General features: G+C 50.9%; 52 protein-coding genes (2 of these 52 cut by a window edge). 36 read left to right on the forward strand and 16 right to left on the reverse strand.

Annotation, left to right across the window (positions count from 1 at the left end):
- The 16 genes from M2108_RS06860 to M2108_RS31580 form a co-directional block, all read left to right on the forward strand.
- On the forward strand, window positions 1-735 hold the 3' portion of the coding sequence (locus M2108_RS06860; RefSeq protein ID WP_280767964.1) for an amidohydrolase family protein. Its footprint begins 612 nt before the window's first position; the window shows 735 of its 1347 coding nt (coding positions 613-1347); its start codon lies beyond the left edge, outside the window; it ends in the stop codon at window positions 733-735.
- Window positions 736-779: 44 nt separating this feature from the next.
- Window positions 780-1724 carry a nucleoside hydrolase gene (locus M2108_RS06865; RefSeq protein ID WP_277468706.1) on the forward strand — a complete coding sequence of 315 codons (945 nt, stop codon included), beginning with the start codon at window positions 780-782 and terminating at the stop codon, window positions 1722-1724.
- Window positions 1725-1744: 20 nt separating this feature from the next.
- Window positions 1745-2506, forward strand: coding sequence for a nucleoside 2-deoxyribosyltransferase (locus M2108_RS06870; protein WP_277468705.1), 762 nt, complete (start codon window positions 1745-1747; stop codon window positions 2504-2506).
- A 275-nt stretch (window positions 2507-2781) separates the two neighbouring features.
- Window positions 2782-3048: a hypothetical protein gene (locus tag M2108_RS06875; RefSeq protein WP_277468704.1), complete on the forward strand. Its 267-nt coding sequence runs from the start codon at window positions 2782-2784 to the stop codon at window positions 3046-3048.
- 206 nt (window positions 3049-3254) lie between these two features.
- A complete protein-coding gene (gene pnuC / locus M2108_RS06880; RefSeq protein WP_277468703.1) occupies window positions 3255-3932 on the forward strand; it encodes a nicotinamide riboside transporter PnuC in 678 nt (225 codons plus the stop codon).
- Complete coding sequence (locus M2108_RS06885) at window positions 3929-4936, forward strand: AAA family ATPase (RefSeq protein ID WP_277468702.1); 1008 nt, start codon at window positions 3929-3931, stop codon at window positions 4934-4936. Before pnuC ends, M2108_RS06885 begins: the two co-directional genes overlap by 4 nt.
- A gap of 33 nt (window positions 4937-4969) precedes the next feature.
- The gene (locus tag M2108_RS06890) at window positions 4970-5869 is read left to right on the forward strand and encodes an NUDIX domain-containing protein (protein ID WP_277468701.1); all 900 of its coding nucleotides are present in this window, start codon (window positions 4970-4972) and stop codon (window positions 5867-5869) included.
- A 419-nt stretch (window positions 5870-6288) separates the two neighbouring features.
- Window positions 6289-6954 carry a TetR/AcrR family transcriptional regulator gene (locus tag M2108_RS06895; protein WP_277468700.1) on the forward strand — a complete coding sequence of 222 codons (666 nt, stop codon included), beginning with the start codon at window positions 6289-6291 and terminating at the stop codon, window positions 6952-6954.
- Window positions 6947-8245: an MFS transporter gene (locus M2108_RS06900; protein WP_277468699.1), complete on the forward strand. Its 1299-nt coding sequence runs from the start codon at window positions 6947-6949 to the stop codon at window positions 8243-8245. Before M2108_RS06895 ends, M2108_RS06900 begins: the two co-directional genes overlap by 8 nt.
- Window positions 8230-10548, forward strand: coding sequence for an ABC transporter permease (locus tag M2108_RS06905; RefSeq protein ID WP_277468698.1), 2319 nt, complete (start codon window positions 8230-8232; stop codon window positions 10546-10548). Before M2108_RS06900 ends, M2108_RS06905 begins: the two co-directional genes overlap by 16 nt.
- Window positions 10549-10557: 9 nt before the next feature.
- The gene (locus M2108_RS06910; RefSeq protein WP_277468697.1) at window positions 10558-11316 is read left to right on the forward strand and encodes an ABC transporter ATP-binding protein; all 759 of its coding nucleotides are present in this window, start codon (window positions 10558-10560) and stop codon (window positions 11314-11316) included.
- 109 nt (window positions 11317-11425) lie between these two features.
- The gene (locus M2108_RS06915; RefSeq protein ID WP_277468696.1) at window positions 11426-12892 is read left to right on the forward strand and encodes an SMI1/KNR4 family protein; all 1467 of its coding nucleotides are present in this window, start codon (window positions 11426-11428) and stop codon (window positions 12890-12892) included.
- A gap of 1 nt (window position 12893) precedes the next feature.
- Window positions 12894-13742: an XAC2610-related protein gene (locus tag M2108_RS06920; RefSeq protein WP_277468695.1), complete on the forward strand. Its 849-nt coding sequence runs from the start codon at window positions 12894-12896 to the stop codon at window positions 13740-13742.
- A 17-nt stretch (window positions 13743-13759) separates the two neighbouring features.
- Window positions 13760-14293 carry a DinB family protein gene (locus M2108_RS06925; protein ID WP_277468694.1) on the forward strand — a complete coding sequence of 178 codons (534 nt, stop codon included), beginning with the start codon at window positions 13760-13762 and terminating at the stop codon, window positions 14291-14293.
- Between the two features lie 12 nt (window positions 14294-14305).
- Complete coding sequence (locus M2108_RS06930) at window positions 14306-14824, forward strand: GNAT family N-acetyltransferase (RefSeq protein WP_277468693.1); 519 nt, start codon at window positions 14306-14308, stop codon at window positions 14822-14824.
- Window positions 14825-15029: 205 nt separating this feature from the next.
- A complete protein-coding gene (locus M2108_RS31580) occupies window positions 15030-15614 on the forward strand; it encodes a hypothetical protein (protein WP_277468692.1) in 585 nt (194 codons plus the stop codon).
- A gap of 487 nt (window positions 15615-16101) precedes the next feature.
- Here the strand turns inward: M2108_RS31580 and M2108_RS06940 are convergent, their stop codons facing one another.
- The 3 genes from M2108_RS06940 to M2108_RS06950 all read right to left on the reverse strand — a co-directional run bounded on the left by M2108_RS06940 (window position 16102) and on the right by M2108_RS06950 (window position 19665).
- Window positions 16102-16920, reverse strand: coding sequence for a copper amine oxidase N-terminal domain-containing protein (locus tag M2108_RS06940; RefSeq protein ID WP_277468766.1), 819 nt, complete (start codon window positions 16918-16920; stop codon window positions 16102-16104).
- 103 nt (window positions 16921-17023) lie between these two features.
- Window positions 17024-18181, reverse strand: a complete 1158-nt coding sequence (locus tag M2108_RS06945) for a YrpD family protein (RefSeq protein ID WP_277468691.1) — start codon at window positions 18179-18181, stop codon at window positions 17024-17026.
- Window positions 18182-18798: 617 nt separating this feature from the next.
- Window positions 18799-19665, reverse strand: a complete 867-nt coding sequence (locus tag M2108_RS06950; protein ID WP_277468690.1) for a helix-turn-helix transcriptional regulator — start codon at window positions 19663-19665, stop codon at window positions 18799-18801.
- Window positions 19666-19736: 71 nt separating this feature from the next.
- On the opposite strand from M2108_RS06950, the gene M2108_RS06955 reads away from it, so the two are divergent.
- The 3 genes from M2108_RS06955 (at window position 19737) to M2108_RS06965 (ending at window position 21945) form a co-directional block, all read left to right on the forward strand.
- Window positions 19737-20432 (forward strand): DUF4386 domain-containing protein, encoded by a 696-nt coding sequence (locus M2108_RS06955; protein ID WP_277468689.1) that lies wholly within the window; start codon window positions 19737-19739, stop codon window positions 20430-20432.
- Window positions 20433-20605: 173 nt separating this feature from the next.
- The gene (locus tag M2108_RS06960) at window positions 20606-21589 is read left to right on the forward strand and encodes an SseB family protein (RefSeq protein WP_277468688.1); all 984 of its coding nucleotides are present in this window, start codon (window positions 20606-20608) and stop codon (window positions 21587-21589) included.
- Between the two features lie 14 nt (window positions 21590-21603).
- Window positions 21604-21945, forward strand: coding sequence for a hypothetical protein (locus M2108_RS06965; RefSeq protein WP_277468687.1), 342 nt, complete (start codon window positions 21604-21606; stop codon window positions 21943-21945).
- A 400-nt stretch (window positions 21946-22345) separates the two neighbouring features.
- Here M2108_RS06965 and M2108_RS06970 read toward each other — a convergent pair whose 3' ends face one another.
- Window positions 22346-23959 carry a helix-turn-helix domain-containing protein gene (locus M2108_RS06970; RefSeq protein ID WP_277468686.1) on the reverse strand — a complete coding sequence of 538 codons (1614 nt, stop codon included), beginning with the start codon at window positions 23957-23959 and terminating at the stop codon, window positions 22346-22348.
- On the reverse strand, window positions 23956-25698 hold the full coding sequence (locus tag M2108_RS06975; RefSeq protein WP_277468685.1) for a sensor histidine kinase: 1743 nt from the start codon (window positions 25696-25698) through the stop codon (window positions 23956-23958). Before M2108_RS06975 ends, M2108_RS06970 begins: the two co-directional genes overlap by 4 nt.
- A 387-nt stretch (window positions 25699-26085) precedes the next feature.
- Between M2108_RS06975 and M2108_RS06980 the strand changes: the two genes are divergently transcribed.
- From M2108_RS06980 to M2108_RS07020, 9 genes are all read left to right on the forward strand, one after another.
- Window positions 26086-27630, forward strand: coding sequence for an extracellular solute-binding protein (locus tag M2108_RS06980; protein ID WP_481856881.1), 1545 nt, complete (start codon window positions 26086-26088; stop codon window positions 27628-27630).
- Between the two features lie 119 nt (window positions 27631-27749).
- Window positions 27750-28724, forward strand: a complete 975-nt coding sequence (locus tag M2108_RS06985; protein WP_277468765.1) for a LacI family DNA-binding transcriptional regulator — start codon at window positions 27750-27752, stop codon at window positions 28722-28724.
- Window positions 28725-29179: 455 nt separating this feature from the next.
- Window positions 29180-29503: a hypothetical protein gene (locus tag M2108_RS06990; protein ID WP_277468683.1), complete on the forward strand. Its 324-nt coding sequence runs from the start codon at window positions 29180-29182 to the stop codon at window positions 29501-29503.
- Window positions 29504-29524: 21 nt separating this feature from the next.
- Window positions 29525-30448, forward strand: coding sequence for an ABC transporter permease (locus M2108_RS06995; RefSeq protein WP_277468682.1), 924 nt, complete (start codon window positions 29525-29527; stop codon window positions 30446-30448).
- Between the two features lie 15 nt (window positions 30449-30463).
- Window positions 30464-31387 (forward strand): carbohydrate ABC transporter permease, encoded by a 924-nt coding sequence (locus tag M2108_RS07000; RefSeq protein ID WP_277468681.1) that lies wholly within the window; start codon window positions 30464-30466, stop codon window positions 31385-31387.
- A 46-nt stretch (window positions 31388-31433) separates the two neighbouring features.
- The gene (locus tag M2108_RS07005; protein ID WP_277468680.1) at window positions 31434-33962 is read left to right on the forward strand and encodes a glycoside hydrolase family 31 protein; all 2529 of its coding nucleotides are present in this window, start codon (window positions 31434-31436) and stop codon (window positions 33960-33962) included.
- A gap of 240 nt (window positions 33963-34202) precedes the next feature.
- The gene (locus tag M2108_RS07010; RefSeq protein ID WP_277468679.1) at window positions 34203-34649 is read left to right on the forward strand and encodes a GNAT family N-acetyltransferase; all 447 of its coding nucleotides are present in this window, start codon (window positions 34203-34205) and stop codon (window positions 34647-34649) included.
- 125 nt (window positions 34650-34774) lie between these two features.
- Window positions 34775-35176: an Rrf2 family transcriptional regulator gene (locus M2108_RS07015; protein ID WP_277468678.1), complete on the forward strand. Its 402-nt coding sequence runs from the start codon at window positions 34775-34777 to the stop codon at window positions 35174-35176.
- 115 nt (window positions 35177-35291) lie between these two features.
- A complete protein-coding gene (locus M2108_RS07020; protein WP_277468677.1) occupies window positions 35292-36194 on the forward strand; it encodes a class I SAM-dependent methyltransferase in 903 nt (300 codons plus the stop codon).
- Between the two features lie 84 nt (window positions 36195-36278).
- Here the strand turns inward: M2108_RS07020 and M2108_RS07025 are convergent, their stop codons facing one another.
- The 11 genes from M2108_RS07025 to M2108_RS07075 form a co-directional block, all read right to left on the reverse strand.
- Window positions 36279-36815 (reverse strand): cupin domain-containing protein, encoded by a 537-nt coding sequence (locus M2108_RS07025; RefSeq protein ID WP_277468676.1) that lies wholly within the window; start codon window positions 36813-36815, stop codon window positions 36279-36281.
- Between the two features lie 183 nt (window positions 36816-36998).
- Entirely contained in the window at window positions 36999-38621 is a 1623-nt protein-coding gene (locus M2108_RS07030; RefSeq protein ID WP_277468675.1) for a DHA2 family efflux MFS transporter permease subunit, read from the reverse strand.
- A gap of 22 nt (window positions 38622-38643) precedes the next feature.
- Window positions 38644-39078 carry a MarR family winged helix-turn-helix transcriptional regulator gene (locus M2108_RS07035; protein ID WP_277468674.1) on the reverse strand — a complete coding sequence of 145 codons (435 nt, stop codon included), beginning with the start codon at window positions 39076-39078 and terminating at the stop codon, window positions 38644-38646.
- A gap of 246 nt (window positions 39079-39324) precedes the next feature.
- A complete protein-coding gene (locus M2108_RS07040; RefSeq protein WP_277468673.1) occupies window positions 39325-41262 on the reverse strand; it encodes an NAD(+) synthase in 1938 nt (645 codons plus the stop codon).
- Between the two features lie 204 nt (window positions 41263-41466).
- A complete protein-coding gene (locus M2108_RS07045; RefSeq protein ID WP_277468672.1) occupies window positions 41467-42309 on the reverse strand; it encodes a sugar phosphate isomerase/epimerase family protein in 843 nt (280 codons plus the stop codon).
- A gap of 100 nt (window positions 42310-42409) precedes the next feature.
- A complete protein-coding gene (locus M2108_RS07050; RefSeq protein WP_277468671.1) occupies window positions 42410-43099 on the reverse strand; it encodes a rhamnogalacturonan acetylesterase in 690 nt (229 codons plus the stop codon).
- 1 nt (window position 43100) lies between these two features.
- Window positions 43101-43868: an alpha/beta hydrolase gene (locus tag M2108_RS07055; RefSeq protein WP_277468670.1), complete on the reverse strand. Its 768-nt coding sequence runs from the start codon at window positions 43866-43868 to the stop codon at window positions 43101-43103.
- Window positions 43869-43885: 17 nt separating this feature from the next.
- Window positions 43886-45286, reverse strand: coding sequence for a glucuronate isomerase (gene uxaC / locus M2108_RS07060; RefSeq protein WP_277468669.1), 1401 nt, complete (start codon window positions 45284-45286; stop codon window positions 43886-43888).
- A 37-nt stretch (window positions 45287-45323) separates the two neighbouring features.
- Window positions 45324-46811: a UxaA family hydrolase gene (locus M2108_RS07065; protein WP_277468668.1), complete on the reverse strand. Its 1488-nt coding sequence runs from the start codon at window positions 46809-46811 to the stop codon at window positions 45324-45326.
- Window positions 46812-47151: 340 nt separating this feature from the next.
- On the reverse strand, window positions 47152-48567 hold the full coding sequence (locus M2108_RS07070; RefSeq protein WP_277468667.1) for a tagaturonate reductase: 1416 nt from the start codon (window positions 48565-48567) through the stop codon (window positions 47152-47154).
- Window positions 48568-48716: 149 nt separating this feature from the next.
- On the reverse strand, window positions 48717-49712 hold the full coding sequence (locus M2108_RS07075; RefSeq protein WP_277468666.1) for a LacI family DNA-binding transcriptional regulator: 996 nt from the start codon (window positions 49710-49712) through the stop codon (window positions 48717-48719).
- 165 nt (window positions 49713-49877) lie between these two features.
- On the opposite strand from M2108_RS07075, the gene M2108_RS07080 reads away from it, so the two are divergent.
- The 8 genes from M2108_RS07080 to M2108_RS07115 form a co-directional block, all read left to right on the forward strand.
- Window positions 49878-50831 carry a pectinesterase family protein gene (locus tag M2108_RS07080; protein ID WP_277468665.1) on the forward strand — a complete coding sequence of 318 codons (954 nt, stop codon included), beginning with the start codon at window positions 49878-49880 and terminating at the stop codon, window positions 50829-50831.
- 138 nt (window positions 50832-50969) lie between these two features.
- Complete coding sequence (locus tag M2108_RS07085) at window positions 50970-51833, forward strand: MurR/RpiR family transcriptional regulator (protein ID WP_277468664.1); 864 nt, start codon at window positions 50970-50972, stop codon at window positions 51831-51833.
- Window positions 51834-52188: 355 nt separating this feature from the next.
- Complete coding sequence (gene murQ / locus M2108_RS07090) at window positions 52189-53094, forward strand: N-acetylmuramic acid 6-phosphate etherase (protein ID WP_277468663.1); 906 nt, start codon at window positions 52189-52191, stop codon at window positions 53092-53094.
- A 57-nt stretch (window positions 53095-53151) separates the two neighbouring features.
- Window positions 53152-54597 carry an ABC transporter substrate-binding protein gene (locus tag M2108_RS07095; protein WP_277468662.1) on the forward strand — a complete coding sequence of 482 codons (1446 nt, stop codon included), beginning with the start codon at window positions 53152-53154 and terminating at the stop codon, window positions 54595-54597.
- Window positions 54598-54704: 107 nt separating this feature from the next.
- The gene (locus M2108_RS07100; protein WP_277468661.1) at window positions 54705-55607 is read left to right on the forward strand and encodes a carbohydrate ABC transporter permease; all 903 of its coding nucleotides are present in this window, start codon (window positions 54705-54707) and stop codon (window positions 55605-55607) included.
- Between the two features lie 17 nt (window positions 55608-55624).
- Window positions 55625-56485 (forward strand): carbohydrate ABC transporter permease, encoded by an 861-nt coding sequence (locus M2108_RS07105; protein WP_090712869.1) that lies wholly within the window; start codon window positions 55625-55627, stop codon window positions 56483-56485.
- Between the two features lie 347 nt (window positions 56486-56832).
- Window positions 56833-57528, forward strand: a complete 696-nt coding sequence (locus M2108_RS07110; RefSeq protein WP_348537398.1) for a GNAT family N-acetyltransferase — start codon at window positions 56833-56835, stop codon at window positions 57526-57528.
- Window positions 57529-57530: 2 nt separating this feature from the next.
- Window positions 57531-57671, forward strand: the beginning of a protein-coding gene (locus M2108_RS07115; RefSeq protein WP_277468659.1) for a PIG-L deacetylase family protein. Its footprint extends 564 nt past the window's final position; the window shows 141 of its 705 coding nt (coding positions 1-141); its start codon is at window positions 57531-57533; the stop codon falls past the right edge of the window.

Below are 57671 nucleotides of genomic sequence, written 5' to 3' on the forward strand. Positions count from 1 at the left end.
TTGATCACTTTAATGGCAGATAAGGCCAGAGAGTATAATGCCGGGCTGCATGTTCACCTCGCCGAACACCGGGATGAAGTCAGCTACTGTCTGCAGAATTACCAGAAAAGACCTGCAGAGGTGTTCGACCAGTTCGGCGCACTCGGCCCTAATATGCTGGCAGCGCACAATGTTGTTCTCTCCGATGGCGAGATTGCCCTGATGAAGGAGCGCGGCGTCAAGGTTGTCCACTGTCCGAGAAGCAATTTCGGCAGTCATGGCTTTCCAAAAACGCCTACGCTGATGCAGCAGGGGCTGTCCATCGGAATGGGCAGCGACGGAGCGGCAGGCTCAAGCCTCAGCCTGTTTGATGAAATGCGTGTATTCCGTTCCGGACTTCACGCCTTCTGGGGATTGCCGATTTTTGATCCGGTCGTTATTCCGGCGCATGAGCTGATCCGGATGGCTACGAGCGGCGGAGCACAGGCACTGCAGATTGAAGATCAGATCGGCACGATTGAGATCGGCAAAAAAGCAGACCTGATCCTGATTGATATCAATCAGCCTCATATCAGTCCGACTCACCGGATGATCCCTACCATTGTTGAATCCGTGAACGGCAGTGATGTCCGCGATTCCATTATCAATGGAGAAGTCGTAATGAAGGACCGTCAGATCCTGACCATGGATGAAGAGAAGATTCTTTACGAAAGTGGCAGGGCGCTGCCCCGTGTAGCTGTTAGAGCGGGAATATAGGATATCACGGGTGCAGGATGAGATTATCAACAGGAGTGTGAGAAATGAGTAGCCGTAAAATTCTTATGATAGATACCGATACTGCCGGCGATGATTGTACTGCACTGCTGCTGGCGCTCCGCTGGCCGGATGTGGAAGTCAAAGCGATTACAACTGTAGCGGGAAATGTTCCCCTGCCGCTGTGCACACGCAATGCGCTGACCACACTGGAGATCGCGGAACGCCCGGATGTCAAAGTCTATCCCGGAGCGGCCAAGCCGCTGATGCGGGAACTGTTCACTGCAGAGCATATTCACGGCTCAGACGGAATGGGCGGAGCTAATTTTCCTGAACCTGCACTTAAGCCCGAGCAGGAGCATGCGGCGCTGGCCATCATCCGTCTGATCAATGAGTACCCTGGGGAAATCGAGATGATTGCACAGGCGCCGCTTACTAACCTGGCCCTGGCCTATTCACTCGATCCATCAATCGCCGGAAAACTGAAGCATTTATGGGTAATGGGCGGGGCGAACAATTTCATGGGTAATGACAGTCCGGCTGCCGAATTTAATTTTCTGGTGGATCCTGAGGCCGCCCATATTGTTGTTCACGCTGGCTTCAATCTCACGATGGTCGGATGGGATGTATGCCAGCGGAATCCGGTGATGGTAGAGGAGCATTTCCGGAAGATCGAGGCCATGGATTCCCGCTTTGCCGACTTTTATATGAAGGTGCTGAAGACAGGCATGGAGCTGGGGCTGAAGCGGGGCGGCGGGCGCAGAATCTCCCATCCGGATACGCTTACGGTAGCTATGGCGATCGATAACCGGGTTATGGCACGTTCAAGCCGTTTTTATATTGATGTCGAACATAAAAGCGAGCTGACCAAAGGGTACAGCCTGGTTGACCAGAATGGCATACTGAACAAAGAGCCTAATGCGGAAGTATGTATGGAGGCAGACCTGGAATTGTTCCGTGACATGGTATTTTCGCTGCTGGAGCAGAAGTAGTCCGAAAGGAGTTGCATCAGGTGGAAGAGCAGGTCTCTGGGGAATCTGAACAATATATTGTCATTGCAGGCGTTGTTGCCAGGTGCAGGGCCCGTATTTTAGGCGGACAGACATTTTATGTGCAATATCCCTACGACGGCAGTGTCAGGGCTGTCAACCGGGAGTCCGGCGGCACCGCTGATGTAGAGAGCTACGTATTCGGCAGCAAGGAAGCCGCGCAGCAGGCTGTTCTGGGACAGACACTGAATCCATGCGCTCTGACTTGGCAAACCTTTCGATTGCCGACCATATATCTGGCAGGCTTTCACGTATTCCGTTCCGATGCGTTAGAGGAGGGGCAGAGGATGCGGGAAAGCTGCCGCAAATACGGGTTTGAAGGGCTTTTTCCGCTGGATAAAGAGAACTACGACAATTTGGGGCAAAGAGATACGGCTGCAATGATCTTTCATGCTAACGATGGCCTCATCCGTGAAGCGGATATTGTTATGGCCAATCTGAACCCCTTTCGCGGTGCTGAGCCGGATTCCGGTACGGTATTCGAATGCGGGCTTGGATATGCGCTCGGCAAAAAGCTATATGGATATATTGCGGATGGCCGGAGTATGAGTGAACGGCTTGGGGCCTCTATAGATCCCATTACTGGATTGTATAGTGACGGCATGCATGTGGAGGATTTTGATCTGCCGCTGAATCTGATGCTTGCGGTGCCGATGGATATTGTCATTGGCGGGCTTGAGGAATGCCTGCTCAAAGCGAGAATCGATTATTATGGAACAGGTTAAGCCTTGATGATACGGTATGCCAAACTCCGGCGCACGTTTACAAGCCTGTTTTAACAAAGTAACCCGGTCTCCTTCAATGCAAATGAAGGGCCGGGTTTTCTGTGCCTAATCCTCCGTTATCGAACCGAAGTCAGTGATTATGGTATGGCCCGCTTAGGCTTGCATACACGCCCTAACAAAACCTTCCCGGATAAACGCTTCAGAAACAGATGACGGCTGAAGGCCTTGATGGTATTCTGGAATAAATTCTTAAATAACAAGGGGGCTGGCTATCGATGCAGAGGATTATCGGAATGTACAAACAATTTTTGTGGGAGCCTCTGTGGTTTAAGATTCTGATTATAGCTTCCTTGCTTGCTGCAGTGGTCTTCAGCAGTTCGATTTTTGCGGATCACGGGTATTATCAGAGTATTGCCAAAATCGCAGCCGCCATCTTTTTTGGAGCTTATGGGATCAAATTCAGGTCTAATACCCGGATTGCTGTTATCTTTTTTGGAGTTGCAGCCATTTGTGTGTTTCTGTCATGGACTTACTTGAACTGAATATTAAGTTAAGCGGCCTTCATCCCCGGGTGTTTTCCCGGGATGGGGGCCGTTTTATTTTGCCTGCAAGCTGTCACGAACAAGCACTGGGAAATCCTCCTTGCATTCTGCCGGATCCTCTGTTAAATTGATATTAACAAAATGAAATTATCAAATAGTTAATATGTATTGGATCAGGATAAGCAGAGAAAATGGAGGGATGCAGCATGAGCAAGGTTACGGGTAACTGGAAGTGGTTCGAAATCGTCTGGCTGATCATATTTTCGGCAATAGGGGTACTTTTCACATTCCTGTCCAAGGATTCATTATTTGGCTTTACAGTATTTATCACCGGGGTGCTGTGTGTGGTGCTTACGGCGAAGGGAAAGCTGATGAGCTATGTGTTCGGGATGTATAATACATTCGGTTATGCGTATCTGGCCTATGTTAATGGATTGTTCGGGGAAGTGCTGCTGAATCTGCTGTTTTTTGTCCCGATGAACATTGTCGGCTTCTACATGTGGCGTAAAAATTTTCAGGGCGGTAAGCTGGCGATGCGGCAGATGGAGATTAGAGGTATACTTCTGGTTGGAGCTGTCTGTATCTCCGGGTTCCTACTGCTTGGGTACGGCCTGTCATTCATACCGGGGCAGAACTCGCCGTATATTGATGCTCTGACTACTGTATTGTCGGTCGTTGCAACAATCCTGATGGTGCGCAGATTCAAGGAGCAGTGGCTGGTCTATATTGTGCTGAATATGTTCACGGTGCTGCTGTGGGCAATCCGGACATCGGAGGGGAGCAGCGAAGGCCCGCTGATGATTGTCATGTGGAGCGCCTATCTGCTCAACGCGGTTTACGGCTACTATAACTGGAACAAAGGTGCGAAGGAGGCGCTGGCATGAAGACTCTTGGACTGACACTGGGCAAATTTGCTCCGCTGCATAAAGGGCATCAGTATATGATCGAAACGGCCCTGCAGGAGGTCGATGAGCTCATTGTGGTAATCTATGAAACGGCCGTTTCTCCTATTCCGCTGCACATCCGGGCAGGCTGGATCCGCAAGCTGTATCCGGCGGTCCGGGTCATTGAAGCCTGGGATGGTCCGGACGGCTATTCCGACGACAGGGAGCATGAGATCCGTGAAGAGCAGTATATTCTGGGACTGTTACAAGGCGAGCAGGTAACCCACTTTTATTCCAGCGAGTTCTACGGTAAGCATATGAGCATCGCTCTTGGTGCGGCAGACCGGCGGGTGGATGAAGCCCGTGTGAGGGTGCCGGTATCGGCCACAATGGTCCGCTCCGACCCTTATAAGTACCGGGATTATGTCAGTGATCTCGTGTACCGCGATTTGATAACGAAGGTCGTCTTTGTGGGAGCAATGTCCACCGGCAAATCTACCATTACCGAAGCACTGGCCCGGCGGTACCGGACGGCCTATGCCAGTGAATATGGGCGCGATTACTGGGCGGAGCATCAGGTGGACCGCCGGATCGGACTTGAGGCTTTTGATGAAATTGCAGCCGGCCATATAGAGCGGGAGGAGCAGGCGCTGCTTGCGGCGGACCGGTATCTGTTTGTCGATACGAATGCGATTACGACCTATATGTATGCGCTGGATTATCACGGGCAGGCACCGGAGCTGCTGACCCGGCTTGCTCTGGAGAATGCGCAGCGGTATGATCTGTTTTTTCTGTGCGGCGACGATATTCCGTATGACGATACGTGGGACCGCAGCGGGGATCAGAAGCGGCATGTGTTTCACAAGCAGATCATTGCCGATTTACAGGCACGGCGGATTCCGTATATCACGCTGAGGGGAAGTCTGGAAGAGCGGATGCGCAGGGTAGATGAGGTACTGGCGAAATTCACGCCTTATAGCAACTATTTCGGTGGACAGGTATAGTAGTGGTAATAGGTGAACGAGGGGGCAGCGGCAGTGGAAATTGTGGATCGTAACGGACTTACGGAACGCGAGTTTTTGGAGCAATACCGGGCAGGGGATTATGAGCGGCCTTCGGTGGCAGCCGATATGGTGATTTTTGCGGTCGCGGATGCGGGGCAGGGTGAAGATAGCGGCTATCCGGAAAAAGAGCTGCGCCTCCTGCTGATCCGCCGGGGAGGACATCCCTTTCTCGGAAAATGGGCGCTGCCGGGCGGCTTTGTCCAGCCGGACGAGACGGCAGACCAGGCAGCGGCGCGGGAGCTTAGCGAGGAGACCGGCTTGAACGATGTGTACTTGGAGCAGCTGGGAGTCTTCTCTGATGTCGGCCGTGACCCGCGCACCTGGGTGATAAGCTGCAGCTATATGGCACTGCTCAGCAGCGGGCGGCTGCAGGTGCAGGCAGGTGATGATGCCCAGGATGCTGCCTGGTTCAAGGTGAGCTACCGCCAGCTGGCGGAGCATAAGGAGCGGCTGGATAAAGGATACGTCCAAACCTGGACCTATGAGCTTAAACTCAGTAATGAAGGGGAAGAGCTGAAAGCTGTTATAAGCCGGACTGTTACGGCCAGGCTGCATTCGAAGTCCGTTGCCTACTCTGTGCAAATGAATGACGGCCTCGCCTTTGACCATGCCAAGATCATCGCGTATGCCATTGAACGGCTGCGGAAGCAGACGGGGGACAGCGATATCGCGCTGCACCTGATGCCGGAGCAGTTTACATTGCCGGAGCTGCAGCAGGTATACGAAGGAATATTAGGAGAGCAGCTGCCGGCGGAGGAGTTTGAACGCAGGGTGGAGGGAATGGTTGTTGAGACGGGGGAATATTCAGATAAAACGGGACGGGCTGGTGCTCGGTTGTACCGGAGAAATTGGGAGATCACACCCGAGAATTAACACAGCTGCACTTTATACAATTAAAAAGCCTCTTTTTCTTCCTGAAGCAGGTTTAGTTGTACTCTGTACACTTAAAATCTCCCGAAAAGCCCGTTTTCGTTGATTTGGGCTGATTTAATTGTACAGAGTGCACTTATATGGTGCAGACCCTGATTTAAGCTGGTTTTAGTTGCATGGAATACAGTTAAACCAGTATTAGCACTTGAACACTTGGGCGTTTGGAGCATTACAATGGCGGTATATGGCGCTGAAGAGCTCCGTGAGTACTAAATGATTTTTTGAAACATGCATCAGTCGAAGCCTCCGCATATTCCTCCTTCCCCTCTATCTAACTTTGTGTTATTATTTACCATATAACCGACAGACAGTCGGTCTGTTGATAGCTTGAGTTTAACTACCGCACAAATAAGGAGCCAGCCATGAGAATCGTAAAAGAAGCCGAAGCACGCAGAAATGAAATCCTCGACGCCGCTGATGAGCTGTTCGGGCAGAAGGGGTTCGACGGAACGAGCACGAACGATATTTTGAGCAGGGTCGGGATTGCCCGGGGGACGCTGTATCATCACTTCAAGTCGAAGGAGGATATTATGGATGCGCTGATTGAGCGCTACAGCAGCAAGATGCTGGGAGCGGCGCAGGCCATTGCCCTGGATACCACTATTCCGGTCGTCGAACGTATTCTCCGTGCCGTTATGGCTATGAATATCAGCAGCGGTAACGGCGGGGAGAGCAGCAAGGAGATTATGGAGCATATCCACCGGCCGCAGAATGCGCTGATGCATCAGAAGATTCAGAAGATCATTGTTAACGGCGTGCCGCCGATCCTGACACCCATTGTCCGTGAAGGCATCCAGCAGGGGATTTTTAACACACCGTACCCGTATGAGAGCATGGAGATGATCATCATTTATGCGAACACCATTTTTGATGAGGAGATGGTTGAGATGACCGAAGAGGTTCGCATGTCGCGTATTCTGGCCTTTATTGCCAATGTGGAGCGGCTGCTCGGGGCCGGAGAAGGAAGCCTGATGAGTGTGATGCAGGCGTTCGGAGGCAACGAGGGAGATGAGCGGGGCAATGAGTAATCCGCAAAAAGCCTTCGGCAAATTTCTGCTGCTATGGTCGGGACAGCTGATTTCGGCGGTTGGCAGCGGGCTTACAGCGTTCGGCCTTGGGGTTTATCTGTATCAGCAGACCGGGCAGGCATCTGCGATGGCCTTGGTCACTCTGCTTGCCTTCATGCCCTCCCTCTTGTTAAGTCCGGTTGCCGGCGTGCTCGCGGACCGCTATGACCGGAGACTGCTAATGATGCTGGGCGACAGCCTGTCCGCAACCGGACTCATCTACATTCTGATCTGTCTGCTTAACGGGGGAGCGGAGCTATGGCAGATCTGTCTGGGAGTTACCATTAGCTCGGTATTTTCCTCACTGCTTGATCCGGCGTACAAGGCAACAGTGACGGATCTGCTGACGGAGGAGCAGTACACCCGGGCGAGCGGTTTCGTCCAGGTGGCCGGCTCGGCCAAATATCTCATCTCCCCGGCGCTTGCCGGCTATCTGCTCCTGGTGTCGGATGTGAAGCTGCTGCTGGTCATCGACATCTGTACATTTTTTGTTACCGTTGCTTCAACGCTTGCTGTGCGCAGGGGGCTTCCTTCCAAACAATCAGAGCAGACAGGGTCCTTTACCCGTGAGCTAAAAGAAGGCTGGAGCGCGGTTTCGGCAAGCAGAGGCGTGCTTATGCTGGTCATGATGACATCGGTATTGACCTTTTGCCTCGGATTTATTGAGACGCTGACAATGCCGATGATCCTGGCTTTTGCCGATAGTGCTGTACTGGGTACGCTTGAGACTGTCATTGCACTGGGGATGCTTGCATCCAGTATCATCATCGGCGTTCTCCCGATCAAAAGGAATTTCGTGAAGATCCTGGCGCTGTCCCTGTTCTGCGGAGGACTATGTATGGCGGTATTCGGGCTCCGGGAAAATGTGCTTTTGCTTGGCGTGTCCGGTTTTCTCTTTTTTGCTACCCTGCCGTTTGCCAATACCAGCTTGGATTTCCTTCTGCGGACGAACATAAGCAATGCCGTGCAGGGCCGGGCCTGGTCACTGATCGGGTTAGTTTCACAGCTGGGCTTCATTGCCGCTTATATGCTGTCAGGCGTGCTCGCCGACCGTGTGTTTACTCCGCTTTTGACAGACGGGGGACTGCTTGCAGGCAGTGTGGGCCGGATAACCGGTACAGGCAGCGGCAGGGGAATCGGGCTTCTGATCATCCTCGCCGGGCTGCTGCTGAGTGCGGCTGCAATTATTCTGTATAACCTGAAATCCATTAAAAGACTGGAACCCGGAGGTGACCTATGTTCTACAGGATAATCCGGGGCGACATGCGCGCCGGCAAGCTCATTACATTGACCACTCTATTGTTCGTTACCGCTGCTGCTATGCTTGTTTCCCTCTCAGCCATCCTGACCGTCAATCTTACGGGGGCTATCGATACGCTGATGACGCAGGCGAAGACGCCGCATTTCATGCAGATGCATTCAGGGGAGCTGGACCGGGTGCAGTTAAAGGAGTTTGCCGGGCATAACAGTAAGGTTGAAGCTTATCAGGTGCTTGAATTTGTGAATGTGGAAAATGCCCGGATCATCATCGGCGGCAAGTCGCTGGCGGACAATGTTCAGGACAACGGGTTCAGCACAGAGAGCAGCAAATTTGATTACCTGCTGGGCCTGGACGGGAAGGTGATCACACCAGCTGTAGGTGAGCTTTATGTGCCAATCGCCTATATGAAGGACGGAACCGCCAAGACTGGAGATACCGCTATAATTGCCGGAAAAGAACTGACCGTGGCCGGATTTCTCCGCGATTCCCAAATGAATTCCCTGCTGGCCTCCTCCAAAAGATTTCTGGTCAGCGAAAATGACTACACCGCTATCCAATCCTCCGGGAGCACCGAGTATCTGATTGAGTTCAGGCTGAAGGATTTATCCATGCTTGGCGACTTTAAAAATGATTACACCGCGGCAGGACTTGAAGCGGGCGGCCCCACGATTACTTACCCTCTGTTCAAAATGCTCAACGCCATGTCCGACGGGCTGATGATTGCGATTATCCTGCTGGTGAGCTTGCTGGTTGTAGCTATTGCCTTTATGTGCATCCGGTTCACGTTACTTGCAACTATCGAACGGGATACCCGCGAAATCGGCGTCATGAAGGCTATTGGACTTCGTGTATCGGACATCAAGAAGCTGTATCTCGCCAAATACGCGGGTATTGCTGCCCTCGGCTGTGTCCTCGGATATGCCCTTTCGCTCGTGTTCAGAGGCTTGCTGCTGGACAATATCCGGCTGTATATGGGCGGTAACGAAAAAGCTTCGTTGACCCTGCTGCTTGGACTGGCCGGAGTCGTGCTTGTGTTCCTTGCCGTTACCGGCTATGTGAACAGGGTGCTGGGACGCTTCCGCAGAATTTCCGCGGCAGAAGCAGTACGGTTCGGTACCACGCAGGATAAATCCAGGGGAGCAAAGCAGCTGCGGCTGAGTGCGAACCGGCTGCTGAATACGAATGTTTTTCTCGGAGTCAAAGATGTGCTTGCCCGGAAAAGCCTGTACGCGACCATGCTTGCTGTAATCATCATTGCAGCATTCGTCATCACCGTACCCCGGAACCTTTACAACACGATTTCTGCCAAAAGCTTCATTACCTACATGGGCGTAGGCAACAGTGATCTGCGCCTGGATATCCAGCAGACGGACAATATCGCCGCCAGAGCTGCAGAGGTGGCTGTGGTTATGGAGAAGGACCCTTCTATCTCCCGGTATGCCGTGCTTGCAACAGAGAGCTTTACTGCTTTGAGGGAGGACGGCACGGAGGAAAGGCTCAAGATTGAGCTTGGCGACCATTCCATTTTCCCGGTGAAATATGCCAAGGGCAGAGCGCCTGCGGCTGACCATGAAATTGCCCTGTCTGTGATGAACGCCGAAGAGCTCGGCAAACAGCCCGGTGATGTCATTACGCTGAAGACCGGCGGGCAGACGCTGGAGCTGACGGTATGCGGCACCTACTCGGATGTTACCAATGGCGGGAAGACGGCCAAGGCCGCTTTTGCCAGCCAATCTGCAGACGTGATGTGGTCCGTTATTTATGCGGAGCTTGAGGATAAAGCGCTTGTCGCCAGCAAAGCGGGGGAGTATGCGGACCGGTTCTCTTTTGCCAAAGTATCCGGTGTTGATGAGTATGTTACGAAGACCTTCGGCTCGACCATAAGCTCAGTCGGTACAGCCTCCCGCATTGCCATTATTATGATGCTGGTGATCAGCGTAATGGTTACGGTGCTGTTTATACAGCTGCTGGTAGCCAAAGACCGTTATCTCATCGCCGTCATGAAGTCGCTCGGGTTTACTGACGCAGACCTCAGGGTGCAGTATTTTGCGCGCGCGGCAGCTGTGCTAGTAATTGGAATTGTACTCGGGACAGCACTGGCCAACACACTCGGCGAGGGGCTGTCGGGTGCGCTTATCCGCTCGTTCGGCGCAGCCTCGTTCAAGTTCGTAGTCGATCCGCTTGCGGCATACCTGCTCAGTCCGCTGCTGCTGGCTGGCGTGGTGTTTATCGCCACTATAATCGGCACAGCGGGTACGGGGAAGATCACCATATCCGGCTATATTAAGGAGTAGATCCGAAACATGAAGAAGATTATAGCAGCTGACCAGATCGAAAAAGTCTACGGCCAGGGCGGAGAACGCCGCAAGGTGCTTAACGGGGTGTCTGTGAGCATTAACGAGGGAGAGTTCGTGTCGGTGATGGGACCATCGGGCTCGGGCAAATCGACACTGCTGTTTGCGGTGAGCGGAATGGATACGGTGGACAGCGGGAAGGTGTTTTTTGACGGAAGGGAGCTTGGAGCCCTTCAAGAGAATGAGCTGGCCGACCTGCGCCGGAGACGGATGGGCTTTGTGTTCCAGCAGCCGACGCTGCTGAAGAATATGAACCTGCTGGATAATATCATCCTTCCGGCGATGCGTGATCATAGAAAGAGCGTGAAGAGGATAACGGAGCGGGCGAGAGCCCTTATGAAAAAGACCGGTATTGAGGGCCTCGAAAAGCGGGACATTACCCAGGTATCCGGCGGCCAGCTGCAGCGGGCAGGCATTTGCCGGGCACTGCTGGGCAGTCCGCAGATCCTGTTTGGCGACGAGCCGACCGGAGCGCTGAATCAGGAGGCAGCCGAGGGCATCATGAGCCTGTTTGCTGAGATCCATGAGACCGGGACTGCGGTAATGCTGGTCACCCATGACGCCAGAATTGCCGCCAAGACGGAGCGCATTCTGTTCATGTGCGACGGACAGATCGTAAGCGAAATGCGGCTGCCGAAGTTCAGGGAAACGGAGCTTGAGGAGCGGATGGAGCGGGTTGTGCTGCGGATGCGGGAGCTGGGGATATAGACAAATGGAAGGACCCTTCATTCTGAAAAAGATTGATGGGTCTTTGGTTTTTATGTGATATATTGGATTTGTTCTAATAGAATCTACATTTGCGGAATGGGGCCGTTATATGCCGTTATTTAATGAAAATGGAGAATGCAGCCTGATTGAAGCTTTGAAAGCATACATACCGGAGGTTGAGGAGCTGCTGAATCCGGGAGTGGAGGAAGCGCAAATCATGGAGGCCGAGAAAAGAATCGGGTTCCAATTTCCTGATGATTTCAGAAAACTGTATATGAAGCATAACGGTGAGGGGCATCAGGTCATGGGCGTTATGGCCGGATTTACCTGGCATAGCTTGCCTGATGGTAATAATTGGAGGAATTCAAGTCTGAATATAGTCTCCGGTAAACCGGATGCAATAAAAGAGGGAGGATACAGAAAAGGCTGGGTCCCTTTTGCAGATGACGGCGGCGGGTCGGTTCTTATTATGGATTTGGAACCCGGAGTAAAGGGAAGTTATAGTCAGGTAATCTCGTTAGACCGCAATACGAATATCTCCTACGTTATTGCCGAGAGCTTCAGTCAGTTTGTTGAATCCATCGTCTCCCAGCTCCGAACAGGTGAGTTAGAACCGAAGGAAATGGAGGAAGTGATCTATGTTCACCGGAAGCGGGGACATTTGTTTGACGATTTGCTGACACTGACTGGCATGGAGAACGAGCCAAACAGCCTGATTCCGGTTAGCGGATACTGGGCGGAGCATTTTGAGGATGAGCTGGAAGAGGGTTGTATTTCTACGGAAACGTTGAATAAACAGAAAATGGTCTTTATCCGGCCTGAGCTGGTGGAAAAACACGGGACAGTGTCTTTGGAGCTTTTGACGCGTATGCCTAATCTTAAGGAACTTATTATCCATGCTAATCACGTTGCAGATTATGAAGTATTCAAGCAGCTGACAGGACTGACAGAGCTGGTAATCGGCGGGTCCTCTTTTACAGAGTCCGATCTGGATTACTTAGCTTATTTAGGAGATTTGAGGAAACTGGCCCTGGTAAGACTTACAATAACGAATGTACACAAACTGAAGAATATCCCCAAATTAAAAACACTCAGACTAATTAAAGTAGATTCAATCGACAGCAGCACAATAGGTGCTCTAGTGAATTTGACGGAATTAGAATTGGAAGACTTAGAAGCTGGCGATTTAAGCTACATTTCAAACCTTACGAAATTGAAAAAGCTGGAACTCAAAAAAGTGGTAATCCCCGATTTTGCATTCATGAAAGATTTGAAGAATCTGACCACATTCAGAACGGACGGCCGGGCTGAGGATGAATCGGACATGGCTGCCCTGGGAGAGCTGCGGAGGCTTGAGGAGTTTATCTATCCAGTTGGCGATTTATCCATTTTCGCGAATTGCCTGAGTCTGCGGGAAATCGGAGTAGATGCATCCAGATATAGCGGGCTGGCGGAGCTTTTCAGGTGTAATATTAGAGGGATCGAGGTGTTTGAAGCAGCCTCTGAGGAGCATGTAAAGTCGGTCGCTGCAGATTTCGGTAAATATTTTAACCTCGGGTCTTATGGGGGGCGGTAACGTGGGATTGAAGGGCGGCAGAGCGTTTATAATAGCCGCGTTGTTGCTGATCACCTGCTCTTGCAGCAGCAATAACAGTCAAGTACCTGACAAAGTCAATAATAGTACGCCAGTTGCAAGTGAAGCAGCTGTACCAGCAGACAGCGGAGACAGCGAAGAATATATATTGCCAGAGTATTACGCTTATTCTGGCGGTGAACTCCCTGAGGATATTGTGAAGCCTATAGAGTATACGGTAAAGCAGCCGATCAGTGCGGATAAGCCGGCGTTTTCTTTTCAAATTCAGGGACGAACGGTCCAAAGCTATGGCTTAACGGGTGATAAAACGAAATATTACTTAAAGGACGGATACATCAAGGTTCAGTCCATAATTGTTAATAACAGTGCCTTGGCATACCATCAGAAATTGGAGTTTCAGGAAACGGAAATCCCGGACATAACGGCGACTAACTATGGTTTTGCGCTCGATGACTGGAATTTTGATGGTCATTTGGATATTAGTCTATGGAAGGAAACAGGGGGAACTTCGCTGAATGCTCCGCATTATTACTGGTTTTGGGATAATGAACAGGGTAGGTTTGTCAGCAATCCGGTGCTGGAGGAGTTAAGCGAGTTTAGCTTTGTTGAGTCTGATCATCAGGCACAGGAGCTCATTTCCAGCAACAGAAATCCCAATGGATATAATGAAGAGTATTTTGCGTGGGAGGATGGACAGATTACCCTGATAAGATCAGTAAAAACAGCCTATAGTGAACCTGACGATAGTACGGGGGAAAGCAAAGCGCATATTACTGTTGCAGAACGGATTGACGGGAAGATGCAGGTTACTGAAGAGTATTATGCGGACTGAAAAGAGGAGGAATTCTTGTGATCGAGCTAATCCAGTATGTTATAGAAGATATGAACAAGCAGCTTGAGCGGATTGAGAAGAGCCTGAATCTGTTAAATGATGAGCTGGTGTGGACAAAAACGAAGGACTCCATGAACAGCATCGGCAACCTCTGTTTGCATCTGGCAGGCAATGAATATCAGAACTTTGTCAGCGCCATCGGAAACAGGCCGTTCATCCGGGAGCGGACCCGTGAATTCACCACGGACGGAGGAATCACCAAGGAAAAGCTGGTAAGCCTTCTCCGCAATACGCGGTCACAATCGGAAGAAATATTGGCTGCTGTCTCAATGGACGATTTATCCCGGGAGGTTATTATCCGCTATGAGCAGGAGGACTGGAACAGGATGTACCGGAGTGCTGCCGGGGCCGGCGAAACCTTTGATACAAGAACCATTGGCCGTCTGCTTGTCCAGGTATCTGCTCACTATGGTTATCATGCCGGGCAGATTGTGCTGCTTGCCAAAATGCTGCAGGACACCGATGAGCATGTCTCGGGCCAATACCATTAAGGAGGGAACGTTGTGATCAGACTGGAGCCGTTCGAACGCAGTGATTTTAAGCAATTAATTGCCTGGATTGATTCGCCGGAGTTTATGGTGCAGTGGGGAGGGAAAACGTTCAGCTACCCTTTAACGGATCAACAATTAGAGCATTATATCAACAGTGATACACTAAGCTACCGGGTGGTGTATGAGGAGAATAAAGAGGTCATTGGGCATATTAGTTTAACGCCGGACCCGGAAAACCAATCAGGAAGAATAGGAAAGGTAATCGTAGGAAACAAACATTTACAGGGGCTTGGCATCGGACAGCAGATGATCCGGCAGGTTCTGGATATCGCTTTCGGACAGCTGAAAGTACACAGGGTCAGCCTTGGTGTATTTGATTTTAACCATGCGGCCATTGCCTGCTACGAGAAGGCGGGGTTTGTAAAAGAAGGCATGCTCCGGGAAGCGCGCAAAGTCGGCAACGAGTTCTGGAATCTGTGGGAGATGGGGATTCTGGAACAAGAATGGCTGAGCAAGAAGATAAACAATTAAATGACTGGCTGCGGTTTCTTGTAGCTGAAAAAGCCTTCCATCAGTGATAGAGGGCTTTTTGTCATTACAGCAAGATTTGAAAAGTGGACTTTCAGCGCCTGTGTTACTTTGGTTTTAGCAAAGCAATGATTACAGCAGGCAGGAGGGGTCAGGACACCGAATCAATGGGCAATTTTTTGACAGGTGCATAGATGAGGTAGGCGGATTGGAGATTGTGGACATCATCAAACGCCTGGATGAGCTCGATATGGGAGTCTTCGGTTTCCTGACGGGAAATCTTGAGAAATCTGGCATAATCCGTCTTGAGGACTTCGCCAATATCCGGAAGATCACCGGAATATTTGAATCTGGCACAGAAGAGCTGTGGTACATCGATGGTGAAATAAAAAGGTCCGTCAAGCCGGAGGTCAGCCGGAATTCCGAACAGTACCTTGAAACGGGTGGAGTCAGGCTGACAGTTGGAATAGATAACATAGCAAGGGCCTTTTACCGTGGTATCAATAGCCTGCAGCAGCTGTGCCGAGTGCGAGCGGATTCGAGTTTTGTAATCCTCCTCAGCAAGATCCACTTCAAAGGCAATCCCCGTTACCCGGATGGATTCGAACTCCGTCAGGGTGAAGTCGGTGACGACATCGCCGTTGATGTTTTTCAGGGGTCTTTTAACTACTGGAGGAATAGGGATTTGAGAAATGTCTGTGTCTTGTGCTTTAAGAGCGCTGGGGGCGATTCCGAAATGCCGTTTGAAGGCTCTTGTAAAGGAAGGCTGGCTCCAAAATTGAGCTGGTGTTAACCGTCAAAAAAGCGCTCCACGGTTCTTACCTGGCAAGAAAGAACATTAAATCTTTGCTAAAAGGACAGAAAGAGATTTATGATATTACCATTTTGATGTAAATACAAGAAGTATAACTTAGTTAAAATAAAAAAAAGGGACTATCATTACAAAGTCTTTTGTATTAATGATTAAATAAACAGCTAAAAATGCTGTATATCTTTTAATTTATCAAGGAGGAATAACCATTTATGGATTATGAGGCTATATTAGATAATTCTTAGATTATCCGAAACTATAGAACGTCTTCAAAACAGCGTAAAGAGGGACGAGTAACAAGGCTATTGCTTGAAAAGCCGGTCCTACGAAGGGGAGAGTTCAAACCAGGAGCTCGCGCAATCTTTATTGAGAATGTCACTTACTTAAAAGTTTCATAAGTACAGCAGCGCTGGACAAAAAAACCGTTTCAAATAAGAGAACTGGTCTCTATATCGAAACGGTGCTTTCATTAATTGTTATAAGCTCCCACAAGGATATATTGAAGGGTATCTGATAAAATTGTATAAGGTGCTGTTTTTACTGTAAATGTCTCACTCGTCTCTATCTCTCCAGATATGGTAGAGATGTCAATGAAATGAAAATTAGAATCTTGTACATAAAAATGTAGATACAGTTGACCGTTCAGTACAGCGGATTTCCCTTCATTTACAGCAGTTAATTTGACATTTGTTAAATTTATGCCAGATGAATTAGTCTGTGTAGTAACAGAAGCTTTAAGAGGTCTGATATCCGTGTTTAGTTTATCTGATAAAAAATGTAATTCATCGCTAACCACTCCGGATGGTAAATAAGCAGGATCGACACTTAAAGTTACAATTCTCTTATGTTGATCCCAATCTGTATCGATGTTAAATGAAGTTGAAATCATACTCAGAGGAACAAACATGCTTCCTTTATACAATACAGGAAGTGTATCCATTTCGGACGAAACCCCGTTAATTTCAACTTTTTTAGAGCCTATGGTCATCTTTATTATCGAGGGTTTGCCACTGGTATCTCCATCATTTTTTCTTGAAATAACTGCCGTTTTGCTGTTTGCGTTGTAAGTTACATCTGCGGATAATAAATTTGAAAGGCTACGCAAAGGAACCATTAATCGGTTCTCTTTATCCACATAAGGAGCCATAGGAGAGGTATAGACCACATAGAATTGATTTAGTTTTAAAAGTATTGTTGAATCGTTTGTAGCATCGGAAGCTGAAACGGATAAAGCAGGAACAGAAACTAATGCGACTAATAGGCAAAGTAAATAACGCATGGTTTTCATCAATTTTGTGCACCATCCTTTATTATAACAATCTGTGTTCGTATCTCTAGATGTGTTAAACAGCTATATCCAACCTCTTTAAGTTGGATATAGCTGTTCTCAATTATTTAGATACAGATATTGTAACATTATTTCCGCTAATTCCTACCGAGGCGAAATCTTGAATTGCAAGTACAGGAGCAACCGCAACATTATCTAAAATAATGTTCTTGAAAGTTACTACAACACTTCCAGCAGCATCGCCTTGCGGGATATTGACGCCATCTTTTTTAATAACGGTATCCGCGATAGTAGCTAGATATTTCCAACTTGTAGTACTGCTTACTTTTGTATTAGCAATCTCTGTCACAGCGGTAAGGTAGCTATTCCCTCCGGTTCCATCATGTTTTTGATAGTATGCATAGCCAGCTGTGGACAATCTGGTGTTGTTGTTAAGATTTCGATAAATTGTTACATTAATATCATTATTAGGTATATATCCATTCATATACCAGACTTCATTATATGGTGAGATACGATCTCCCGGTGAATCATGGCCATCCACAGCATTTCCCCAGTAGTAATTAATGGTTGGTTGCCATTTATTTACACCATAAGCATTTGAAAAAACTAAGCCCATATCTGTTTCAATAGTTCTCAAAGTAGTAGAAGTTTTACCTACTCCAGTACCAGAAAAACCACTATAAATATAAGTGCGGGCAGTGGGGCCGGTTGTTGTTGCAGGAGTATGAATTACAAATGTTTCAACACTGCCATTTTTTGAAACAGTTGCTTTACCACCAACCCCATCTCCAATCGGATCTACGGCGGCAGCTGCATTAAAAACTGCTGTTTTAGAATTAAAAACATTTTGATTCGATATGATATCTTCCGGTGAAGCCACATCTTGCTTCGTATTGACATCTCCGGCAGGATATGTAGCAACAAATTCTTGATCATCTAACGAAGATAGTTCATAAAAATATCCAACGTCACCATCTACATAAGTATAATTAAATACTTGGGGATCGGAAACTAATTTGTTGAGTTTACTTGACTTACTTGGTGCATATTCAAGCGAGACTTGTCTGGCTTGATTAATGAAATCTTGAATGTTTGATTGACTTGTTTTTGCTTGGTTAATAACGTCGAAATTTTGAAAATCCGTTTGGCTTTCGTTCGTTGGATTGGCTTCTGCCTTAACTTGTGGGCTAACTGGAACAAGTAATACTAAACTTAGCGAAAGTAAGAAATATATTTTCTTATATCTCAACCCTGTCATTTTCTCTCTTTGTTTTTAGTATTTATTTGAAAGCTGGCCAGCTTTTCAAATCTATAATACTTTCAAACCCAATAATTTACATATATAAACATACATCAACATTAAATGTATTTATATGGGTCTAATAACCTGATTCAATTATGCTGGTATATGCAAACTTCAACTTCACAAGCGCATATATTGACATATTAAGAGATGAAGTCCTTGATATTCTAGAGACCAAGCTGATGTTAACGCATTAAACAAACAAGCAATGGATAATTCGCTTTGTGTTATCACACTATTTTGCGGCGCTGGGGCTCTAACATCTGCTTTTACCCAAGAAGGATGCAGAAGCACTCTGGCTGTGGATATCGATACCCCCGCTAAAAACCCCTATTTTTATGATCGTAAAGGGATACAGCCATCTTATATGGCTTACAGCATAGAGATGTTTAGATCCAATTTTCCTGCTACACTTCTTTACTACGGTGATGTGAGCTGAACAAGCCTTCCATCCTGCCTTTCCGGCAGTGATAGAGGGCTTTTTGTCATTACAGCAAGATTTGAAAAGTGGATCTTCAGCACCTGTGTTACTTTGGTTTTAGCAAAGCAACGATTACAGCAGGCAGGAGGGGTCAGGACACCGAATCAATCGGCAATTTTTTGACAGGTGCATAGATGTGGTAGGCGGATTGGAGATTGTGGACATCATCAAACGCCTGGATGAGCTCGATATGGGAGTCTTCGGTTTCCTGCCTGGAGATCTTGAGAAATCTGGCATAATCCGTTTTGAGTACATCGCCAATATCCAGAAGATCACCGGAATACTTGAATCTGGCACAGAAGAGCTGTGGTACATCAATGGTGAAATAGAAAGGCCCGTCAAGCCGGAGGTCAGCCGGGATTCCAAACAGCACCTTGAAACGGGTGGAGTCAGGCTGGCAGTTGGAATAGATGACGTAGCAAGGGCCTTTTACCGTGGTATCAATAGCCTGCAGCAGTTGTGCCGAGTGCGAGCGGATTTGTGTTTTGTAATCTTCAGCAAGATCCACTTCAAAGGCAATCCCCGTTACCCGGATCGGTTCGAGCTCCGTCAGGGTGAAGTCGGTGACGACATCGCCGTTGATGTTTTTCAGGGGTCTTTTGACTACTGGAGGAATTGGGATTAGAGAAATGTCTGTGTCTTGTGCTTTAAGAGCGCTGGGGGCGATCCCAAATTGTCTTTTAAAAGCGCGGGTGAAGGAAGACTGGGCTCCGAAATTGAGCTGGTAGGCAATATCGGTCAGTGAACATCTGCCGGACTTGATGAGCTCTACGGAGGCGTTCAATCTGCGGGAGAGTATGTAGTTGTTTAGGGAAGAGCCTGTGACGGCCGAAAAAAGCCGGTGAAAATAGTATTTTGACATGTTGAAGCGATCCGCTACCGACTCTACTGACAAAGGCTGGTCTAAATTGTCCTCAATATGAACTAAAGCACGCTCGATGACTTCATAATGGTCCATAGTAACCCCCGCTTATGTTTTGAAATGAAAACCGCAATAAATGAAAAGTGTACTTACAGGAGGCAGCGCTTATGACACAGGACAGAAGAAATGGAATCATTATCGGGATTTTTTATATCGTAGCTGCCGTTACTTCAATCATCGCCGTAATCTCATATGAGCCTGTATTGTCGGAGCAATGGTACAGGGCCGTAGCGGACGGATATCAAACAAAGGTTTTACTCGGAGTCATCAACGATCTTCTGCTTGTGCTGACCGCAGTGGGTACAGCAGTTATGCTGTTCCCTTACCTGCGCCGCTGGAATGAGCATCTGGCACTGGCCTATTTATGCTTCCGGTTTATGGAGGCCGTGCTGATTGCGGTAGGTGTGGTAAGTATATTGGGTTTATTGCAGCTTAGTGTACATTATGAGGCAGGCATTCTGAAAAGTGTAGAAAATCTTGCCGGGCTCGGCTATATGCTGCAAGCCTTTCACCGCTGGACTTCCATGCTGGGTCCCAATTTCATGCTTGGTGTGAATACGGTGATTTACAGCTATCTGCTGTTCAGAACGGGCATTGTCCCAAGACCCTTGGCGCTATTCGGGATGGTTACTGCTGTACTGGTATTCACCGCCGGGCTATTAGAAATGTTCGGTGTGGTAGAGCCTATGTCTGCGGTAAAAGGATTGATTGCCCTGCCTGTGGGCGTGTATGAAATGAGTCTGGCGGTGTGGCTATTGGTGAAGGGGTTTGACCGGGGGAAGTTTGAACAGTTAAGAGGATAGAATGCTGATAAGAAATGACTGCAGCGGCGCTAATGACATTAACCTGTCCTGGCGGCCGCTGTTTTATTTTTTCCTATGTAACAACAATGTGAATGCTGCGTAAGCAGACTTTGGTTTGTGTATTAATATAACAAGCGATACCCATATCCTGTAAATGAAATGGAGACCTGACGATGAATAATGAACGGAACAACGGCGGACCAGAAGGAAATATTCATGCAGTGTCTGCGATGACGATGAAAGCTGCCGAAGGACTTACGATACAGGACTTGATTGGTTTGCTTCAATCTGCCCGTAATTCGGCGGACGGCAGGGTCCCTGGGGCGGAGCATCTGGATGAACAGAGGCTTTTTGAGGCAATTAAAAATGCTATCCTGAATGCGGAGAATATATATATCGCCTATGATGTCCACACGAATTATCCCTATATTGGGGCGAATGATCAGGTATGGGTATTCTCGGAGGAAAGGTTCGCAGCGAATGCAGCCGACTATTATCTGCAGCAGATGATCCAGCTGGAAATGAAACAGATTGGCAGAGAGGACATCCGCAGGCTGCTGTCAGAGCTTCATTTGCTAGGTATCCGTAACCTTCTTATCGACAACGGACAGCTTACGGTGGTGGTTGCCAGGGACGAGCTTTTGCCGCCGCCGGATTGGAGCGGAACGCCGGAGATCCAGATTCCTGTAAGCAATCCGGGACTGCAGCATGCGATGCTGAGTTTCTTCCAGGCCATGTATTCCCGGCAGCAATTTGCAGGAAAAAGCCAGATGCTGCGGGCAGCGGAAGCCCGGATGCTGGATGAGCTCGTTCAGACAAAGTTCCTGGTACCGATGCAGATTAAAGAGGAGCAGCCGTCAGCCCCGGATGAGTTGGGTAAGAAGACATTACAGCAGGGAACGGTTATCCAGTTTGCTTCCCTCGGTGTTGAGGACGGGGAATCGTGGCTGCCGGTGTTCACTGACTGGCCGGAATTTGAAAAAGGGTACGATAAAACCGTCTGGGGCGGCAATGTCGCTACGTATGAGGATATTGTGGCGCTGTCTGCGAGCATGGGCGGCGCTGTGATTAACTTCCGCGGAATCGGATTCCGGCTGGACGAGAAGAACAAGCGGATGGTTGCGGAGTATGTGCGGGAACGGGACGGCGGGAGGTAGGAGGATAGGCTGATATGAATCGGATTAAAAATCTTAAACATAAACAAACCTATATCATTGTGGGAATCGTGTTTACTGGATTAATCCTCTTTGGATGGGTTAGTCACATATGGGATGAAATTGTAATAAAAGAAATCCACTCCAAAATAGAAGCCCAAGGTGGAGTGGTTACAGATATTCAAAAAATTGCAGTGGAGAAAACCCCTTTTAAGAAAGATAATGTGGGAGGCATTTACTTTAAAATCGAATATGAACATAACGGTGATTCTAAAACAGCGTATTACCGCAGACACAATGCCTTGAATATAGAAGATGTTCCCTCTAAGGGAGCTCCGGAGAAGTGGATTTTTGAATGAGGGGCTTGCTGATCGAACGAAGTGGAAAAACGACATCTAATTTGGAGCTAACAGCCTGTTTGAAGAAACTAGGTGGAAAAAGGCAACTTAATTTTACTGTTTTCGTGCTTGGAGGGGGTTTTGGGCTATATTAAGTGGCGATTTTCCACCTAATTATTAGAATATGAGAAAAAGAGTGGAATTAGGTGGCGAAAATCCAACTAAATGCGGAGGAGGGCCTACGTACCAGCGTATTCCCAACCAACCAACCAACCAACCAACCAACCAACCCATCTTATTTTATTTAACTTAGCTAACCAACCACCTTTATCGAGCCCAGCTAAAAAAAAAGCGGCAGCCCCGGACCCGACACATCCCGGACTGCCGCTCTTTATTTTCCCCTGTTACTTATTCCTGCCACCTAACCCACCCCATGCGGCTGCTGCTCCTTCTTATACTCATTCGGCGACATACCCACCTCCTGCTTGAACAGCTTGGAGAAGTAGGAGTAGTTGGAGTAGCCGGTTTTGCTGGCGATGGTGTAGACGGACAGGCTGGTCGTTTCCAGCAGATGTCTGGCTGCGGCGATGCGCACCTGGATGACATAGCTGCCGAGGGAGATGCCGGTTTCGCGCTTGAACAGCCGGGCCAGATAGTCCGGATTGAGGTAGACGATTTCTGCCAGATCATTGCGGGTCAGGTCGTCGCCGTAATGCTCGTGGATATACTGCTTGATCTCCTCGGCAATCGATTTAGGCTGGGCGGCGAAGTCGCGGTACTCCATGGCGGTGTTGACCAGGTACTTCAGATATTCCTCCATATCCTCAATCGAGTGCAGGGAGTGGAGCAGCAGCTTGTCATTGGTTTTGCCGGCGTACAGCTTGTGGGCCTGGATGCCTTTTTGCTTGAGAAAAGAGTACACCAGCTGCACCATGTCCAGCCGGAACAGGCCGAGCACCGAGGTGTCGAGCGACTTGTAACTGAGCATGGACCGTAAATAGCGGATAGCCTCCTCCAGAAAAGCAGCCAGCTTGTTCTGGTTCAGCAGCTCCTCAAGCTGGGCCAGATCCGGCGGAGTATAAGTGGACTTTGGCTGGCGCAGATCGTTCTCCACAAGGTAAGTCTGGTTCCGGCATCTCGTCAGCTCTTCGTCCATGTTCAGCAGCTGCTTCAGGATGCTGCCGACCTGCTGCAGCTCACCCGTCAGGCCGATCGTACAGCAGGCGTCGCATTTCAGATAAGGAACCGCCTTTTGGATAAAAGAGGTCCCGGTTGCCTGCAGCAAGGCATTGTCCAGCGGGGGCTCGTTCCATTTGAGAATGGCAATCCAGCTGTACTCCTTTACCTCCAGAATGCTTTGAACCGTATAGCCGGGATGCTGCAGCAGCTCATACAGCACGTTCAGCAGCGCGAAGTCGAACAGATCCTTCTCTTCCTTGCCCATGCTGCCGTTATGGGGGAAGACATTGAACAGGATAGGCTGGATAAGATCGCCCATCTGATAGGACAGATTCTGCTCTTTGATGGCGCGGCTGATTTCCGCCTGCTTTACCGGGGAGGAGGTGCTGCCGCTGGCCAGCTTCCGCCAGAAATGCTCGAGGTTTTTGGACTGGTTTTTCTGCCAGAAGTAGCCCCCGATAATCGCCTCCTCATTGCTCTGCTGCTCCTTGGCGCGGGCGACGGCTTTCTGGATGATCAGCATCAGCTTGTCGAACTCGATCGGCTTGAGGAAATATTCGAAGCTCTGCAGCTCAATCGCCTTCTGGGCATAATTGAAATCGGCATAATTGGTCAGAAGAATCGCCTGTATGCTGAGATTCTGCTCCCTGATCCAGGCCAGCAGCTCCAGGCCGCTGCCCTGCGGCATCTCAATGTCGGAGATCAGAATCTGTACGGGATGCTTCTCCAGAATCTCACGCGCCTGGGCCACATTGTTCGCGGTATATACGGTTTCGATGCCCAGCTGCGGCCAGTCGATTTTTTTCTGCAGGGCGGCAATTACGTAATAATCGTCATCTACCAGCAAAATATTCATAGATCTAACTTCCTTTCTGCTGCAGGCTCCGGAAGATCGGGCAGGTATAAAGTGACACATGCGCCGCTGCCGGGGATGTTGGTGAAAGTAACGCCGGCCAGATTGTAATAGAGATATTCCAGCCGTTTCAGTGTGTTCATGATGCCGATATGCGTACCTTTGGTCTGATCGAGCGGAAGCCCGCCCTGCAGCTTCTCCAGCACCTCCGGCGGAAACCCCGGCCCGTTATCCGACAGTTCAATCCGCGTACCGGTAATCTGTTCTTCCAGAAGACAGCGCTGCACAGTAAGCGTGATCTGCATTTCATTTTCCCGGGAGATGGCGTATTTGACGGAATTCTCAATAAAGGTCTGCAGGACGAGCGGCGGAATCTTCACATTCCTGGCCTCCTCCGGCAGCTCTACCTGATAGCTGAAGGCGTCCCGGTAGCGCTGCTTCTGAATCTCCAGATACATCTGCACATGCTCAATTTCGCTCTCCAGCGGCACGAAGTTCTCCCCGTTCTGGAACAGGTAGCGGAAATACTTCGAGGTGGTCATCGCCATATCCTCAATTTCCTGATACATTTGAATTTGAGCCATGCTGTAAATGCTGGTCAGGCAGTTCAGGAAAAAATGCGGCTTGATCTGCTGCTTCATATAATCCAGCTGAATCTGCTGCTTCTCCAGCTCCTGCTCGTACATTGCAATTTTGAACGTTTTGATCTGCTGGACGAGATCCTTGAACTGGGAGTTGGCCTGTTCGAGCTCGATGATTTTGCTGCCCTTGTAGTCGGCCGGCTGGCTTTCTTCATTAATACGGGCCAGATTCTCAGAGAAGCTCTGGATCGGACCAAGCACCCTCCGGTTCAAGAAGATCATAATGATCGACAGCGACGAGATTACCATGAAGAACAGCAGGACGATCAGGAGCTGGGCAATCATGATTTTTTCAAAAGCCCCGAATTTGATCACCATGTCCGCACTGAACGTAGTATTGAGGAATTCGCTGCTGATCGTGGTGCGCGGCTGCTGGAGCAGAGAGAAGCGGCCCTCGCCCTGAACCGCCTTGCCGCTGTTGGATACGGGACTGGAGAGCACGGTGCCCTGGTCATCCACAAGCGAAGCATAGCCGCTCTCCCCCAGATTAATCTCGCGCAGCGGGCGGATCAGATTGTCGGCGGAGATCAGTCCGATCAGATAGCGGTTGTAGTACGGGACGATATTAATGACGTAATATTTGCCGTTTACCAGAATAGGCGTCCACTTGGAATAGAATTTTTCGTACACCTCCTTGTCATCAATAATAGAGATGATCTGCTGCTTCAGCTCCAGATAGTCCGGATAGTTCACGCTGATCGGCGCACAGTTCAGGAAGTAGGACTGATTTTTTAAATAGTAGAAAAAATTATATTCCTGGCCGTAGTTCTTCTGCAGCTCGGTAAATTTTTTGTGCAGATTCTCGTTGGACTTGAGGAACTCAATGCTGTTGATGCGGTAGGCGTTCATCGTGTTCAGCGTCTCGTCATTGGCCAGTGTCCAGCCCATATAGTGGTTCATGTAAGCGAAATCATGATTGATCCGGTTAATGTACAGCGCCGCCGTATCCTTAAGATACCGGGTGGACTGCTGCCTGACGATAATAATGGAAGTAATGCTGATGATCAGATCCGCGATGAGGACAATGACGGCAATCAGGATCATAACCCTTACATAGTGGCGGATGGGAAGCGGCTTGGGTGCTGCTGTTTTTTTGGTCATGGCTGGGTACGTACCGGTCCCTTTCTGCGCGATTTCAACAATGAATGCGTTTTATTTAGGTAACATCAACATTATAAAACCTTTGCCCGAAAAAAACATAAGAACAAAGGGGCGTTTGGCCGCAAAGTCCGGAAAGCGCTATCAAAGGTCTGGAAAGTGTTATGAATATAAGGATGGTCAGAGAGATTCGTGTCCGGATAACAGGCAAATCTGCGCCAGAGGTCCGAATAACGGCGGCAAAGCGTCCGGAATGCCTATCTGCAAGCCGTTAAGATTAGACATGTAAAGCAAATATGCACACATAAGAAACGGGGGAGTTACACAATGGTCAAACAGGGCAAAACGGCTTCGGCCAAAAAGCTGACGACCGGACTGCTGGCAGCCGTAATGGTTGCCGGGCTGGCGGGCTGCGGCGGCGGTAACGGGGAGAACAATGCTGTTAACAGTGATACAAGCAGCTTCAACAAGGAAGGACTGCCGGTTGTAAGCGAGCCGGTAACGCTGAAGGTGCTGACTGTGCGCTGGGGCAGCATGGGCGACACGTTCACGCAGAACCAGTGGCTGAAGGATCTGGAAACGAATACGAATGTAAAAATCGACTGGCAGGTCATGTCCTCCAATGACTGGGGCGAGCAAAAATCGATCATGCTGGCCAGCGGTACGCTGCCGGATGTGGTGATCGGGGATCAGACCTTCTCGGATTCCGATATCGTGAACAACCTGAGCTATTTCCGTCCGTTGGATGATTATATCGACCAGTACATGCCTAACCTCAAGGCTGCAATGGAAGAGACGCCGGATATGAAGAAGATCAGCACGTTCCCGGACGGTAATATCTACTCCTTGCCGGCCAGACTGCCGTCGCGTCCAAAGAGCTCGCGCCAGCCGGTCATCAACAAAACATGGCTCGACAAGCTCGGCCTGGAGGTCCCGGACACTATTGACGACCTTTACAACGTAATGAAGGCGTTCAAGGAGCAGGACCCGAACGGCAACGGCAAGGCGGATGAAATTCCGTATATCGAAGTGAGCAATGACCTGATCAGCCCGTTCGGCATCGCCGACCTCAACAACAACAACATGCTGGTGAAGGACGGTAAAGCGGTATACTACCCGACCTCGGAAGAATATAAGGAAGGCTTGAAGTGGGAAAATAAGCTGTACACCGAAGGCCTGCTCGACAAAGAGCTGTTCACCCAGGACGACACGATGAGATCCGCCAAGTTCCAGAACCCGGACGCTCCGGTAGTAGGCTTCTCCTACCAGTGGACACCGGATGCCGTATTCGGCAAATGGGGCGACCAGTACGTAACGATTCCGCCAATCGCCGGACCGGACGGCAAGCGCTACACGATCGGCAATCCGAACGGGATGAACCTGGCCCGCAACGAGTTCCTGATCACCTCCTCCTGCAAAACGCCGGAAATCGCCGCACGCTGGGCGGACCAGTTCTACACCGATGAAGCGAGCATCCAGAATTTCTGGGGCGCGATCGGTACGGTTATCCAGAAAAATGATGACGGCACCTATACGCTGATGGACCCTCCTGCCGGAACCAGCGCCGACGCCTGGTACTGGGAGCAGTCGCTGCGTGACTTCGGCCCGAAATATGTCAGCCCGGCTTTTGAGAAAAATATCGTGCTGAGCACGGAATCCGGCGACGGCCTGAAGCTGCAGCTCGATAAGCTGGGCAGTGAGTATGTGACTGAGCCCTTCCCTAACGTAATGTACACCGCCGAGGAGTTCGAGGAGCTGCCGACGCTGACCACCGACATTGATTCCTATGTGAACACGATGCGCGCCCAATTCATCAGCAAGGGCAACATTGATGAGGGCTGGGATGCCTATGTGAAGCAGTTGAACGACATGGGGCTCGACAAGCTGCTCAAGATCCGTACTGAAGCCTACAGCCGTTATACCAGTGTAAAATAATCCGCTTGCTACCCGCCCCGCGCAATCCGTTGCGCGGGGCGGGATTGTCTTGGGGGAGTGCAGTTAAAGGCATAAAAGTGGAGAGAGTGGTGTTGGAGAGGAGGCTGATTGCAGTGTCTATGACCGTTACGATGAAAAAGGTGGCCCACCGGGCGGGCGTCTCTGTGTCTACCGTCTCCAGGGTGCTGGCAGGTTATGCCAATGTGCGGGAGGAGACCTCCCGTAAAGTCCGGCAGACGATGGAGGAGCTGGGCTATACGCCGAATATTATCGCCCAGAACCTGGTGTCTCGGACTACCCGCTGTATCTGTGTCCTGCTGCCCGACACGGCAGAGATATGGCCGGCCAACCTGTACGTTATGGAGGTAATCCGGGGGATTGTATCCGGCGCCGGCAGGCTGGGCTACGACATCCAGCTCGCCTCCGGCAATGGGGAACGGGAGCAGCTGGAGGCCGTCTCCCGGCTGCTGAAGGGCGGCCGGGCCGACGGTGCAATCCTGCTCTCCGCCCGCCGGAGCAGCGCAGTTGTTGGTTTCCTGCAGCAGGAGGGCTATCCGTTTGTGCTGGTGGAGGATGGACCGGATGCGGGTAGTGAAGAGGCCGGGCGGGAGGAAAGTTGCCGGGAAGGTGCAGATGGGAGGAGCAGCAGTCTGGCGATAGTCGGCACGGGTCCGAGTGAGGGGGGCGGCCGGGTGAGCGGCGGGGAGAGCGTGAGTGTAGCGGAGGCAGATCTGCATGAAAGGGTTGCCGGGAAAGCGGGGCATACGAAGGCTGGCTGGGAAAGCGCAGGGGGGGAAAGTAACAGTAAGGTTGGAGATGCCGGGAGTATGAGTGAGGCGGTTGCGGATCAGCAGACAGCTGAAGAGGGTGCGAGTCAGGCGAGGTTTGGACGGGAATGCGCTGGGGAGGCTAACAACCAGCTACAGGCAGCAGCTTTTCCCGGCATGCCGGATGAAAGTGTTGCGCGGATGGGTGCTTTGGCTTCGGAGCTGCTGATCGGGAGCATCCGGCAGCATCATCAGCAGCAGTCTCCCGGAGGGAACGCAGGCTGGATGGCCCAGTTTGTCCTGCGTCGGCCGATTTTGAGACGATAATTACTCTGAAATGAGAGTGCGGTGAAATTTAGTTGGATTTTCGTCACTTAAATTCATCTCTTTCTGCTGAACCGGCCAATTAGGTGGAAAAACGTCATCTAATTCGATGGATCTTACCCCGGACAGGCGAAATGGGCATATTTAAGTGTCCTTTTTCCAACTAAATCACTAATATCGTTGTTTGGTGAAGAATTAGGTGACGAAAATCCACTTAGTGTAATTCACTCTGCCTAAAGATTGGTTACTCAACACACGGTTACGCAAAAATTTCTCGTTTAGCACCAAGCACTCATATAGCACCAAGCACTCATACAGCACCAAGCACTCATACAGCACCAAGACTCTCATATAGCACCAAACTCCCAAACAGCGCCAAACAGTCATCTGGCTAGCATAGACGTCCGGCATTCAGCCTCAAATACCAATTTATTTATAGGAGCAGGAGTGTAACAGACATGGCAAAGCATACGGCAAAATCACAGCGCAGTAGTGTAGTGTACTCGGTGTACGTCCGCAACCACAGTGAGGAAGGGAGCTTCCGCGCAGTGGAGCGCGATCTTGGGCGCATCCGCCAGCAGTCCAAAACCTGTGCTGCTGCCCGCCAAGCCGAAAGTCCGGATAACAGCAGCGAAAGTCCGCATTGCGCATACCGGCCCGCTGCCGGGAAACCGTGCAGCCCGGAGGCTTTTACACCAACCATAAAAGTCCGGTTAACGCACCCATTAGGTCCGGCATCCGCCAAGGGCATGAAGATATACTTTAGGTACTTAAACAGATAAACATATTCAGGAGGGGATTTCATGAGATCCGGTCAAGCCAGTTCCGGGGGGACGCTTATGGCGGTGAAAAGAAACTGGGGGCTGTATTTGCTGCTGCTGCCTGCGGTGGTGCTGTCGCTGCTGTTTGCGTACAAACCGATGTACGGAATACTTATTGCTTTCAAGGATTACAGCCCGGCTTTGGGGATTACGGAGAGTCCGTGGGCGGGGTTCAAATATTTTGAGAAGTTTTTTAACTCCTATCAGTTCTCGAACACGATTAAGAATACGCTGATTATCAGCCTGTACAGTCTCGTAACCTTTCCGATTCCGGTCATCCTGGCGCTGATGGTGAACCAGATGCGTCCGAACCGGTTCCGGCGCTTTTTCCAGACCGTTTCGTATATGCCGCACTTCATCTCTACCGTGGTCATGGTCGGGCTGATGGTCATTCTGCTGTCGCCAAGCACAGGTCTGGTCGGCAACCTGTTCAGCCTGTTCGGCAAAGAAGCGCCCGATCTGCTCGGCTCCTCGTCGCTGTTTAGCAGTGTGTACGTCTGGTCGGATGTGTGGCAGCATGTCGGCTGGGACAGCATTATTTTTATCGCGGCATTGTCTGCGGTTGACCCGAGTCTGTATGAAGCTGCAACCGTGGACGGGGCGAGCCGCTGGCACAAGGTGCGTTATATCGATATTCCGATGCTGATGCCGACGGCGGTTACGCTGCTCATTTTGCGTGTCGGGGGGCTGCTTGGGGTTGGCTTTGAAAAAGTGTACCTGATGCAGAACGACCTCAACGCCACCTCCAGCGAAATTCTGTCCACCTATGTATACAAAATCGGCCTGCTCAGCAGCCAGTACAGCTTCTCGTCGGCCGTCAATCTGTTCAACACCGTCATTAACTTCATTCTGCTGATTATCGTCAACCAGATTTCCAAAAAGATCAGCGAAAACAGCCTGTGGTAGAAGGAGGAGTTCACAATGGGAGTACTTACACCTGCAGTTAAAGAGCCTAAGGGGAAAATAAAAAACAACCGCTCCTCCGATAGTGTGATGGAAGTTGTGCTGTACGTGATTGCAGTATTGTTTCTGATTATTCTGATTTATCCGCTGTATTTTATCGTTATCGCTTCCTTCAGTGATCCTTCGGCAGTGGCCGGCGGCCAGGTCTGGCTGTTCCCGAAAGGGTTCACGCTCGACGGCTACAAGGAGCTGCTGCGCCATAATAATATCTGGATCGGTTACCGCAATACCATCCTGTATACGATCGTCGGCACGCTTATTGGTCTTGTTGTTAATATCTCGGCAGCCTATGCGCTTTCGCGTAAAGACCTGAAGGGGCGTAAATTTCTGTCGCTGTTCTTTATTTTTACGATGTTTTTTAACGGCGGGCTGATTCCGACGTTTCTGACGGTCCGTGATTTTCATATGTATGACACGTTTCTGGTCATGGTGCTGCCGTTCTCGGTTGGCGTGTATAACATCATTGTTGCCCGCACGTTTTTTCAGACCAGTATTCCAGGCGACCTGTGGGAGGCGGCGCAGATTGACGGATGCGGAAATCTCCGGTTTTTTACGGGGATTGTGCTGCCGCTATCCAAGGCGATTATTGCCGTGCTGGGCTTGTGGATTGCCGTCGGCCACTGGAATTCCTATTTCAACGCCCTGATCTATCTCAAAAATCCCAATCTGCATCCGCTGCAGCTGATCCTCCGCAACATCCTCATCACCAACCAGATGCAGTCCGGGATAGGTTCCGGCGAGGCGGCGCAGCTGGCGCTGCGGCTGGCTAATATGATGCGTTACTCCGTCATTATTGTGGCGACGGTTCCGATTATGTGCGTGTATCCGTTCATCCAAAAATACTTTAACCAGGGGGTTATGATCGGCGCGGTGAAGGAGTAGTTCTTATCGGTGCGCCGGTTTTAGCCGGAAATGAGGTCATACCATTATGGAAAATATTATGCAGGAGCAGCGGCCGCTGCCTGAACATCTGAAGCTGGCGGTGCGGCCTGCCGCCAGTCCTGAAGCGATCATTGAAGGAGCAGGCTTCCGGATTACAGTTCTCACTCCGCAGCTGCTTCGCCTGGAATACCATCCTGACGGCAGGTTCGAGGACCGGGCGACCCAGACTGTGCTTAACCGGGATTTTCCGGTGCCGGAGTTCCGGCTGATTGATCACGGCAACAAGCTGGAGATTATTACGGAGCGGCTGCATTTGAGCTATGACAAGCAGCCATTCTCCCGCTACGGGCTTAATGTGCGTGTGCGTAACGGGTCAGGACACCTGATGGGGGTCTGGCATTACGGCGACACGCCGCAGAATCTTGGCGGTACGGCCCGGACGCTGGATAATGCGGACGGGGCGATTCCGCTGGAGCCGGGGCTGATGTCACGCGGCGGCTTTACGGTTATGGACGACAGCCGCTCGCTGTTGTTAGAGGCGGACGGGCAGGTAACGCCGCGTGAAGCGGGCGGGACGGATCTGTATTTCTTTGGGTACGGGCATGACTATCTGGAATGCCTGAAGGATTTCTACCGGCTCAGCGGCCCGGCGCCGCTTCTGCCGCGCTATGCTCTTGGCAACTGGTGGAGCCGGTATTACCCTTACAGCGCAGATGAGTATCTGGCCTTAATGGAACGGTTTGAACAGGAGCAGATTCCGTTCTCGGTGGCGGTAATTGATATGGACTGGCATCTGGTCGATGTCGATCCGCAGTACGGCAGCGGCTGGACGGGCTATACATGGAACCGCAGGCTGTTCCCGGACCCGCAGCAGTTCCTGGCAAAGCTGCATGAGCGGGGACTGCATGTTACGCTGAATGTTCACCCGGCAGACGGCGTGCGTGCCTTCGAAGACCCGTATCTGGCGATCGCCGGGGAGCTTGGACTGGACCCGGAAAAGGGCGATGCCGTGGAATTTGATATCACCGATCCGAAATTCCTGCAGGCCTATTTCAAATATCTGCACCATCCGCTGGAAGAGGAAGGCGTCGACTTCTGGTGGATCGACTGGCAGCAGGGTGGCGTAACCAGGGTGCCGGGACTTGATCCGCTGTGGATGCTGAACCACTATCACTATCTGGATAGCGGCCGGCGCGGCGGCAGGCCGCTGACGTTCTCCCGTTATGCGGGGCTGGGCAGCCACCGTTATCCGGTGGGTTTCTCGGGTGATACGATCGTCACCTGGGAATCGCTTGCGTTCCAGCCGTACTTCACGGCGAGTGCAGCAAATGCCGGGTACGGCTGGTGGAGCCACGACATCGGCGGCCATATGCAGGGCTATCTCGATGATGAGCTGGTGATGCGCTGGGTGCAGTTCGGCGTGTTCTCGCCGGTGCTGCGGCTGCACAGCTCAGCCAGCCCGTTCAACAGCAAGGAGCCGTGGCGGTTTAACCCGGTTGCGGAAGCCGCGATGAAGGAGGCGCTGCGTCTGCGGCACCGGCTGATTCCCTACCTGTACACGATGAACCGCTACGCAAGCGTGGACGGGCTCCCGCTGGTCCGGCCGTTGTACTATCATCATCCGGAGCAGCCGGAGGCATACGGGGTGCCGAACCAGTATTACTTCGGCACAGAGCTGATGGCCTGTCCGGTCACATCACCGGTTGACCACAGAACCGGTATGGCGGAATTTACCGCGTGGCTGCCGGAGGGCCGCTGGTATGACTTTTTTAGCGGCCGGGGGTATGACGGCGGCCGCAGCATGTCATTGTACCGGAATCTGGAGAGTATTCCGGTATTGGCGAAGGCCGGGGCGATTGTTCCGCTGGCTGACCTCAGCGGATACACTTCGTCCACGGCGAACCCGCGGGAGCTGGAGGTTAAGGTGTTCGCCGGCGCAGACGGAAGCTTCCACCTGTGGGAGGATGCGGAGGAAGCGGCGGACGTTGGGGGTATGCGGCAGGGCCGGGAGGACGGTGGAGTTGCGCCCGGAGAAGGAGAGGGCTTAGGGTCTGCAGTGGAGGGCATGAAGCACAATGCGGCTGCATCGCAGGACCGTGAGGAGAGCTGGTGCGTTACGGAGATGACTCTAAGCTGGGCGGATACCGCCAGCTTTATGATTCATCCGGCCAGCGGTAACCTCGACGCCCTGCCTCCGCTGCGCAGCTGGAAGCTCTGCTTCGTAGGCGTAGCCGATACACAGGTGAAGGTGATTATCGGCGGTACGGAGAAGGCAGCGGATACAGCTTATGACCATTCCACGAATACGCTTGCGGTGATGATCCCTGAGACCGCAGTGTCCACCGCGATTACGGTAGAGCTCGGCAGCGCACAGCTTGCCGTTAACCGGACAACGGAAGACGTATTCGCCCTGCTGAACCGGGCGCAGATTGAGTTCCAGCTGAAGGAGCAGATTTACGGGCTGGTGCGATCCTCTGCCACGCCGGCGGCAGCGCTGGCTTCCCTGGCTGCACTTAAGCTGGAGCAGCCGCTGTTCGGAGCGCTGTGTGAGATTTTGACGGCGGGCTTGGGCTGACCGCATTGGAGGTAATAACGGCGCTTAGGGTTGCGCAGACCGATTTCTTTTACCGAACCTGAATAGCTGTACAATTTTGCAGTTACATCCGGGAGGTCTGTCCTCCGCGATGTAACTGCATTTTGTGCGAATACTCTTTTTTATAACCATTCTCTCCCTCTTAATCTGTTAGTTAATAAGCTATTATTAAATATGTCTCCCGTTATCGGAGAAGGTGATCTGAATTCTGGAGGAATGGATATGTCTATCACATTAAGACCGGTATCTATTGAGAATTGGTATGATTGCACCCGGCTAACAGTAAAGCAGGAACAAACCGGTGTTTTTCCAGCCCCTGTTGTTTACTGGATAGCAGAGTCCAAATTCGTTCATGACTACGAGCTTCGCGTAATCTGTTATGAGGCTTTGCCTGTAGGTTTTCTTGTTTATTGCCGAACACCTGACGCAGACGGTAACCATTGGATACCCGCACTCATGATTGATGAGAAGCATCAGGGGAGGGGCTTTGCCAAAAAAGCAATGCGAAAATTGATTGACCATATGCGTCAGCTTGGATGTCAGAGGTTAATGATCGGCCACAGACCCGATAATCGGATTGCGGGTAATCTGTATGAATCTCTTGGGTTTCTTAGAGTAAGCGAAGAAATAATTGAAGGTGAAGTGATCAGGCTGCTTGAGCTTAACTAAACCATCCTCAGCAGGCCGTAATAATAAAATATTTGCAAACAGCTTATTTAAAGCATAGAAGAAGCTTGCATTCCTTTTGTATAGCGGCTATTATAGATTCATTAAGTCTGTAATAGAGGTGGAACATGAAATACTCCAAAGCTACGAACTATGCGCTGCATACGATGCTTTTTCTGGTCGCAGCTTCCCCAGATAAGCCTGTGGGCGTGCAGCAGCTGGCGGAGCGGCAGCATGTCTCGCCGACATATCTGTCGAAGATCCTGACGAAGCTGGTGAAGGCTGGACTGATCCAGTCTGTATCCGGTGCGAACGGCGGATATCAGCTCAAGCGGAAGAAGGATGATATTTCTTTTCTCGATGTCATCCATGCCATTGAAGGGACGGCATCGCTGTTTGACTGCACGCTGAATCACTCCAGTGAATGCCTGATCCAACAGGTGATGGTGGAAGCTGAGAACGGGATGGAAGACTACCTGCAGAATAAGAAGATTTCCGAGCTTGCCGCAAAAGTAACGGTGGATTGTTAACCGCCGTTATTTTTACGGCGCTATTATAGATATAACAAGTCTTTTAAGTCTTTGTATTATTGTCGGCGTGATATTAGATATTAGCAGTTCACTAAACGAAAAGGGATGATAAAGCATGAACAAGGAACTATTTGACGCTAAGGTATGGGAGCAGGCATGGAAGGAGGACCCGAAATCCTACATCAATTTGACAAGGAAGGCCGGAGTGGATCCTACCCGTTCCTTTGATTCCAAAGCGCATACGTTTAATGAAGAGGTGTTCAGTGAAGGCGGAAGACAGCGGGCAGAGCGGATTATCGGCTGGATGGAGGGGCAGGGCGTTGATTTTAACGGATTGACGGTGCTGGATATCGGCGCGGCTTCGGGCGGGTTCAGTGTCCCGTTTGCCGAGCGCGGGGCGAAGGTGACGGCCGTTGAGCCGAATGCGCTGCTGGCCGATTTGTTTGAAGACAATAAAGCCCGTGTCAGCCCGGGAAAAGCGGAGATTACCCTGGTACGCGAAGCTTTCGAGGATATTGATCTGGCAGCCAGGGGCTGGGAACAGGCGTTTGATCTTGTTTTTGTCTCGATGTGTCCGGCTGTGTCCGACTGGGCAGGCGCGGAGCGTGTGATCAGCTGTGCCGGACAATACTGCTATATCAGCACTTCAGCCGGCTCCAGGCGGCATAGTCTGCTGAACGAGGTGCTGCCGCTGATTACCGGGAAGACGGCTCCGCTTGGCGAAGCCTCCGAAATGGCCTATCTGCTGAATCTGCTCTACCTAAAGGACTATGCATTCGAGTCGATTGTGACCAAGGAAATGAAGAGCATGGAATACACAGTAGAAGAGGCCATTGACGAGGTGCATCAGCTGCTGAAACACCACCGCCTTGCGGACAGTGACGATACTGGGAAAATAGTTTCTGACTATATGCAAGCTACGTATCCGGATGGAAAGGTGACTGTGCAGCAGGGCGGCCGCTTCGGCAAGGTGCTGATCCGGCTGCGGGATGAGAATATGTACAGCAGAACTAAATAGGCTGCTTTAAAAAGCGCTTTGCCGGCAGGATACGGCAAAGCGCTTTTTTGGGGATTCAATGCTTAGCGGCATTTCAGGCCGCATTTAGCCGCCTGCACCCCACACCTCCAGCAGCGGCCCCGCCTTGCCGTAAACCGGATCGCTGTCCGGCAGCGGAACCTCCGCGATCTCGGGCAGCGCCGCTGCGAGATCCTCCGCGGTGGCCCGGCGGGTGTTGTAGTCCGCTCCACCGGGATAAGCGCCGGCGACGCGGAAGCCGGCGGAGCTCTCCAGCCGCTTATGCGCCGTGCCGGCAGGCAGCACCAGCACATCTCCGGCCGATACCTCAAGCGTCCGGCCGGCATCCCCGCCAAGCTGCAGGCTGGCGCTGCCTGACATCACACCCAGCACCTCATGCGCGTTGCTGTGGTAATGGTGATAGCTGAACACGCCGTCCTGCCAGCTGTTCAGCCAGCCGTTGTCATTAAAGATCCGTTCGGTGTCCTCCGGCTTCTCCCTTAAAGCCCCATGATACACAATGACCGGCAGCACCGGGTTATTCGGCAGCAGGCCATCCTGCTGGAGCAGAAACGTCTCGATGGCTCCGTCCTGAATCTGCCGGACGTTATCAGCCTTTGACATGATCATCGCCTCCTGTTCTTCAGATGTCATTACCCTTTACAAGCTGCAGCGCAACGGATCGTTGTCTCCGGTCCGGGAAGGGCGCAAGTGAGGTCAGCCAGCACCGCATCGGCAATAAAAAGCAGCAGCCAGTCACCGGAGTGATCAAGCTGCTGCCCTTTTTATTTGGAAGGTCTTATTTTCTTATTCCACAGCCAATTTCTTGGTGTTCACAGCCTCTGGGGAAGCTTCTGCATCAGCAGGTGCCTTGTTCGAGGAACGCAGCGGCAGCTCCTTCAGGAAGAACACGAGCACGAAGGCAAGGCCCAGAACGATGGTTCCTGTCAGGAATACAGTGGACAGGGTCTGGCCCAGTGCATCACGGATGCTGTCAATCATCTGGACGAAGATTGGCTGAACATCAGCAGGCAGGCCGGCTTGCGTCTGCTCCAGCAGCGGCTTGTTCATCAGCGCCTGCGGATTGGCAAAAGCGGTCATCTGCTGGGCAACCGTCGGATCAAGCTTGCTGAAGTCTGCCGCCGACGAGGAGGTCAGCGCTTCTTTTAGATGCTTGGTCAGATTGTTCGACATTACGGTGCCCATTACCGCGATACCGATTGTACCGCCAAGGTTACGGAACAGCTGAGTCGACGCGGTTACTGCGCCAAGCTCGGTGTGGGATACGGCATTCTGGGTAGCCAGTGAGAAGACAGGCATCCCCAGGCCCAGGCCCAGACCGAATACGATCATACTAAGCACAGCCATCGGCACGTTATTCATGATTACCATAATGCCCATACCGGCAACCATAATCGGTACACCGATCAGGGCGAAACGTTTGTATTTTCCCTTTTTGGCAATCATCTGGCCGGTCAGGGCGCTGGCTATAACCATTACGATGGACATCGGCATAGTCACATAACCTGCATACGTTGCGGAAATTCCAAGTACACCCTGTACAAAGAAGGACAGGTAGATCATCGCGCCCATCATGCCGAAGTTCATTAGGAAGCCGATCAGGTTGGAGATCGTAACTACGCTGTTTTTGAACAGGTGAAGCGGCAGGATCGGGTTTTTGGCTTTGGTCTCAATGAAGATAAAGATGATTGCTGATACTACAGTTGCAGCCAGCAGTCCGAGAATCTGGGCAGAGCCCCAGTCATATTCCGTACCAGCCCAGGAAAAAGCTAGCAGCAGCGGTACGATGGTTGTTGTCATAAACAGGGAGCCAAGGTAGTCGATGCTGGTCGACGCTCCGCGTTGTGCTTTTGGAAACAGGGCCAGGATCATGCCGAAGGCCACAACACCAAGCGGCAGGAAGATCCAGAACAGCCAGTGCCAGTCGAGATGGTCAATCAGGTAACCGCCGAGTGTCGGTCCAAGTACGCTGGAGAAGCCGAAGACTGCGGTCATCAGGCCCATCCATTTGCCGCGTTCGCGCGGAGGGAACAGGTCGCCTACAGCGGTAAAAGCGGAAGACTGGATGATACCCGCGCCAATACCCTGAATCCCGCGGTAAGTGATGAACTGGAAGACATTATCGGAGGTACCTGTTAAAAAGGCGCCGACCATAAAGAGCAGAATACCAACCAGTAGGAACGGCTTGCGCCCGAACATGTCAGAGAGCTTGCCGACGAGCACGGTGGCAATCGTCGAGGTCAGCAGGTAAATATTAATAGTCCAGGTATAGTAGTCCATACCGTCGAGGATGGAAATGATGCGCGGCATAGCCGTGCTGGTAATCGTCTGGTTGATCGCGGCAAACAGCATTGCTGCCATAATGGCGATCATAATGGATAGCTTGCGCTTATCTGTTAAGTTTTCCATAGCTGGTTTCTTCACCGTCTCTTTATTTTTTGTCTAATTCCTTAATTAATATCCCGAAAATTCTTCTCAAATGCTCCATGTCCTCTTCAGGCAAAATGCTGAAATAAGAATGCATAACTTCACCAAGCTTCGCCTGCGTTGCTTTGATTACGGCTATTCCTTCGGCGGTCAGCGTGATTTGCATGGCCCGGCGGTCTCCGGCGGCCCGCTCCTTCTGAATATAGCCTTCAGTCAGCAGCTGATCCGTAATTCCGGTAACGGCGGCAGGTGTCAAATCAAGCGCAGCGGCCAGCTGGGAGACCATCATCGGTCCTTCTTTGGACAGGGTTTGCAGCGCCTTGAACTGGGTCTGGGTAATCGGAAAGCCTTGTTTGTTCCACTGCTGGCCCAGCCCTTTCAGAAAGGTCTTAAAAAGAATGGGGAATTCAAAATATCTGTCACGCTCCTGATCTGTCAATCCTTCACCTCCCGGGCAATCATTTGAAAATACATAAACGGTTTACTAAATTAAAGACTTAATAATTAATCGATAAATAATTAATCAATAAATAATTAATAACTTAATTATTAAAGCATGAAACAATATATCACCTCTGCAAAAATACGTCAAGAGCAAAACTACTTTTTTTGGAGTACACAAAAAAGCTGTATCCGCACCAGCCAGAACTGATGGGGATACAGCTATTATTTAACCCGCCGGAGATTATAATCCGTCCACTTCTCGCAGCCAGAGTGCGGCTGAGGCATCACTTGGCATCCTCCAGTCGCCGCGCGGCGAGAGGCTTACCGTACCGACCTTAGGGCCGTCAGGCAGACAGGAGCGCTTGAACTGCTGGGTGAAGAAACGGGAGATGAACACCTTCAGCCAGGCCTTGAGCTGCTCCTTAGGGTAAGCTTCGCCGAAGGCCTGCTGGGCCAGATAGAGCATTTTGCCCGGAGCGGCGCCGGTCCGCAGCATATAGTAGAGGAAGAAATCATGCACAATGTAGGGTCCAAGGATATTCTCGGTCAGCTGCACAATCTCTCCGGTAGCCGACGGCGGCAGCAGCTCAGGGCTGATGCCTGTCTCAATAATACTGTAGAGGAACTTGTTCACCGCCTCATCCGCCTCATGATCGGCGTACCAGGCAACCACATACTGGATCAGCGTTTTCGGAATACCGGAGTTCACACTGTACATCGACATATGGTCACCGTTATACGTACACCATCCAAGGGCAAGCTCGGACAGGTCGCCTGTACCGATGACGATGCCGCCGTTCTTATTGGCCAGATCCATCAGAATCTGCGTGCGCTCACGGGCCTGCACATTCTCATAAGTTAAGTCATGAACATCCTTGTCATGGCCGATATCTTCAAAATGCTGCAGGCAGGCCGCCTTGATGTCAACGACCATCATCGAAGCTCCGAGCGCCTTGATCAGGCCGACCGCATTGTCGTAGGTCCGGTTTGTTGTGCCGAAGCCCGGCATTGTTACGGCCAGTACATCGCTTGCCGGACGACCAAGGCGTTCCATTGCACGAACAGCGACGAGCAGGGCGAGTGTGGAATCAAGCCCGCCGGAGATGCCGATCACCGCCTGCTTCGTACCGATGTGGCGGATGCGCTTCATCAGGCCGGAGGTCTGGATCGACAGAATTTCCCGGCAGCGCTCATCCCGCTGCTGCGGATTGCCGGGCACGAACGGATTAACAGCTATTTTGCGGATCAGCTGGCGTTCCTTCAGCTGTGCAGCCGGATCTTTGAACAGGATTTCACGATAGTTGCGCCCGCCCTTGCCGGCCCGGAACGTACCCATGACCGAACGCGAATACTGCAGTCTTGGTACATCAATATCGGCGACGATGAGCTGGCTCTCATGGCTGAACCGTTCGGATTCAGCCAGCGTCTGTCCGTTCTCGGCGATCAGCGAATGTCCGCCGAAGACGACATCTGTCGAAGATTCGCCGGTATTGCTGCCGGCATAGACATAAGCCGCCACGCAGGAGGCCGACTGGCTGGAGACCAGCTGGCGCCGGTAATCCGCTTTGCCGACCAGCTCGTTGCTGGCGGACGGGTTGAACAGCAGCAGCGCGCCTGCCTGGGCCAGCAGGCTGCTCGGAGGGACCGGTACCCACAGATCCTCGCAGATCTCTACGCCAAATGACAAATTACCGTCCGATTCGCTGGCAAAGATCAGATCGTTGCCTATCGGCACGGTAAGGTTTCCGAGACGGAGCTCTGAAACCTCCAGCTCCTCGGCTGCCGCGAACCAGCGCGGCTCATAGAACTCGCTGTAGCCGGGCAGGCAGGTCTTGGGCACTATGCCGAGAATCTTGCCCTGCTGAAGGACTGCGGCGCAGTTGAACAGCCGGCCTTTGATGGCGACAGGCAATCCGGCGATAACGATCAGGCTGAGGCCGGCTGTTGCGGCTGTAATTTCATGCAGGGCTGAGATCGCTTCAGTCTGCAGCTTGGGCTGAAGGAACAAGTCTGCGCAGGTATACCCTGTAATAGATAGCTCTGGAAGCACCAGATATTCGACCTGCTGTGCATGAGCCTGTTTGATTACTTCAATAATCTGTGCTGCATTAAACCCGCAGTCTGCGACGCGAAGCTCGGGGGAAGCTGCGGCGACCCGGGCAAATCCGAAATTATGCATGGTTTCACCTATCCTTTGTATAAATGAAGCTCTCTAACTAATTGTACCCATGATCTGGACTGGCTAACATATGTATGGGGCCGGGGGCCCTGTGGTCTATTGTACATGAAAATCTGCGGAATCACATAACAGCGTCTCTGCTCACGCCAAAAAAGCACCCGCATGCTGCGGATGCTTAAAAGATGCTGCCGGGACGGCGAAAGCCTAAACTTCATTATACAGCCGGTGCAGAAGATCCACACTATCCTGTAAAAAGGGCTCCGTTGTGCTCTCCAGCAGTCCCTGGATATGGGGGCGTTTGTATTTCATGTATTGCAGAATTGGCGCAAAATGCAGTTGTCCCTGGCCGACGGGAACAATGACGATTTTACCGTCTTCAACTGTAAAATCCTTGAGATGGATGACCGCGATTCGGTTGCCCAGCAGCTCCAGCGCTTCTGCAATGACAGCCTCCTGCTGGCGGTAATTGTCGGGCGACATCAGGTTGGCGCAGTCCAGAATAATCTGCAGATTGTTGGATGGAATCAGCTCTAACAGCCGCTTTGCCAGTCTGGCACTATACAGCGGATGATTCTGGCCCGCTTCTATGCCCACGGTAACACCGAACCGTTCAGCTTCCGCTACCATCCATTTCACCGAAGCGACCACCTCCTGAAAGGCCTCCTCTGTAAAATTATCCGGTGTATAGCCATTGCCGACGCTGCCGGTTTCTGTACCGACCAGACTTGCTCCGAAGTCCCGGGCGAGGCGCAGATGAGTGCTGAAATCCTGCAGGGCCTGCTTCCGTTTGCCGGGATCAGGGTCAATGATGTTTACATAGCAGCCCAGCACGGCAATTTTGATGCCCGTCTGGCGGAAGCTTTCCCCGTAATATACAGCCGTTCCTGGACTGAGCGAGGACAGGGAAGGGACACTGGCCGGGAATGATTTGCGCACGGCAAGCTGAATGTGGCTGAACCGGTAGTGCTTCAGCTTCGCAATCAGCTCGGGCAGGGAATGTCCGGGAAAATCATGGGCGCGGATACCGAGATGAAGGGGTATATTCATAACAGGTGGCCTCCTTGTAAGAGATATTGTAGCAGCGGCAGCCGGATGGATCTGTTGTAATAGATGCGGCGTGGGCAGAAATCAACGGCATTATGTACGCTTACCTCTGATGCAGGTGCGGATGCAGCGCTGCCAAGGCCCGGCATTGGCGAATGGCCACAGCCACAAGCGCAGCGATCCGTTTGGCGCCCTCGGAGCTGAAGTGCGTATCATCCGTGATGCCGTCCGGATAGTTCGGATGCTGTCCCGGCGGCAGATGCATCAGCAGATGCTGTGATCCCTGGATGCCAAGCTTGCGGTACAGCTGCTGCGAAGCGGCAAAAATATCGAGCAGAGGCGTCTCCGTCTCCTCCGCCACAGCGCGCATAGCCGCCGGATAAGCACCCAGGGCCAGCGGATCGGGTTCACCGTCCGCAGTGAACAGGCGGCGGCTGACCGAGGTCAGCAGCACCGGCGAGCCGCCCCGGCTGCGGGCAGATTCGATATACAGCCGCAGGTTGTGCCTGTACTCTGTATCAGGATCGGTGAAACGCAAAGGGTCGTCATGCTTTCCGTCATTATGCCCGAACTGGATCAGCAGGTAATCACCGGGTTGAAAATCCTTTTCAATATCGGCCAGCCGGCCTTGCTCAAGAAAAGATTTGGTGCTCCGCCCGTTGATGGCACGGTTATCAATGATGACTTCCGGGCCGAAGTGGGCCTGGAGATATTCTCCCCAGCCCGCCATCGGCTTGGCTTCCGCCCCTTTCAGGGCGGCAGTAGAGTCACCGGCAATATAAAGTGTCGGCATATCAGACGTCCTCCTTCTTCACTACAAAATGGTGTTTGCCCAGCCAGACCTCGCAGAGCTGCAGCCATTGCCGGCATTCAGCATTCCCGGCGGATAGTCCAAGCCCATGGCGTCCTTCTTCAAAGATATGAAGCTCGAACGGAATTCCTGCAGCGGACAGGGCAGCGGCAAATTTCAGGCTGTTCTCCACCGGGACGCTGGCATCATTGGCAGTGGCCCAGAGGAATGCGGGCGGACTATCCGAGTTCACCTGCCGGTCAGCCGAATGGGCGGCAACCTCCGCTTCAGCCGGACTTGAACCCAGCATGTTCGTGCGGCTGCCCATGTGGGTAAAGGGCTCCTCGAACGTAATGACCGGATAACCCAGAATCAGCAGGTCGGGTTTAGATGCCGGGGCTGCTGTGACTGCAGTTAGGGCAGCGAGATGGCCGCCCGCCGAGAAACCGGTGAGGCCGATCTGCCCGGGCCGGACACCCCAATTCTTGGGCGCTTCCCGCACCCAGGCCAGCGCATCCTCAACCTCTTTGATCAACGAAGCCGGTTCGATGTCCTGCGTCCGGTATTTCAGCACTCCGGCGTGAATGCCCAGGCTGTTCAGCCATGCCGCAACCGGCTCGCCCTCATGCTGAGCCAGATGATGATAGCCTCCGCCGGGCAGAACGAGGATAAACGGCCGCGCCTCCTGAACCGGCAGCGGATAAAGGCAAAGGATGGAGGCGCCGGAATTCTCCGGCACAGCTCCATCCCCGTCAAGACATACATGCAGCATGCTTGTTCCCCCTAACCTTATTCCGCAGCCGGGAAGCCGAAATATCCGGCAGCATTGTTGTAGGAAATATCCTGAACCAGCTGTCCCAGCAGCGCTGTATCATCCGGTGCTTCGCCGCGCTCGACCAGCTCTCCGAGCAGTCCGCACAGCACGCGGCGGAAATACTCGTGGCGGGTGTAGGAGAGGAAGCTGCGGGAGTCGGTCAGCATGCCGACAAAGTTGCCCAGCAGGCTGTTGTCAGCCAGCAGGGTGAGCTGCTCGCGCATGCCGTTTCGGGTATCGTTGTACCACCAGCCGGAGCCGAGCTGCATTTTGCCGGCCGTGTCCTTTTGATAGCAGCCCATCAGCGCCAGCAGTGCCGGGTAATCCTTCGCATTCAGTGAATAGAGAATGGTCTTCGGTAACCCAGAGCCGCACTCTGCCCGGTCAAGCAGACGGGACAGGCTTTCGGTGATGGACAGGTCATTAATGCCGTCGTAACCGGTATCCGGGCCCAGCCTCTGGAACATCGGCGTGTTATTGTTACGGTAAGCGTGAAGATGCAGCTGCATCGTCCAGTCTTTATCATGATAGAAGCCGATGAGCTTGGTGAGCAGTTCCGTACGGTAGAGTGTGATCTCTTCGGCTGTCAGCTCGGCACCCTCCAGGCGCTTTGCGAAGATAGCTTGTGCGTCAGCGTCCGAACCCGCCCGGTAGCGGAGGACATCCAGGGCATGGTCGGACAGGCGGCAGCCATTTTCATGGAAGAAGTCCACGCGGTTCTTCAGTGCTTCAACCAGCTCAGCATAGCTGGTTACCGGCAGTCCGGAAGCCTTTTCCAGTGCAGCAATCCACACCGGGAAGCCCGGAGCATCAATATTAAGCGCCTTGTCAGGACGGAAGGTAGGGAACACGCTGAAATCCTTCTCGTTTTCTTTCAGCAGCTGGTGATATTCCAGCGAATCGGCCGGATCATCCGTAGTGCAGATTGTTTTAACACGGGAGCTGCGGATCAGTCCGCGGCGTGTGAATTCCGGCTGTGCCAGCCTGCGGTTAACCTCCTCCCAGATCGCCGGTGCTGTCTGCTCGTTCAGCGGCTCATTGATGCCGAAGAAGCGGCGCAGCTCCAGGTGGGTCCAGCTGTAAAGCGGGTTGCCTACCGCCTTCGGCAGCGTTCTGGCCCAGGCCAGAAACTTGTCGTAATCCGATGCATCGCCGGTAATATGCGATTCCGGTATGCCGTTCGCGCGCATCAGCCGCCATTTGTAATGGTCGCCGTACAGCCAGGCTGCAGTCAGGTTTTTGAACGGCTGGTCTTCGTAGATTTCACGCGGATCAAGATGACAGTGGTAGTCGATGATCGGCATCTTGGCTGCATATTCATGAAAGAGCTGCCGTGCAGGTTCGGTAGTCAATAAAAAATCGTCGTTTAAAAACATGATGACGCTCCCTTTATAAGAAATTTAGGATAAGAGATTATAGCGTTACCCCTGTTTTGAAAATAGCCAGCTCCCGCACCTCGTTCTGCTCATTGCGGGTTTTCTGGCCGCTTGCCACGGCAATGATGTAGGAAATGAACTCTTCCAGCACTTCGGCCATCGGCACTTCGAGCAGAGGACCTGCGTTGAAGTCCATCCAGTGGCCTTTTTTGGCGAACAGCTCATTGTTGGTGGCTACCTTAACCGTAGGCACGAAGCTGCCGAACGGCGTACCGCGGCCGGTGGTGAACAGCACCAGCTGGCAGTCAGAGGCGGCAAGGGCGGAGGCAGCTACAAGATCGTTGCCCGGCGCCTGCAGCAGGCTGAGGCCTTTTTTGCGCAGCTTCACGCCATAATCCAGCACGTCAACGACAGGAGAAGTACCGGCTTTTTGGGTGCAGCCGAGTGATTTGTCTTCCAGCGTACTGATACCGCCGGCTTTGTTGCCCGGCGAAGGATTCTCATATACAGGCTCTCCGTAGGAGAGGAAGTACTGCTTGAAATTGTTGATCAGCGAGACGATATCCTCGTAGACCTCGCGGCTTTCGGCGCGGGCCATCAGCATTTTCTCTGCACCGAACATTTCCGGAACTTCAGTCAGTACCGAGGTGCCGCCCTGGGAAATGATGAAATCGGAGAATGCGCCCAGCAGCGGGTTGGCTGTAATGCCGGAGAAGCCGTCGGAGCCGCCGCATTTCAGGCCGATGTTCAGCTCGCTGAGCGGAACCGGCTCACGCTTATCATCCTTGGCGGCATCATACAGCTCTTCCAGGAGCGCCAGTCCGGCTTCAAGCTCATTGCCGACCTCCTGGGCCACCAGGAACTTGACCCGGCTCTCATCATAATCGCCGAGAATACTGCGGAATTCGGAGACGATGTTGTTCTCGCAGCCAAGGCCGAAGACGAGCACGCCGCCGGCATTCGGATGATTTACGGCATCCAGCAGGATGCTGCGTGTCATGCGGTGGTCATCACCAAGCTGGGAGCAGCCGTAAGGGTGCTTAAGCACGGTGAGATTGTCAAAGCCGCCCAGATCCGGGTGCTCCGCCTTGAACTCGGACAACATCTGCTCGGCAATGCCATTCACGCAGCCGACAGTCGGGATGATGAACAGGTCGTTGCGGATGCCGACCTTGCCGTTCGCGCGGCGGTAGCCCTGAAAGGTCAGGTCGCGCTTCGGGTACGTGACCGGATGAAGGTCAGGCACATAGTCATATTCCTCTTCGCCGACCAGATTGGTCTTAATGTTATGCGTGTGAATCCAGTCGCCTGCTGCGATAGGAGCAATTGCGTGCCCGATCGGATAGCCGTATTTGATGATGACGTCATTCTCGTGGAAATCGGTCAGGGCAATCTTGTGCCCCTGGGGAATATCCTGGCCTGCCTGAACGGTAACCCCGTCGATTTCAAGCTGCTCACCGGCGGTAACCGGACGCAGGGCTACAGCGACTGTATCGCGGGGATTCATTTTCATTAATCGTTTCATGCTGTCTGTCCCTCCTAAAATGTTGTTATTTATATCAAGGCAGGAATGCACCTGCCTTATTCTGATTCTTACGGACTTCAGAGCCCTTATTGGGCCTGAAAATGTGTATTCCGACGGCTAACGGACCGTACTGCACTTATCTCTTCATTTGTTGCCGGAAGGTGGAAAAATGACCGCCGATAAAGGCGCTGATGTCCGTTAGCCTTATTTAATATGAACTTTAGGAACAATAAGAGCATCTCAGTCCGTTAGATAGGGTTAAAGTTTTCGGGTTATCAGGTCCTGCTATTAATGAGGTATCAAAAGTACATCCGATTCCCGGCTAATTAAATCCGCTGTTCTATTGGTGCACAGCCTGCTGCAGCACCGCACGGCTGTCGGTGCGGTCAAGCTCCTGCAGCTTCGCGGCAACGCCGCCCTCCAGTCCGGGAACTAATGTCAGATCCTGGCCCCACAGGCTCTCATCGGCAAGGATGGTCTGCACGAAGCTGTCCGGATTGCTCCAGGCTTTGTCGAAGGCTTCCAGTACCTCAGCACCGTCTTGTCTGGCTACACGGTCTCCGCGGTAGCTGAGCAGCAGGGCGGCAAAGGCCAGCGTCATCAGCTCAGGCAGCTGTCCGCGCTCCTGGCGGTAGCGGAGCAGCACCGGCAGCAGCCGGGACTTGAACTTGGAAATGCTGTTCAGCGAGATGGATGCCAGCTCATGACGGACGAATGGATTTCTGAACCGCTCCAGTACGGCAGCGGAATAGGAGGACAGCTCCTCGGCAGGCAGATCCAGCATCGGGCTCAGCTCATCGTTCATCAGCTCCTGCACGAAGCGGAAGAAGGTCTCGTCGTTCATTACATCCTCGACCGTTTCCAGGCCGGCCATCATAGCCAGCGGAACCATTGCTGTATGCGGACCATTCAGCAGGTGAACTTTGCGCTCGCGGTACGGAGTCATATCGTCAGTGACGACTACGTTAAGTCCGGCCTGGGCGAGCGGCAGCTTCTCGGACAGCCATGCCGGTCCTTCAATAACCCAGAACAGGAATGGCTCGGCTGTAACGATCAGATTGTCTTTGTATCCCAGCTCCTCTTCCAGCTGGGCTGCCTTGTCACGCGGATAACCCGGTACGATCCGGTCTACCAGGCTGCAGCAGAAGGTGTTTTCTTCCACCAGCCATTTGTTAAAGTCTTCGCCCAGCTGCCACTCCGCAGCGTATTGCTGCACAATCTGCAGCAGCTTCTCGCCGTTGCGGTCGATCAGCTCGCAGGGAATAATGATGAAGCCCTTTTTGCCCAGCTCAAAGCGTTTGTGGAGCAGTGCGGTCAGCTTGGCCGGAAAGCTTTTCGGCGGTGTATCACCCAGATTGTCGCCGGCGCTGTAGGCAATGCCTGCTTCAGTTGTATTGGAAGTGATGAATTCCAGACCGTCATCCTCAGCCAGCGCCAGATAGGCAGCGTAATCGTCATAAAGGTTGATCACCCGGCTGACGCTCGTGATAATCTCCCGGGAGTTTACCGTCTGCTCCTGCATAATCCCGTTTAACAGCACGGTATAGAGGTTATCCTGCTCAGCCATCAGTCCGCCAAGCCCCTGGCCGATCGGCTGAACGAGCACCGCGCTGCCGTTAAACAGCCCCTGGTTGTTCATTTGCTGCAGCTGCCAGTCTACAAAGGCGCGCATAAAGTTGCCTTCGCCGAACTGGATCATCCGTTCAGGGTAGACGGGCAGGCCGGGCTGGGTGGTTCTGGATAGGCGGTTTGTCATGGTTTTCAACGTCTCCTTTAAATTTAAATAGATAAAGTTTAATAAATGCACACGTGAACATTTTTGTCAGGAAGAAACGGATTCACCCTGCTGAATGAGGGGGATCCGATTCTGCAAGAACAGAGATTTGCGGTATAAGCAAATGGGCCTCAGCGGTCTGCCACTGTATCGCGTACGACCAGCGACGTCTTGACAAACAGCTGCTGGGGCTTGGTGTCCGGCTGCAGCAGCAGCTGGATCAGCATCTTCGTGCCAAGCTCACTGATATCCGCAATCGGCTTGCGGACAGTGGTCAGGGCGGGATTCGTGTAGCGGGCAAACATAATATCGTCGAACCCGAGCAGCGAAATCTGCTGCGGAACGCTGATCTTATGGGCATAACAGGCATTCATGGCCCCGATGGCCATATCGTCATTGGAGCAAAAGACGGCGGCCGGAGGCTCAGGAAGACTGAGCAGCCGTGACATGGCGGCATAACCGCTCTCAATGCTGTAATCGCCCTGCACGAAATAATCTGAATTAAGCGGAATGCGGTGTGCGATCAGACTGTCCATAAAGCCCTGCTTGCGCTCGGTCGAGGACTTGAAGCCGGGTTTGCCTTCAATAATAGCAAGCTGCCGGTGCCCTTGGGATACCACGTAGTCGATGGCTTCCCTGACACCTTCGCGGTCGTTCGCCACCACGTTCATAATGCCGGGATCCTCCAGCTGGCGGTTCAGCACGACAAGCGGGATACCGATGGTTTTGACATGGTAAATAAAAGCATTATCCTCATCGCTCTGGCTCATGACTAGAATACCGTCAAAGCGCTGCGGCTGAATGTTGCCGAAATTACGTACCCCGTCAATCCCGTGGACGGTCAGATTGTAGTTCTCGTCCAGCGCATGGCTGATACCCTTGATGGCATCCACCAGGAAGCTTGACGAGGTTCCCTGATCAATACTGGAGAAGAACAGCCCGATGGTGAAGGAGCGTTTGGTAACGAGGCTCTTCGCATTGTAATTTGGCACATAGTTCATCTCGGCGGCGATCCGTTCAATCTTGTCGCGGGTGACTTTCTTGATCAGCGGGCTGCCGTTCAGCGCTCTGGACACCGTAGTATGGGAGACGCCTGCAACGCGTGCAATGTCTTTGATTGTTATCATAAGCTCTCCCCGGAAAAAAATGAATTGTTAACGATTCCAGTGTATTCCTCAAACCCTGCCAAGTCAAGGAAATACTGAAATGCACACGTTAAAATTTTTATTGGCACATCGATTAATAAAGCGCTATAATCAACTTGTTTGTGAACAAAACGGGAGGATATGACCATGTGGGTAGGAAAAGAGGCCTTTTGCGATTACCGGACAATCCAGGAAGCAGTGGATGAGCTTGAGCGCCGGTCCTTTCAGAAGCATGAGACACTGTATATTCTGTCAGGAGTGTATGAAGAGACGGTACGGATCTACCGTTCGGATCTGACCATTGCCGGGATCGGTGAAGTTGTCATTACGAATAACCGTTACGCCCGTCAGCCGGATGAGACCGGGGCAGAGCAGGGGACGTTTGCCACACCGACCCTGTTTTTGAACGGCAGCAGGCTGATTATCGAAAATCTGACTGTCGCCAATACCGCCGGGCAGGGTCCGGAGATCGGCCAGGCACTGGCCTTGTATGCCCATTGTGATGAGACCGTGTTCCGTAATTGTACATTCAAGGGGCACCAGGACACGATCTTTACCGGTCCGCTGCCTGCAGCGAACAAGCAAGGCGGCCCCTTTGGCGGTATTCCGCTGCGCGGGCGCCATGAGCAGTGCCGCCAGCTGTACTCCCGCTGCTATATTGAAGGGACAGTGGATTTTATTTTTGGCGGGGCAACCGCCTATTTCGAGCATTGTGAAATCCGCAGCCTGCGCTCCACCCATGACGGCGTCGGTTATGTAACGGCAGCGTCTACGCCTGAGAACCAGGCATACGGCTATGTATTCGAGGAGTGTCTGCTGACAGCCGGTGATGATGTCTCGGGCATCTATCTGGGGCGGCCTTGGCGCAGCTATGCGGCAACGGCCTTTGTAAATTGCCGTTTGGGGGCACATATTCACCCTGCCGGCTGGGATAACTGGGGCAACCCGGCCAATGAAGCAACTGTCCGTTACAGCGAATATGCAGCGTCAGGCATAAGAGAGCTGAGGGGGAAGCGTGTACCGTGGGCATATGTGGCCGGGGCAGGAGATGGTGCCCCGGATAAAGCGCAGGTCTTTGCCGGGACGGAGTTCTGGAGATGAGTGCATCAAGCAGGCCGGACAAGATCAGACTAATGATATGAATTTAAGTGTGTCAAAATGATAATGCTATTGAAATAGGTTGTCTATATTGTTTATGATAATACCTATGATGTTCATTAAATCTTGAGTAGGTAGATTATGAGTTTAAATGACAATATATTAATCAAGATTCGTGAAATGAGGGAAAGCTTTACTCCGGTTGAGCGGATGGTCGGGGATTATATCCTGGAAAATAAGGAAGAGATCCCCCATTTATCCATTAAGGAATTGGCCCAATCGAGTAAAACGAGCGATGCTTCGGTCCTGCGATTCTGTAAAACGATGGGCTACAGCGGATACCGCAATTTTATTGTGAGTATATCTGCTTCTTTGGGTTCCCGTGATGAGGATTCAAAGGCGCAGTATACAGATATTCAGCCTGGTGATGATCTCTCAACCATTATTTCAAATATTTCATTGAATAACGTCAAGTCTATTGAGGACACACTCAGTGTCGTTGACCGGAAAGAGATTGCACGGGCGGTAGAAGTACTGTGTCACAGTAAGAGAATTGTTTTCTTTGGGATAGGGGCTTCAGGAATCGTATGTATGGACGGGGAACAGAAATTCTCACGGATTAACAAGATGTGTCATGCGTATACGGATGGTCATAGTCAGCTCACTGCAGCAACCTTACTCGGGAAAGAAGATGTTGCCATTTTCATTTCTAACTCCGGGGCAACCAGTGATATTATTGATGCCCTGATCATTGCCCAGAAGAATAAAGCGACTTGTATTGCGATTACGAGATACAATAAAAGTGAGCTTGCAGTTCGGGCGGATATTGTTCTTAGTATATCTACACCTGAAATAACCATCCGCAGTGGTGCTATGGGCTCGCGCATTGCTATGCTGACGATTGTTGACATTTTATTTGCCGGTGTCGCAAGTGCAGAATATGAACAGGTGAAATCCTCATTAACCAAAACCCATAACATTTTGAAGAAAAAGCTCAGATATTAGTCTCTCATAGAATGGATTCAGAGAAGCATTGGTCGATCATCGATCAATGCTTATTTTAGTATGCCCGGCTTTCTTCGGCTATGTCAGATTATCTACATAACAAAACCATATGCTTTTAACTAGTCAAATGTTTAATTGAAACCTTCTTATTGTAAGCGCTTTATAATTGTGATATAACAGATTGTACAAGACTTTGAAATAAAAAACCGCAATAAAATTCTGTTATAAAAATTTATTTCAAAATCTATTGACGGTTTGTAGGATATATATTAGTATAAAAATTAATAAATGTATGATATTCTAACATCTATTGTAAAGTAATTGTTAGGTTATGCTGACAAGAAGGAGGATGACTATGAACGACTATCTTGCGGGATTAACAACTGAGGCTGTAAATCCAGACACCCTGTTGATTGATGAATGTACCACAGAACAAATGGTCCAGTTAATGAATCAACAAGATGCTCTGGTCTCCGGGGCTATCGCTAAGGAAATTCCGCAGATTGCAAGGGCGGTAGATGTTCTGCACCACAGATTGTCTGCTGGTGGAAGAATGTTGTATATAGGGGCCGGCACATCAGGAAGATTGGGTGTTTTGGATGCTTCCGAATGTCCTCCTACCTTTGGTACCGATCCCTCCCTGGTACAGGGGTATATCGCTGGGGGTGATATTGCTTTACGAAATGCGGTTGAAGGCTGTGAAGACGATGCTGATGAAGGGATCGCATTAATCGAAAGCATTGGTGTCACAGACAAAGATGTCCTAATTGGTATTTCGGCAAGCGGCAGTGCAAAGTTTGTTATTGCAGCTTTAACGAAGGCAAAAGAGCTGGGAGCAGCAACGATCGGTGTGTGCAATAACAAAGACTCGATGTTTGAACCTATTGTAGATATTTGTATTTCACCTGTTGTGGGGCCGGAGGTCATTAGCGGCTCGACCCGGTTAAAGGCAGGAACCGCTCAAAAGCTGGTGCTTAATATGCTGACCACATGCACCATGGTCAAGTTAGGGAAAACGTATAACAACTTAATGGTGGATTTAAAGGCGAGCAACGTTAAGCTGGTGGATCGTTCAATCCGTATTATCATGAGTACTACGGATGTAGACGCTTCAACCGCCGCAGAAACACTTGAAAAAGCAGGATTGAATTGTAAGCTGGCGATCATGATGATTAAAACGGGGTTAGATGCTAAGGCGGCAGGAGAGGCGCTTGATGCGAATGGCGGACAACTGAAACAGGCAATCTTATCATTTAATTAATAACCGAGAAGTGAAATGAGACGATGGATGCTTTTGAAAATTAAGGAGGCTGCCTCAATGAAAAAAAGAAGTGTATCCACTCTGCTTTTGTCAGCAATCATGATGGTATCGTTGTTATCCGCTTGTGGAGGAAACGCAAATAACACTGCTGATTCCGGAAACTCCGGAAGTGCAGGCAACAGCAGCGGCGGTGTGAAAAAAGATACGATAACCGCATTATTACCACCGGTTTCGGCAAATTACCAGGCACGTTTTGCAGATATGGAACAAGAATTTAATACACTGCATCCTAATTTGACTCTGAAAATCGAACCGGCGAGCTGGGAAGATATGACGCAAAAGCTTGATACTCAAGTAAATGCGGGTTCCCCTCCCGACATTGCCTGGATTGGTGCATCCGGACTTTCAAAATATGCAGCGCTGAGTGTACTGATCGACCTGAACACCGTACTATCTGATGAAATAAAGGCGGATTATGATGAAGTTCCAATGAAATATTTTCAATTAGGTGACGCTCAATACGGCCTGCCGGCATATATGGAAATCCACACTATTGGTGGGAACAAACAATTCCTTGAAGAAGCCGGGATTGATTGGAAAAGTATTCAGCAAAACGGCTGGACCTATGATGAGTTCCGGGATGCCATCTCAAAAGGCGTAGTGAAAAATGATAGCGGTGAAACTACCCGTTACGGTTTCGTGTTCGCCACATCCGGTGTGGCCTCTAAAGATTATCTGGCTATCCTTGCTAAAACGGCAGGTCTGCCGGATTACTTCGATAATGACCTGAAATACACATATACAAGCAAAAAATTCCTGGGTCTGCTGACAGCTATCCGTGAAATGATCGACGATGGTTCTATGCCTAAAGAGTTGAGTTCCATCGATGCCGGCAAACGCTGGAATATGTTCCTGACCGGTCAGACGATGATCACTGGTAAAGGTTTATCTGCATTTGAAAACTCCGCCCGTCTGAACAATGAGAAGATTAAAGCGAACGATGGTTCGGCTGTTGCAAATTCTATTGAAGTGGATTACATTTCGCTTCCAGTCCCAACCTTCAACGGTGCCGATTATATTCCTACTTCCATAGTAGATGGTTACATCGCACTGCGTGGTAAAAAAGAACCTTCAGAAGAACATGTCAAAAATATCGCCCTGGCGATGAACTTCCTGTCTTCCGGTTCCATTGCTGCTAACTATAGTAACGAGCTGTTCTTAACACCTATTACAGAGTCCGGACGTAAGGCAGAAGTACTGGAAAAATTCCCTCGTAACGAAGATAACGTTGCTGCAGGTGAAGCTATGATGGCCAAGGCGCTCCCGGCCCGTACAGATATTCCTACAGATCTGGCTGCAGAAGCTATCAAAATTGAAACAGAAGTTATTATTCCTAAACTGCAAGCCTTACTTGCCGATGAAATTACCCCGCAAGAGATGTACGATGCAGTTAAAGCAGCTGCCGTCAAATCCTTCGGTGAAGATGGTGTTGTAGTTGACTAGATTGTCTTAGAAAGGCATGCGAAAGCTGTACGTAACTGGAACGTACAGCTTTCCTTCTGAATGTAGTCAGCAGCTGGTATTTTTTTGAAGAAGAGAGGTGCGGCCCAATGAATCAAATGTTGACCAAAAGAAAAAAGTTGAAGCTTGAAAGTGACTCTGGTTGGGGATACGCGTTTATCGCAGTAGCACTTATTGCGTTTTCTTTATTTACCGCCTATCCGGTAATCAATGCATTTATAATCAGCCTGCAGGAATATGGTCCATTGGGGTCCACTTACGTAGGTCTGGAGAACTTTGTTAATTCCTTTGCAGATGAACTGTTCTGGAAAGCACTGAAAAATACATTAGTATATACGCTGTTAACAGTTCCGTTTAATATTTTTCTGTCATTTCTGATTGCTATTTTAATTATGCCTTTCAAGAAAAAAACACAGTCGATCTTTAAAGCGGTATATTATTTGCCGGCTGTAGCATCAGGTGTATCTCTTGCTGTTGTATGGCTGTGGATCTTCGATCCGTTAAAATCGGGTATTGCCAATCAGCTGGTGGGCCTTTTTGGTATCGATAATCAGAACTGGCTTGGTTCCAGCGCAACTTCCATGTTTTCACTTGTATTAATGTCCTGGTTGTCGAGTCACGGTACAGCCATTATTATCTACCTGGCGGCCTTGCTCAGTATTGATAACAGCTATTATGAAGCGGCAGACATTGACGGCGCAACTTTTTTGCAAAAGCTGTGGTTTATCGTCATCCCTTTCCTTAAGCCAACAACGCTATTCCTGCTGGTTACAGGGGTCATCGGTTCCTTCCAGGTGTTCCAGAATGCGTATCTGATGACCGGCGGCGGACCAGACCATGCAACAACCATGGTGGGATTGTTGATTTTTAACAATGCGTTCACATATTTCGAATTTGGTGAGGCGGCGGCCCAGTCCTTACTTCTGGCAGCGGTTATTGCTTTGATCTCATTCGTTCAATTTAAGTTTTTAGGTAAAGACATAGAATACTAGGAAAGGGGCAGAAACCTATGGGTTTGTATAACAATAACATAAAAAGCAATGGGTCTCTGTTCGCCCGTAATGGTCTGATCATTACGTGCCTTCTCCTGTTTGCCGCAGCGACCATTTTCCCGATATACTTTATGATCATTTCCTCGTTCGGCGATCCGGTGGAAGCCGGTGCAATGAGCTATTCGATCCTCCCGTCGAAAATTTCTTTTGAGTCTTATAAATTCTTCTTTAACTTCAGCTCCCATTCCTGGGATTGGTTAATAAATTCCTTTATCGTAGCAGCCTGTATTACGGTGTCTAACGTATTTTTCGCTACGCTGGCAGGATATGCTTTTGCCAAAATGAGATTTAAAGGAAAAGGTATTTTGTTTGCTATTCTGCTGGGGTCTATGATGATCCCTACACAAGTAACACAGGTTCCGCTATATATATTGATCGTAAATGTTTTTGAATTGCAAAATACGTATACAGCATTAATTATGCCAAGCTTAGTGACCGTGTATAACATATTCCTGGTTAAGCAGTTCATGTCTTCCATTCCGGTTGAAATTATTGAGGCTGCGAAAATCGAGGGTTGCTCTCAACCTAAAATCTTTTGGCATATCATTATGCCTTTATCCAAAACCGTTATGGCAGTACTGGCGATTCTGACGTTTATGGCAGCATGGAATGACTTCTTCTGGCCGTTTCTGGTCACCAATACGATGGACATGCAGACGATTCAGGTGGGCCTCAAAAACTTCCGCTTTGCCAATACAACTTACTTTGCGCCTATGATGGCCGGTGCAACCATTTCTGCCGTTCCGATGTTTATTTTGTTCTTCAGCCTGCAAAAGTATTTCCTTGAAGGGGTAGCGGTCGGAGCGGTGAAAGGGTAATGGGCAGCTCGTCGAAAGTCGATGTAACTTACCTGGTCGGCCTGATGTCGGGCACAGCCTGGGAGGTTTGAATAATGCAAATCAGACCCTTCTCCATGGAAGATCTTTCTGCAGTTGTGGCACTCTGGAACCGGCAGGCTACCCGATATGATTACAAGCCGTTTACCGAACGGGAATTTCAGGACACCTTCATCAATCATACTTATTTCGATGCGGAGTGTATATGGGTAGGCTGCAATGAAAAAGGCGTGGCTGGTTTTGCAGCCGGCTGCAGCGGGGAGAATCTCCCGCTTGGCGATGTGGCCGGTTATATTACGTGCGTTATTATGGATTCCGAGGCTGCTTCTATGGAACTGTACGACGCTTTTGTACGGCGTATGGAAGCAAGATTCCGCCAGCTTGGGAAAAGACAGGCGGAAGTATTGTTTTTTAACCCTGTGAAGCTGAAATGGAATATTCCAAGTGCGCCGCAGCATGAACACAATAATGCCCCGGGCATTAGTAAGGACCAGCCATTATATGCTGCTTTAATCGCCAGAGGGTATGTAGACCGGGCGACACAATGCGGTATGTACTTGAGGCTGGGAAATTTCAGTATTCCTGAAGATATTGCAGGCAAAGAAAGAAAAGCAAACCGGGAAGGCTATCGGGTTGCTCTTTATGCCCCCGCCGTTCATAAAGGGCTTGAATCCATGCTTGCTGCCCTGCAGAATCCGCAGTGGGAAAAGGATGTAGTGGCTTATGTGAGGGATGGCGAACCTCTTGTGGCGGCTGTGTATGGCGATGAGGTTGTTGGTTTTGCAGGTCCCATTATTTTAGAGCCGGATGGCCGGGCCTTTTTTTGCGGAATCGGGGTGCACCCGGAGTATGAGGGGCATGGTCTCGGCAGTGTATTGTTTTTCCGGATGGTCGAAGCTTTTCAAAATGCGGGCTGTCAATATATCTCTTTATTTACTGGCAGTAATAACCCGGCTCTTCGAATCTATCAAAAAGCAGGATTTCATGTTGAAAAACAATTTTCCATATTGCGGAGGGAGCTATAAGGATGAGCGGAACGTTGACAGTCTTAGCTATTGGCGCGCATGTCGGCGATGTGGAATTGGCATCCGGCGGTGTGCTGGCCAGCCATAGCTTGAAGGGAGACCGTATTGTAACACTGGCTTTAACTCCAGGTGAAAGAGGCGTG

Source organism: Paenibacillus sp. PastM-3, assembly GCF_029893965.1.
Taxonomy (GTDB): Bacteria; Bacillota; Bacilli; order Paenibacillales; family Paenibacillaceae; genus Paenibacillus_AQ.

Bases quoted from the DNA above. Each gene is read 5' to 3' on its own strand.
- M2108_RS06865 (WP_277468706.1), top strand. From the start codon at position 780: ATGAGTAGCCGTAAAATTCTTATGATAGATACCGATACTGCCGGCGAT.
- M2108_RS06875 (WP_277468704.1), top strand. From the start codon at position 2,782: ATGCAGAGGATTATCGGAATGTACAAACAATTTTTGTGGGAGCCTCTG.
- pnuC (WP_277468703.1), top strand. From the start codon at position 3,255: ATGAGCAAGGTTACGGGTAACTGGAAGTGGTTCGAAATCGTCTGGCTG.
- M2108_RS06885 (WP_277468702.1), top strand. From the start codon at position 3,929: ATGAAGACTCTTGGACTGACACTGGGCAAATTTGCTCCGCTGCATAAA.
- M2108_RS06895 (WP_277468700.1), top strand. From the start codon at position 6,289: ATGAGAATCGTAAAAGAAGCCGAAGCACGCAGAAATGAAATCCTCGAC.
- M2108_RS06900 (WP_277468699.1), top strand. From the start codon at position 6,947: ATGAGTAATCCGCAAAAAGCCTTCGGCAAATTTCTGCTGCTATGGTCG.
- M2108_RS06905 (WP_277468698.1), top strand. From the start codon at position 8,230: ATGTTCTACAGGATAATCCGGGGCGACATGCGCGCCGGCAAGCTCATT.
- M2108_RS06910 (WP_277468697.1), top strand. From the start codon at position 10,558: ATGAAGAAGATTATAGCAGCTGACCAGATCGAAAAAGTCTACGGCCAG.
- M2108_RS06915 (WP_277468696.1), top strand. From the start codon at position 11,426: ATGCCGTTATTTAATGAAAATGGAGAATGCAGCCTGATTGAAGCTTTG.
- M2108_RS06940 (WP_277468766.1), bottom strand. From the start codon at position 16,920: ATGAAAACCATGCGTTATTTACTTTGCCTATTAGTCGCATTAGTTTCT.
- M2108_RS06945 (WP_277468691.1), bottom strand. From the start codon at position 18,181: ATGACAGGGTTGAGATATAAGAAAATATATTTCTTACTTTCGCTAAGT.
- M2108_RS06950 (WP_277468690.1), bottom strand. From the start codon at position 19,665: ATGGACCATTATGAAGTCATCGAGCGTGCTTTAGTTCATATTGAGGAC.
- M2108_RS06955 (WP_277468689.1), top strand. From the start codon at position 19,737: ATGACACAGGACAGAAGAAATGGAATCATTATCGGGATTTTTTATATC.
- M2108_RS06960 (WP_277468688.1), top strand. From the start codon at position 20,606: ATGAATAATGAACGGAACAACGGCGGACCAGAAGGAAATATTCATGCA.
- M2108_RS06965 (WP_277468687.1), top strand. From the start codon at position 21,604: ATGAATCGGATTAAAAATCTTAAACATAAACAAACCTATATCATTGTG.
- M2108_RS06970 (WP_277468686.1), bottom strand. From the start codon at position 23,959: ATGAATATTTTGCTGGTAGATGACGATTATTACGTAATTGCCGCCCTG.
- M2108_RS06975 (WP_277468685.1), bottom strand. From the start codon at position 25,698: ATGACCAAAAAAACAGCAGCACCCAAGCCGCTTCCCATCCGCCACTAT.
- M2108_RS06980 (WP_481856881.1), top strand. From the start codon at position 26,086: ATGGTTGCCGGGCTGGCGGGCTGCGGCGGCGGTAACGGGGAGAACAAT.
- M2108_RS06985 (WP_277468765.1), top strand. From the start codon at position 27,750: ATGACCGTTACGATGAAAAAGGTGGCCCACCGGGCGGGCGTCTCTGTG.
- M2108_RS06990 (WP_277468683.1), top strand. From the start codon at position 29,180: ATGGCAAAGCATACGGCAAAATCACAGCGCAGTAGTGTAGTGTACTCG.
- M2108_RS06995 (WP_277468682.1), top strand. From the start codon at position 29,525: ATGAGATCCGGTCAAGCCAGTTCCGGGGGGACGCTTATGGCGGTGAAA.
- M2108_RS07000 (WP_277468681.1), top strand. From the start codon at position 30,464: ATGGGAGTACTTACACCTGCAGTTAAAGAGCCTAAGGGGAAAATAAAA.
- M2108_RS07005 (WP_277468680.1), top strand. From the start codon at position 31,434: ATGGAAAATATTATGCAGGAGCAGCGGCCGCTGCCTGAACATCTGAAG.
- M2108_RS07010 (WP_277468679.1), top strand. From the start codon at position 34,203: ATGTCTATCACATTAAGACCGGTATCTATTGAGAATTGGTATGATTGC.
- M2108_RS07015 (WP_277468678.1), top strand. From the start codon at position 34,775: ATGAAATACTCCAAAGCTACGAACTATGCGCTGCATACGATGCTTTTT.
- M2108_RS07020 (WP_277468677.1), top strand. From the start codon at position 35,292: ATGAACAAGGAACTATTTGACGCTAAGGTATGGGAGCAGGCATGGAAG.
- M2108_RS07025 (WP_277468676.1), bottom strand. From the start codon at position 36,815: ATGTCAAAGGCTGATAACGTCCGGCAGATTCAGGACGGAGCCATCGAG.
- M2108_RS07030 (WP_277468675.1), bottom strand. From the start codon at position 38,621: ATGGAAAACTTAACAGATAAGCGCAAGCTATCCATTATGATCGCCATT.
- M2108_RS07040 (WP_277468673.1), bottom strand. From the start codon at position 41,262: ATGCATAATTTCGGATTTGCCCGGGTCGCCGCAGCTTCCCCCGAGCTT.
- M2108_RS07045 (WP_277468672.1), bottom strand. From the start codon at position 42,309: ATGAATATACCCCTTCATCTCGGTATCCGCGCCCATGATTTTCCCGGA.
- M2108_RS07050 (WP_277468671.1), bottom strand. From the start codon at position 43,099: ATGCCGACACTTTATATTGCCGGTGACTCTACTGCCGCCCTGAAAGGG.
- M2108_RS07055 (WP_277468670.1), bottom strand. From the start codon at position 43,868: ATGCTGCATGTATGTCTTGACGGGGATGGAGCTGTGCCGGAGAATTCC.
- uxaC (WP_277468669.1), bottom strand. From the start codon at position 45,286: ATGTTTTTAAACGACGATTTTTTATTGACTACCGAACCTGCACGGCAG.
- M2108_RS07065 (WP_277468668.1), bottom strand. From the start codon at position 46,811: ATGAAACGATTAATGAAAATGAATCCCCGCGATACAGTCGCTGTAGCC.
- M2108_RS07070 (WP_277468667.1), bottom strand. From the start codon at position 48,567: ATGACAAACCGCCTATCCAGAACCACCCAGCCCGGCCTGCCCGTCTAC.
- M2108_RS07075 (WP_277468666.1), bottom strand. From the start codon at position 49,712: ATGATAACAATCAAAGACATTGCACGCGTTGCAGGCGTCTCCCATACT.
- M2108_RS07080 (WP_277468665.1), top strand. From the start codon at position 49,878: ATGTGGGTAGGAAAAGAGGCCTTTTGCGATTACCGGACAATCCAGGAA.
- M2108_RS07085 (WP_277468664.1), top strand. From the start codon at position 50,970: ATGAGTTTAAATGACAATATATTAATCAAGATTCGTGAAATGAGGGAA.
- murQ (WP_277468663.1), top strand. From the start codon at position 52,189: ATGAACGACTATCTTGCGGGATTAACAACTGAGGCTGTAAATCCAGAC.
- M2108_RS07095 (WP_277468662.1), top strand. From the start codon at position 53,152: ATGAAAAAAAGAAGTGTATCCACTCTGCTTTTGTCAGCAATCATGATG.
- M2108_RS07100 (WP_277468661.1), top strand. From the start codon at position 54,705: ATGAATCAAATGTTGACCAAAAGAAAAAAGTTGAAGCTTGAAAGTGAC.
- M2108_RS07105 (WP_090712869.1), top strand. From the start codon at position 55,625: ATGGGTTTGTATAACAATAACATAAAAAGCAATGGGTCTCTGTTCGCC.
- M2108_RS07110 (WP_348537398.1), top strand. From the start codon at position 56,833: ATGGAACTGTACGACGCTTTTGTACGGCGTATGGAAGCAAGATTCCGC.